Genomic DNA, 57,671 nt, shown 5'->3' with positions numbered 1-57,671 from the left:
CGACCAGGGCGAGCCGAAGATGGAGCTGTCGTCCTTGAAGGACGTCATCACCGCCCACAGCAGCGGCATGACCACCATGATCGCCCAGATGACCAGGATGCCGTGCGAGAAGACGTTGAGGGCGCCGCCCTCCTTCTTCGCCGCGCGCGGCTTGTTCGCCGGTACGTCCACCTTGGTGAGCGGCAGGCCCGACTCGGCCGGGATCGGGGCGGGGGACTCGGTCGTCTTCATCAGAACTCCAGCCGCTCGCGCCGGCCCAGCCGCATCACGACGGCCGCGAAGGCCAGCGTGACGACGAGCAGGGCGACGCCGATCGTGGTGGCGTAGGCGGCCTGCCCGTCACGGAACGCCTTCTGGTACACGTACAGGACCATGACGGTGGTCGAGTAGTCGGGGCCGCCCGGTCCGGTCGTCATGATCTGCACGACCGCGAACGACTCGGCGCCGAGCGCCAGGATGCCCATGTACACCCAGCCCGACTGCACGGTGTCCCACAACAGGGGCAGCGTGATTTGGAAGAACGTGGTGAAGCGGTTCGCCCCGTCCAGCAGCGCCGCCTCGTACAGGTCCGCCGGGATCGACGCCATGCCCGCGGAGAACAGCACCACGAAGAAGCCGACCGTCGACCAGACCAGAACGGCCATCACGCACCACAGGGCCAGGTCCGGATCGCCCAGCCACAGCGGCTGCACGCTGTCCAGCCCGATGCCCCGCAGGATCGAGTTGATGGCGCCGCTCTCCGGGTTGTACGCGAAGGCGAAGAGCAGGGCGACGATCGCGATGGAGAGCACCTGCGGGAAGAAGTACACGATTTTGTAGAACGACGACCCCCGGACGCCGGTGATGACCGGCCCGCCCTTTCTCCGCCGGCCGCCCACATTGATCATGAAGGCGAAGAACAGCGCCAGACCGAGTGTCACCAGCGGCAGCACCAGGGCGAACAACAGGCTGTGCTGCAACGACTTCCAGAAGATCTCGTCGTCGAGCATCCTCTTGTAGTTGTCGAAGCCGACCATCTTGAATTCGGGGCTCAGGCCCGTCCAGTCCGTGAACGAGTAGTAGATGGACTGGATGAAGGGCCACACCACGAACAGGGCGTACAGCCCCAGGGGAACCGCCAGGAACCCCACGATGAACCGGTATTTACCGTGCTGCATTACTACCGACCCCGATCTCTGGGCGGGCACTGCCGCCAGAACCGCCCGGGCTGGTCAGGGCGCCGGGCGGAATCTGGTGACGGTTCGTCACTGGTGCTTGTAGTGCTTGATCGAGCTGTCCTTGGCGGCCTCGTCGGCGAAGCCCTGGATCTTCTTGATGGCCTCGGCCGGGGTGAGGCGGCCGGCCATCATCTCGCCGAGACCGGCCACGCCGATCTTCTCCTTCTGCAGCTGCACGTACCAGTCCTGCAGGCGCGGGTTCACCACGTTCTGTCCGGCCTTGTCCAGCGCCGCCACGCCCGACTTCAGACCGGGCGTGAGGGTGATGCCGTCGGTGCCGCCGTTGTACGCGGTCAGCGACTTCACCTTGGCGGTGAAGTTCTTCGAGGAGGCCTCGCTGAGCATGATGCGCAGCTGCTCCATGCCGCCGGTGCCGTTCTTGGCCTTGGCCGGCACGATGAACGGCTCGCCGCCGGAGGCCCAGATGGTGCCGAAGGGCATCTTGTCGGAGGCGTCCAGGCCGGTCGGCGCGGACACGGCGAGGTTGAAGTCGGCCGGGATGACGTTGGCCGACTCGTTCTCCACCCAGGAGCCGTTCGGGATGAACAGCGCCTTGCCCTTGGCCCACGCGGTCTGCGACTGGATGTGGTCCAGGCCCGGGGTGCCCTGGAGGACGTAGCCCTTCTTGTACAGCTCGTAGTACGCCTCGAAGCAGGCCTTGACGGCCGGGTGCTTCCAGGCGTTCGGCTCGAGGTTGTCGATGGCGTCGAGGACCTCGCGGCCGCCGACCTTGCCGATCATCGGGTACAGGGAGAAGGGCAGGTAGTAGGGGTACTTGCCGGCATACGTCCAGCCGGCCATGCCCTTCTTCTTGGCCTTCTCGCACACCGCGAGCATCTGGTCCCAGGTCTCGGGGTACTTCTCGTCGAGCGAGTCCAGCGCCTTCTGCGAGTACCAGACGCCGTAGACGGTGTAGGCGTAGTACAGGATCCAGACCTGCTGGCCGTCGAACTGGCCCATCTCCACGATGCCCGGGCGCAGGGTGTCGCGGACCTTCTTCTTCGGGTCGTCGAAGGACGGGGCGTCCAGCAGCGGGGTGAGGTCGGCGAGCTGGCTCTTGCCGACCAGGACGCCCATGTCCATCTGCTCGGCGCCGGAGTTGTCGATGAGGTCCGGCGGGTTGCCCTGGTTGAAGCGGGGCTGCAGGGTGGACTGGATCCTCTGGGTGGCGGAGAACTTGACGTGCGCCTTGGGGAAGTTCTTGGCGTAGATCTTCGTCGCGTCCTCGGCGTACTCCTTGCCGAAACCGCCGTCGAAGAGGACGAACTCCATCTGGGCGGTGTCATTGACGCCCAGCGGATTCTGGGCCGTCTTCTTGCCCGCCTTCGCCTTCTCGTTGTTGTCGCTGCCGCCGCCGCTGGCACACGCGGACAAGAAGCCCATCGCGGGCACGGACACCAGGCCCAGCGCGGCTGACCGCTTGATCAGAGCGCGTCGGCCGACACCGCCGGTGCCGTTGTTTGCTGCGGAAGTGGATCCCATGCTCAAGTCCTCGCCTTCTCACAGGACTCAGGCGGTGAACCGGATCCTCCCCGGCACCGCGGTCGGGTCAAGCAGGGTGAAGCAGGTGGAACAGCAGTGGAACAGGGTGGAGCGGGGGTACAGCAGGAGGTCGCGCGAAAGGTCGTAAGCGGGTGTGCTGCGAGGTCGTGCAGATCGTGTGAATCGCCGACAGGTATAGTCCACTTCCGGCCGCCGGAGCAAGATCGAATGCAAGGTTGGCCATGGGTCTTTTCCGAGTTGAGACCTCGCGGAAATATGAACCGCCTGTGGATCCCGTGCCGGAAAAAGTACCGACATAGCCCCCGAACGGCGCACTCAACACCCTTGACACCCCTGGCCACTTCACCCCCTACTGGTTCCTGCGCGATGAACCTGACAACGTTGTCCACTGCGCAGGGAGGGTGTGTCGTCGATGCAGCGCAGAACTCGGCACAGATACGGTCCGGCGGTCGTTCTCACGGCCGCCTTCGTCATGACGGCAGGCGCCCAGGGGGCGGCGGTGGCGCTCCCCCGGCAGGCCCCGGCCACCGAGAAGTCCTTCGCCTCGTCCTTCGAGGCGGGCGATCCGGCGCCCGACTGGCTCAACACCGTGGACACCGCGCCCGACGGCGGCAAGCGTGCGTCCGGCGTGGACGGCGGCTACGCGAGCGGCATACCTGGCAACGTCACCGACCATGTCACGGACGTGCGCGCGAGCGGGGAGAACACGGGCGCGGGCGAGGTGAAGGAGAACCTCGTCGACGGCGAACCGAGCACCAAGTGGCTCACCTTCGAGCCGACGGGCTGGGTCGAGTTCGACCTGGACAAACCGCAGAAAATCACCACGTACGCGCTCACCTCGGCCAATGACGCCGCCGAACGCGACCCCAGGGACTGGACCCTGAAGGGCTCGACCGACGGCAAGGACTGGAAGACGCTCGACACCCGCTCCGCAGAATCCTTCGGCGAACGGTTCCGGACGAAGACGTACGACCTGGCCGAGCCCGCCGAGTACGCGCACTTCCGGCTCGAGATCACGCGGAACAACGGTGCGGACATCCTGCAGATGGCCGACGTGCAGTTCTCCACCGGCGCCGCGGACGAGCCGGTGCCCCGGGACATGCTCTCGCTCGTCGACCGCGGCCCGAGCGGATCGCCGACGGCGAAGGCGGGCGCCGGATTCACCGGAAAGCGCGCCCTGCGTTACGCCGGACGCCACACCGCCGACGGCCGGGCCTACTCCGTCAACAAGGTCTTCGACGTGAACGTGCGCGTCACCCGGGCCACGCAGCTGTCCTACCGGATCTTCCCGTCGATGGCCGACGGCGACCGCGACTACGACGCCACGAACGTCTCCGTGGATCTCGCCTTCACCGACGGCACGTATCTGAGCGGCCTGGGCGCCACCGACCAGCACGGGTTCGCCCTCACCCCGCAGGGCCAGGGCGCGGCGAAGGTGCTCTACGTCAACCAGTGGAACAACGTGGTCGCGGCGATCGGCTCGGTCGCGGCCGGCAGGACCGTCGACCGGATCCTGGTGGCGTACGACTCCCCGAAGGGCCCGGCCCGCTTCCGCGGCTGGCTGGACGACATCGCCCTCAAGCCCGTGGCGCCCGAGCGCCCCAAGGCGCACCTGTCGGACTACGCGCTGACCACCCGCGGCACCCACTCCAGCGGCGGCTTCTCCCGCGGCAACGACTTCCCGGCGACCGCGATGCCGCACGGCTTCAACTTCTGGACGCCGGTCACCAACGCGGGCTCGCTGAGCTGGCTGTACGACTACGCCCGGATGAACAACGCCGACAACCTGCCCACCGTCCAGGCGTTCAGCGCGAGCCATGAGCCGAGCCCGTGGATGGGCGACCGGCAGACCTTCCAGGTGATGCCGTCGCTCACGCCCGGCACCCCGGACACCTCGCGTGCCGGGCGGGCCCTGCCCTTCCGGCACGAGAACGAGACCGCGCGGCCGTACTACTACGGGGTGCGGTTCGAGAACGGCCTGAAGGCCGAGATGGCGCCCACGGACCACGCGGCCGCACTGCGCTTCACCTTCCCCGGTGACGACGCGAGCGTGCTGTTCGACAACGTCACCGAGCAGGCGGGCCTGACCCTCGACAAGGAGCACGGGACCGTCACCGGCTTCTCGGACGTGAAGTCCGGGCTGTCCACCGGCGCGACCCGGCTGTTCGTGTACGGCGTCTTCGACCGGCCGGTGACGGCCGGTTCGTCGAGCGGCGTGCAGGGCTGGCTGCGCTTCGACGCCGGGGAGGACCGCACGGTCACCCTGCGCCTGGCGACCTCCCTCATCAGTGTCGACCAGGCCAAGGACAACCTCCGCCAGGAGATCCCCGATGGCATGTCCTTCGACGGGGTGAAGAACCGCGCCCGCAAGGCCTGGGACGGTCTCCTCGGCCGCGTCGAGGTGGAGGGCGCGACCCCGGACCAGCTGACCACCCTGTACTCCAGCCTCTACCGGCTGTACCTGTACCCGAACTCCGGCTTCGAGAAGGTCGGCGGCAAGGACCGGTACGCCTCGCCCTTCTCCCCCATGCCGGCCCAGGACACCCCGACGCACACCGGCGCGAAGATCGTCGACGGCACGGTGTACGTCAACAACGGCTTCTGGGACACCTACCGCACCACCTGGCCGGCGTACTCGTTCCTGACGCCCACGCAGGCCGGCGAACTGGTCGACGGGTTCGTGCAGCAGTACAAGGACGGCGGCTGGACCTCGCGCTGGTCCTCCCCCGGCTACGCCGACCTGATGACCGGCACCTCCTCGGACGTGGCGTTCGCCGACGCCTACGTCAAGGGCGTCCGCTTCGACGCGAAGGCGGCGTACGACGCGGCCGTGAAGAACGCCACGGTCGTCCCGCCCGTCTCGGGCGTGGGCCGCAAGGGCATGGCGACCTCGCCGTTCCTCGGCTACACGAGCACCGACACGCACGAGGGCCTGTCCTGGGCGCTGGAGGGCTACCTCAACGACTACGGCATCGCGAAGATGGGCCAGAAGCTGTACGCGCAGACCGGTGAGAAGCGCTACCAGGAGGAGTCGGAGTACTTCCTCAACCGCGCCCGCGACTACGTCGACCTCTTCGATCCCAAGGCCGGCTTCTTCCAGGGCCGGGACACGAAGGGCAACTGGCGGGTGGCGTCGGAGAAGTACGACCCACGCGTATGGGGCTACGACTACACCGAGACCAACGGCTGGGGCTACGCCTTCACCGCCCCGCAGGACAGCCGGGGCCTGGCCAACCTCTACGGCGGCCGCGCGGGACTCGGCGACAAGCTCGACCAGTACTTCGCCACCCCGGAGACCGCCTCGCCCGAGGTCGTCGGTTCCTACGGCGGTGTCATCCACGAGATGACGGAGGCCCGGGACGTCCGCATGGGCATGTACGGGCACTCCAACCAGGTCGCCCACCACGTGATCTACATGTACGACGCGGCCGGGCAGCCGTGGAAGGCGCAGGAGAAGGTCCGCGAGGTGCTGTCCCGGCTGTACGTCGGCAGCGAGATCGGGCAGGGCTACCACGGCGACGAGGACAACGGCGAGCAGTCGGCCTGGTACCTGTTCTCCGCGCTCGGGTTCTACCCGCTGGTCATGGGCAGCGGCGAGTACGCCGTCGGCTCCCCGCTGTTCACGAAGGCGACCGTGCACCTGGAGAACGGCCGTGACCTGGTGGTGAAGGCGCCGGAGAACAGCGCCCGCAACATCTATGTGCAGGGCCTGAAGGTGAACGGCCGCACCTGGACGTCCACCGCGCTCCCCCACTCCCTACTGGCCCGCGGCGGAGTGCTGGAGTTCGACATGGGCCCGCGCCCGTCGGCGTGGGGCACCGGCGAGAACGCGGCGCCCGCTTCGATCACGACCGACGACAAGGCACCCACCCCGCGCGCGGACGTGCTGAAGGGCGACGGCGCCCTGTTCGACGACACCTCGGCGACCGAGGCCGCGGTGACGACGGCCGACCTGCCGGTCACCGGCCGCACCGAGGCCGTCCAGTACACCCTGACCTCGCCGAAGGACCACACGAAGGCACCGTCCGGCTGGCGCCTGGAGGGCTCCGCCGACGGCACCACCTGGCAGACCCTCGACGAACGCTCCGGTGAATCCTTCACCTGGGACCGGCAGACCCGGGCGTTCACGGTGGGCCACCCCGGCGCGTACGAGAAGTACCGCCTGGTCCTGACCGGTGAGGCGACGCTGGCGGAGGTCGAACTGCTCGCGGGTCCCTGACGGTACGGCCGGCACCGGCCTCGGGCATCGGTGCCGGCCGTCCCACGGTCAGCCGTACAGCTGCACGAGGGCCGCCAGCAGGAGGGCCGCCGCGGTCGACAGCGCCAGGACCCGGTAGCGGTCCCAGACGGCGAGGGCGAGGGCGGAGCACCAGAGCCCGCCGGTGAGGACGACGGCGCCCGGACCGGCGAGCGTCTGGGCGGCGGCCAGCGGCACCGGCGCCAGAAACACGGTCGGCGGGACGATCACCAGGCGCGGTCGGATGTCCAGCGCCTTGTAGACGGTCACCAGCACGGCTACGGCCACCATGACGGTGAGCGGCACGAACGCCAGACCCCACCAGGTGACGCACAGGCTGTCGGTACCCCCGCACTCCCGGCTGTTGCGCCGGTCGGTCCAGGCCCTGAACTGCTCGGCCCCCAGGGCCAGAACCGCCCCGGTGACCGCCACGCCGACCAGGCGGGGCAGCACGGGGCGGATCCGTGTGCGGACGGTGTTCATGCCGCCAGCTTTCCCGAACGGCGGCTACGGGGCCTGAGTACGGATACTCAGGCCCCCGCCTCAGCCGACGGCCAGCGTGAACACGTGCAGGTCCGTGTTCTTCGGGAGGGTCACGGAGGCGATGCGCTTGCCGTCGGGCGCCGTGAACGGCTCGGTGGCGAAGACGTACGTCGCCACCGGGTCGCGGTCGGCGCCGGCGACGTTGCGGTACGCCGTGCGGGCGACGACCTCATTGCCGTACTGGACGGTGCCGCCCCCGCCGCCGACGGTCCAGTCGGTGAAGGCCAGATCGGCCGTGCCGGTGGTGCCGTCGGTGTACGTGACATTGGCCTTCGCCTGCTGGTTGCCGTTGACGGCGCTGCCGACGAAGGACAGCCGGGCCGCGGAGGACGGCAGCCGAAGGGTCTGGCCGGCCGCGGAGGCGTTGTCGGGGCGGCCGGCCGGGGAGCCGGGCCAGGTGAAGGTCAGCCCGGCCACGCTGCGCTCGGCGCCCGGGGTGAGGCCCGCCGCGGCCAGGGCCTGGCGTGAGTAACTCCAGCCGCCGCCGTCGTAGTCGGCCTCGGCGTGGTCGCCCGTGTCGTCGGAGACGCCGATGGTGTCGTAGGCGGCGAGCAGGCTGCCGGGCGCGGCCACGGTCAGCGTCACCGGCTGCCGGTACGCCGTGCCGTCGGAGGTCACCGTGATCCGCGCGTCGTAGAAGCCCTGCGCGGTGTCCGCCCCTGCGGTGAGGGTGATTTCCTGGGCGCCGGAGGTGACCGTGCCCTCGGCCGGGGTGGCGGTGACGCCGTCCGGGGTCTCGACGCGGAAGCGCACGTCGGGTCCGCTGCCGCCGTTCAGCGCCACGGCCCGCACGGTCGTCGTCATACTGCCGCCCGGCGGGATCGTCGCCGTGGTCGGCCCGACGCCGATCTGGTACGGCTGCTCCCCCTCCCGGAAGGACGGCGGCGCGTCGGCCGGGTCGCTCCCCCAGGTGCGGTCCGGGGTCGGGGACAGCGTGTAGTCGAGGTGTCCGCCCCGCTGGACGAAGGACGCGGGCAGCCACGGCCGTTCGCTGCCGCGCCCGTCGACGCGCAGGGAGTGGACGTACGGGGCGTCGGCCGCGGCGCCCCGGGCGCGCACGGAGATGTCGTTGCCGTAGGGGCGGTGGATCTCGATGCGCTCGAACAGCGGCGAGGCGAGGACCAGTTCGGCGCGGGAGGGCACCTGCGGGTACATGCCGAGGGCGGAGAAGACGTACCAGGACGACATCGCGCCGAGGTCGTCGTTGCCGGGGATGCCGCCGGGCTCCGTCGACCAGAGCTGCCGCATCGCAGCCCGCACGGTCTCCTGGGTCCTGTAGGGCGCGCCCGCATAGGCGTACAGGTAGGGCACGTTGACCGACGGTTCGTTGTCCAGCTCGGACTTCTCACCGCCGGCCCCGGTGAACGCCCATCCGCCGTCGGCGGTGTGGAAGAAGGTGTCGAGGCGCTGCACGGCCCGGTCCCGGCCCCCCATCGCGGCGAACAGACCGGCGGGGTCGTGCGGGACCATCCAGGTGTACTGGGCGGCCGTGCCCTCCACGAAGCCGGTGCCGGTGGCCGGGGTGAAGCCGGTGACCCAGCTGCCGTCGGCCCTGCGGTCGGCGATGTAGCCGTCGCTGCCGTGGGCCGCGATGTCGAAGTTGTTCTGCCACCACTGGGCGCGGCGGGCGAAGGCGGCCGCGGTGTCCCGCTCCCCCGCGGCTGCGGCGAGCTGGGAGAGCGCGAAGTCGGCGGTGGACATCTCCAGGGTCTCGGCCGCGCCACCCCAGGCGTTGGACACCGACGGCATGTAGTGCAGCTTCAGATACTTGTCGAGGGAGGGGCGCTGGCCGACGGAGAGCACGGGCTTTCCGGCGGCGGACAGGTCCTGCCCGGTCGGCACCGTGGCGGCCCGGACGAGGGACTCCAGCGCGCCGTCGAGGTCGAAGCGCGTGCCGCCGAAGGCGTGGATGCCGGCCAGGGCGGGCGCCGAGGGGTCGCCGTTCATGACGTGGGTGCCGGCCGCGCCGTGCAGCCAGCGGTCCCAGACGCCGCCGTTCTGCCGGGCCAGTTCGTACAGGGACTGGGCGATGTCCGAGCCGATCCGCGGATCGAGCAGGGTGAGCAGCTGGACCTGGCCGCGGTAGACGTCCCAGCCGGAGAAGGTGCCGTACTGGGCGCGGTGGCCGGCTGCGACGGTGTGCACGCGGCCGTCGGGGCCGCGGTATCTGCGGTCGGCGTCGTCGATGACGTTGGGGTGCAGCAGGGCGTGGTAGAGCGCGGTGTAGAAGGTGGTGCGCTCGGCGTCGGCGCCGCCGCCGACCCGGACGGCGCCGAGGCGGCTTCGCCAGGCACGGTGGGCGGCGTCGCGGACGGCGTCGAAGGAGCGGCCGGGCGGGTTCTCGGCGGCCAGATTGGCCTCGGCGCCGGCGCGGCCGACGTAGGAGATGCCGACCTTGACGTTCACCTCGCCGGTGCCGGGCGGGAACTGCACATAGCCGCCGGCGCCCTTGCCGGCGACGGGCCGGCCGCCGTGCGCGAAGCCGCCGGTGGAGCCGGAGGCGCTGCGGGAGCCCGGGCTCAGCTGGTCGTCCTGCCAGGTGCCGGTGGTCTCGAAGGGCCGGTCGAAGCGGGCGGTGAAGTACAGGGTGTAGTACGAACGCCGGCCCTCCGGGTCGAGGTAGCCGCAGAAGTTCCCGGAGGTGACGGACCCGGAGACGGTACGGCTCGCCGGGTCGATCTCGACGGTCGAACCGGTCGAGCCCACCTCGGAGTTGGCAGTGCGCACGAGGAGCGAGGCGGGTTTGCCGGCGGGGAAGGTGAAGCGGGCGGAGCCGGTGCGGGGGGTGGCGGTGAGGTCGGCGGTGACGCCGGAGTCCAGGCCGACCCGGTAGTGGCCGGGCTCGGCGCGCTCGTCCTCGTGCCGGAAGCCGGCGGCGTACACCGCGTCCTTGGTGTCGCTCGCCGGGGAGGAGGTGACCTCTCCGGCGTACGGGAAGAACGGGATGTCGCCGCTGCCGCCCGCGCAGCCGGTGCCGGACATGTGGGTGAGGCTGAAGCCGCGGATGCGGGTGGCGTCGTACAGGTAGCCGCCGGGTGCGGCGGTCCTGGTGGCGTCGCCGCGGGTGTTCTCGGGGCTGAAGGAGAACATGCCGAAGGGCACGACGGCGCCCGGGAAGACATTGCCGCCGTTCTTGGTGCCGATCAGCGGATCGACATAGGGCGTGGGGTCATCGACGAGGTCGGGGGGAGCGGCGGTCGCCGCGAGGGCGGGGGCGGCGCCGCCGGTCGCGAGCAGAGCGGCCAGCAGCAGGGACATGGGTCGAAAGCGCATGACGCGGCCCTTCCTCCTTACGGACGGGTCGCGCACCACCGGTCGCACAAGCCGCAGGGACAGTAGCGTGCGCCACTGGTACCACGGAATACCGCGTACGCCCGCGCAGGCGCACGGCCGGGTACCGCAAGTGGGTTGACACCGTTGTCGGTTGACACAGTAAAGTCATGTACAGACCATAAGACAACGTTGTCGAGCACCACCGATCACACAAGCCACTCTGTTCGCACCCGCGGCGCCTTCCACCCGGTCCGCCCCGAGTACGACCCCCCACCCCCGGCTCCGCGCGCAGGTGTTGGTGTGACTCCTGTGACGAAAAGAGACTCTGAGGCATATGCGGCGCCGAGAGATGCGTCCATCTCCTGGACCGGCATAGTCACGGGCATCCACCGGTGCTACAAATGCCGCATGTCGGACCGATTTGCCCGATTCAGGATCACGCCACGTCGTGCCATGGGCGGCAGGAGCCCTCGCAGCGTCGCCGGGCAGGTCTTCCTCCTTCAGGTGCCGCTGGTGGTCCTGCTCGTGGTCTGCGGCGTCATCGCTCTCGTCCTGCAGTCGGAACGGGACACCAGCACGGAGGCCAAGCGCCGTTCCGTAGCCGTGGCGCAGACCTTCGCGCACTCGCCCGGCATCGTGCAGGCACTGCGCACCCGCGACCCGTCCACGCTGCTCCAGCCGCTCACCGAGGCGGGACGCAAGTCCGCGGGCGTCGACTTCATCGTGGTCATGGACACCAAGGGCATCCGCTACACCCATCCCATCCCGAGCAAGATAGGAAAGCGGTTCGTGGGTGCCATCGGGCCGTCGCTGGCCGGGAAGGTCTACACGGAAAGCGTCCACGGCCCGCTCGGCCACGAGGTGCAGGCGACCGTCCCCATCGACGACGCCCACGGCCACGTCGTCGCCCTCATCTCCGCCGGGCTGAAGGTGCGCAACGTGACCAGCCAGGTGGACCGGCAGCTGCCGATCATCCTGGCCGCCGGTGCCGGAGCGCTCGTGGTGTCGACCGGCGGTACCGCGCTGGTCGGCAGGAGGCTGCGGCGGCAGACCCACAGCCTGGGTCCGGACGAGATGACCCGCATGTACGAGCACCATGACACGGTGCTGCACTCGGTGCGGGAGGGCGTCCTCATCGTCGGTGAGGACGGGCGGCTGCTGCTCGCCAATGACGAGGCCAAGCGCCTGCTGGAGCTGCCCGGCCAGGCCGAGGGACAGTATGTGCGGGACCTGCCGGGCCTCGACCCGGCGACGGCGGAGCTGCTCCGGTCGGGGCGTGAGGCCAGCGACGAGGTGCTCTTCGCCGGAGGACGCCTGCTGGCGGTCAACCAGCGGCCCATGGACCGCGTCGGAGGCCCCAGGGGCACCGTGGTGACGCTCCGGGACTCCACCGAGCTGCGGGCGGTGTCCGGCCGGGCGGAGGTCACACGCGAGCGGCTGGAGTTGCTGTACGACGCGGGCCTGGGCATCGGCACCACCCTCGACGTGGTCCGCACGGCGGACGAGCTGGCGCAGGTCGCCGTCCCCCGGTTCGCCGACTTCGTCACCGTGGACCTGGCCGACGCCGTGCTGCACGGCGAGGAGCCGGCTCCCACCGCGACCGACATGCGCCGCGTCGCCGTCAGCGGCATCCAGGACGACCATCCGCTGTACGAACAGGGCCGGCTGATCGACTTCCGGCCGTCCACACCCCAGGCACGCGGCTACGGTTCCGGCCGCTCCGAGCTGGTGACCGACCTGTCGGACGCGGAGGGCTGGCAGGCACAGGACCCGGAACGGACCCGGCAGATCCTCGACTACGGCATCCACTCGCTCGTCGCCGCCCCGATCCGGGCCCGCGGTGTCGTGCTCGGCATGGCGAACTTCTGGCGCTCCAAAGGGGAGCCCTTCGACGAGGAGGAGCTGTCCCTGGCGGAGGAGCTGGTGGCCCGTGCCGCGGTCAGCATCGACAACGCCCGCCGGTACACCCGCGAGCACGTCGTGGCGGTCACCCTCCAGCGCAGCCTGCTGCCGCGGGCCCTGCCCGAGCAGAGCGCTCTCGATGTCGGCTACCGCTACCTGCCCGCCCAGTCGGGCGTGAGCGGCGACTGGTTCGACGTCATCCCGCTGCCGGGCAGCCGGGTGGCGCTGGCCGTCGGCGACGTGGTCGGACATGGCCTGCACGCCGCGGCGACGATGGGCCGGCTGCGCACCGCGGTGCACAACTTCTCCACGCTCGACCTGCCGCCCGACGAGCTGCTCAGCCATCTGGACGAGCTGGTCAGCCGCATCGACCAGAACGAGGCCTGCCCGGAGAGGGCCGGGGAGATCGTGGGCGCCACCTGCCTGTACGCGATCTACGACCCCGTGACGCGCCGCTGCGCCATGGCCCGAGCCGGGCACCTGACGCCCGCGCTGGTCTCGCCGGACGGCACCGTCGTCTTCCCCGACGTGCCGGCCGGACCGCCGCTGGGCCTCGGCGGCCTGCCGTTCCGGACGGCCGAGCTGGAGCTGGCCGAGGGCAGTCAGCTCGTCCTGTACACCGACGGCCTCATCGAGGACCGCACGCGTGACCTGGACGAGGGGATGGAGCTGCTGCGCCTGGCGCTGGCGGGGCACCCCGGCCGGCCGCCGGAGGAGAGCTGCCAGGCGGTCCTGGACGAGTTGCTGCCCGAGCACCCCGAGGACGATGTCGCCCTGCTCATCGCGCGCACCCGGGCGCTCCCGGCGGAGAACGTCGCCGACTGGGACGTCCCCCGCGACCCGGCAGCCGTGTCCGGGATGCGCCTCGCCGTGTCCGACAAGCTCGCGGAGTGGGGCCTGTCGGAGCTGGGCTTCGGGATGGAACTCGTGCTGAGCGAGCTGATCACCAACGCCATCCGCTACGGCTCCGATGCGATCCATGTGCGGCTGATCCATGACCGCACGCTGATCTGCGAGGTGGCCGACGGCAGCAGCACCTCGCCGCATCTGCGGTATGCCGCGACGACCGACGAGGGAGGCCGGGGCCTGTTCCTGGTCTCGCAGCTGGCCGAGCGCTGGGGCACCCGGTACACGCCGCACGGCAAGGTGATCTGGGCCGAGCTGGCAGTGCCGGACCCCACGGCGTTGCTCGGGGAGTGAGGGTTCAGGCGGGGCTGCGGTGGCCCAGAGGCGGGGAACGGGGTTCAGAGGACTCAGGCCGGGCCTCCCGAGCGGGCCCGAAACCGGGGGGTGAGGACTCAGGTCCGTGCCGGTCCGCCGGGGGAAGCCTGTGCTCCGGCTGAGGGCCGGATGACCTCGGGCGCGCACGGCGGAGGGCCGCACCCCCGACGCCGGGGATGCGGCCCTCTCGTCAGCCGCCCTGCCGCTTACTTGCGGATCAGGCTGCGCAGCACGTACTGCATGATGCCGCCGTTGCGGTAGTAATCCGCCTCACCGGGGGTGTCGATGCGGACGACCGCGTCGAACTCGACACCGGTGTCGGTGGTGACCTTGACCGTGCGCGGCGTGGTGCCGTCGTTCAGCTCGGTGACGCCGGAGAAGGAGAAGGTCTCCTCGCCGGTCAGACCGAGGGACTCGGCGGACTGGCCCTCCGGGAACTGCAGCGGCAGGACGCCCATGCCGATGAGGTTCGAGCGGTGGATGCGCTCGTAGCTCTCGGCGATGACGGCCTTGACGCCGAGGAGCGCGGTGCCCTTGGCGGCCCAGTCGCGGGACGAGCCGGAGCCGTACTCCTTGCCCGCCAGGACGACCAGCGGGATGCCGGCGGCCTGGTAGTTCTGCGAGGCGTCGTAGATGAAGGAGACCGGGCCGCCGTCCTGCGTGAAGTCACGCGTGTAGCCGCCCTCGGTGCCCGGCGCGATCTGGTTGCGCAGGCGGATGTTGGCGAACGTACCGCGGATCATGACCTCGTGGTTGCCGCGGCGCGAGCCGTAGCTGTTGAAGTCGCGGCGCTCGACGCCGTGCTCCGTGAGGTACTTGCCGGCCGGGGTGTCGGCCTTGATCGCACCGGCCGGGGAGATGTGGTCGGTGGTGACCGAGTCGCCCAGCTTGGCCAGGACGCGGGCGCCGGTGATGTCCTCGACCGGGGCCGGGTCCATCGTCATGCCCTCGAAGTACGGGGGCTTGCGGACGTAGGTGGACTCCGCGTCCCACTCGAAGGTGTTGCCCGTCGGGACCGGCAGCGACTGCCACTGGGCGTCGCCCGCGAAGACGTCCTGGTAGGACTTGTTGAACATGTCCTCGCCGATGGCGTTCGCCACGACGTCGTTGACCTCGGCCTCGGAGGGCCAGATGTCCTTCAGGAAGACCGGGTTGCCGTCCTGGTCGGTGCCCAGGGCCTCACGGGTGATGTCCACCTTCATGGAGCCCGCGATGGCGTACGCGACGACCAGCGGCGGGGACGCCAGGTAGTTCATCTTGACGTCGGGGTTGATACGGCCCTCGAAGTTCCGGTTGCCGGAGAGGACCGAGGTGACGGCGAGGTCGTGGTCGTTGACGGCCTTGGAGACCTCCTCCGGCAGCGGGCCGGAGTTGCCGATGCAGGTGGTGCAGCCGTAGCCGACGAGGTTGAAGCCGACCTTGTCGAGGTACGGCGTCAGACCGGCCTTGTCGAAGTAGTCGGTGACGACCTTCGAGCCCGGGGCGAGGGTGGTCTTGACCCACGGCTTGCGGGTCAGGCCCTTCTCGACCGCCTTCTTCGCCACCAGCGCGGCGGCGACCATGACGTACGGGTTGGAGGTGTTGGTGCAGGAGGTGATGGCCGCGACCGTCACCGCACCGTGGTCCAGCTCGTAGGTGGTGCCGTCGGGGGCGGTCACCTGGACCGGGTTCGACGGTACGGCGCCGGTGCCCTGGCCATGCTGCGGGGCGCCCGCGCCGTTCTCCTCGTGGCCGTAGGCCGGAGCGTCGGAGGCCGGGAACGACTCGGCGCTGGCTTCGTCGACCGGAGAGGCGGTGGCGGCCGTCTGGGCGACGGGGGCGTCGACGTAGTTGAGGACGTCCTTGGCGAACTGCTGGGCGGCCTCGGCGAGGACGATGCGGTCCTGCGGGCGCTTCGGGCCGGCGATGGACGGGACGACCGTGGACAGGTCCAGCTCGAGCTTCTCGGAGAAGTCCGGCTCGGCCTTCGGGTCCAGCCAGAGGCCCTGCTCCTTGGCGTACGCCTCGACGAGCGCGACCTGCTGGTCGGAGCGGCCGGTCAGCCGCAGGTAGTTCAGGGTCTCGTCGTCGATCGGGAAGATCGCGGCGGTGGAGCCGAACTCCGGCGACATGTTGCCGATGGTGGCGCGGTTGGCCAGGGAGGTGGCGGCGACGCCCTCGCCGTAGAACTCGACGAACTTGCCGACCACGCCGTGCTTGCGGAGCATCTCGGTGATGGTGAGCACGAGGTCGGTGGCGGTGGTGCCGGTGGGCAGCTCGCCGGTCAGCTTGAAGCCGACGACACGCGGGATCAGCATGGAGACCGGCTGGCCGAGCATGGCGGCCTCGGCCTCGATGCCGCCGACGCCCCAGCCCAGCACACCGAGGCCGTTGACCATGGTGGTGTGCGAGTCGGTGCCGACCAGGGTGTCGGGGTAGGCCTGGCCGTTACGCACCATGACCGTACGAGCGAGGTGCTCGATGTTCACCTGGTGGACGATGCCGGTGCCGGGCGGGACGACCTTGAACTCGTCGAAGGCGGTCTGGCCCCAGCGCAGGAACTGGTAGCGCTCCTTGTTGCGGCCGTACTCCAGCTCGACGTTCTGCTTGAAGGCGTCGTTCGTGCCGAACTTGTCGGCGATGACGGAGTGGTCGATGACCAGCTCGGCCGGGGCGAGCGGGTTGATCTTCGCCGGGTCGCCGCCCAGCTCCTTCACGGCCTCACGCATGGTCGCGAGGTCCACCACACACGGCACACCGGTGAAGTCCTGCATGATCACGCGGGCCGGCGTGAACTGGATCTCCTGCGACGGCTGGGCCTGCGAGTCCCAGTTGCCGAGCGCGCGGATGTGGTCGGCGGTGATGTTCGCGCCGTCCTCGGTGCGGAGGAGGTTCTCCAGCAGCACCTTCAGGCTGTAGGGAAGGCGCGCGGAGCCCTCGACCTTGTCCAGCCGGAAGATCTCGTACGACTCGTCGCCCACCTGCAGTGTGCTGCGGGCGTCGAAGCTGTTCGCCGACACGACAGTCTCCTTCATTGATGTGCGCGTACCACCGTCAATCGTGCCGCCACGCCGGCTTGGCCGTCCGGTAAGGTCAGACTAAGTTAGGGTCGCCTTACTGGAGTGGCGGCTACGGTGCGCCTCGGCAGATATCTCGATGTCGAGATAACAGTAGTACATGGGCGCTGGTTGGTCATGCCCGACCCAGGCCGGGGGCCGGGCATCGCGCACCTCGCCGGGACCGCTACCAGTCGAGCTCGGCGGTCATCTTGGCCGGGGCCAGGACTTCCACATGGCCGTGGTCGCCGTACAGGGACTTCCGCCAGTGGGCGAACACCCGGGCGGTGCGGTCGAGCGGGTCCTGCTGTCCCACGTCGTAGTCGGCCCGGACCCTGGCGAGGGTGCGGGCGCCGCCCTGGGTCGTACAGACGCTCACGCTGTGCACACGGGCGGCGAGGGCGGCATCCGCCTTCGGCGCGCTCGTCCTCAGATAGGCGAGGAACTCACGGGTCATGGAGTACCAGCGGTCCGAGAGGTCCCCGTCCTCCTCGGTGTCCACCGGGGGCGGGCCCTGGTCGTCGGAGGTGGTGTCGGGGAGGGTTTGGCCACCGCCTTGATCGTCCGACGTGGTGTCCGGGAGGGTCTGGCCGCCTTGGTCGTCCGAGGTCGCGTCCGGGAGGGTCTGGCCACCGCTTTGGTCGTCCGAGGTCGTGTCCGGGAGGGTCTGGCCGCCCTCCTCGTCGGTGTTCTCCGGGACCTGCGGGTCGCAGGACGTGTCGGACGTGGACGGGCGCGGTGACGCCGGCGAGGCGGCGACCGCGGGCCCGCCCGCGCGCTCCGTGCCGCACGAGGTCAGCGCGCAGCAGCAGGCGAGCGCCGCGGCGACGGCGAGCCGCCGCAACTGGATGTTCATCTGTGTCCCCCTTTCGGGGGAAGAGAGGGGCCCGTACGGACCGGGGTTCCATGCCGCATGAAGGGTGTCATCAGAACATCGGGCGATTTGCCCGTATCTTTCGGATGCCGGGCGCCCATCGCCCAGGCGGTCTTGACGGGCCGTCATGCGACTCACCCGAATGGACCCCCCGACGAGCGCCATCTCATATCTGAGATAACCTCAACCTCATGGCAGACGACTACCTCGTACGCATCGGCAAGCTCATCCGTGACGCCCGGCAACACCGTGGCTGGACGCAGACGCAGCTCGCCGAGGCGCTCGGAACCAGCCAGAGCGCCGTCAACCGCATCGAGCGCGGCAACCAGAACATCAGCCTTGAGATGATCGCTCGCATCGGTGAGGCGCTGGACAGCGAGATCGTCTCGCTCGGTTACGCCGGCCCGATGCACCTGCGGGTCGTCGGCGGCCGCCGGCTGTCGGGAGCCATCGACGTCAAGACGAGCAAGAACGCCTGTGTGGCCCTGCTGTGCGCGTCCCTGCTCAACAAGGGCCGCACGGTGCTGCGCCGGGTGGCGCGGATCGAGGAGGTGTACCGCCTGCTGGAGGTGCTCAACTCCATCGGTGTGCGCACCCGCTGGATCAACGACGGCGTCGACCTCGAGATCGCGCCGCCGGCCGAGCTGGACATGGGCGCCATCGACGCCGACGCCGCCGTGCGCACCCGCTCCATCATCATGTTCTTCGGTCCGCTGCTGCACCGCATGGACCGCTTCAAGCTTCCCTACGCGGGCGGTTGCGACCTCGGCACCCGCACCATCGAACCGCACATGATCGCGCTGCGCCGGTTCGGTCTGGACATCGCGGCGACGGAGGGTCAGTACCACGCCCAGGTCGACCGTTCCGTGCGCCCGGACCGCCCGATCGTGCTGACCGAGCGCGGCGACACGGTGACCGAGAACGCGCTGCTCGCCGCCGCGCGCCACGACGGCGTGACCGTCATCCGCAACGCCTCCTCCAACTACATGGTCCAGGACCTGTGCTTCTTCCTGGAGGCGCTGGGCGTGCGGGTCGAGGGCATCGGCACCACGACGCTCACCGTGCACGGTGTGCCGGACATCGACGTCGACGTCGACTACTCCCCGTCCGAGGACCCGGTCGAGGCGATGAGCCTGCTGGCAGCGGCCGTCGTCACCGAGTCCGAGCTGACGGTGCGCCGCGTCCCGATCGAGTTCCTGGAGATCGAGCTGGCGGTCCTGGAGGAGATGGGCCTCGACCACGACCGTACGCCGGAGTACTTCGCCGACAACGGCCGGACCCGGCTGGTGGACCTGACCGTGCGCCCCTCCAAGCTGGAGGCGCCGATCGACAAGATCCACCCGATGCCGTTCCCGGGCCTGAACATCGACAACGTCCCGTTCTTCGCGGCGATCGCGGCCACCGCGCAGGGCAAGACCCTCATTCACGACTGGGTCTACGACAACCGGGCCATCTACCTGACGGACCTCAACCGCCTCGGCGGGCGCCTGCAGTTGCTCGACCCGCACCGGGTCCTGGTCGAGGGCCCGACGCGCTGGCGCGCCGCCGAGATGATGTGCCCGCCGGCCCTGCGCCCCGCGGTGGTCGTCCTGCTGGCGATGATGGCGGCGGAGGGCACGTCGGTCCTGCGCAACGTGTACGTCATCAACCGCGGTTACGAGGACCTGGCGGAACGCCTGAACTCGATCGGCGCACAGATCGAGATCTTCCGGGACATCTGAGGGCCGTCGAAGGACCTCTGAAGGCCGTCGAAGGACCCCTGAAGGCCGTCGAAGAGGGAGGCGTCGCCACTGCCCTGCCGTGCCGCGTGACCACGGGGCCGGTGAGGGCCGTGGCGGCGCCTTCGCCATGGGGTGAGCGGACCGGGTGTTGCGCGGGCGGCCCCTCAGCTGTCCAGTGCGTACTGAAGGATGTGCGCATGCTGGATGACCTGGACCGTGCCCTGATCCACGCGCTGCACATCGACGGCCGCGCGCCTTTCAGCCGGATCGCCACCGCCCTCGACGTCTCCCCGCAGACCGTCGCCCGCCGCTACCGCCGGCTGCGCACCGAGGCGTCCTTACGGGTGGTGGGGCTGCCGGACCCCCATCAGGCGGGTCGGACACAGTGGCTCGTCCGGCTCACCGCGGCGGCCGGTTCCGCGCAGGACCTCGCCTACGCCCTCGCCCGCAGGCAGGACACCTCGTGGGTGAAACTCGCCTCCGGCGGCACCGAGATCGTCGCGATCATCCACACGCCGACCGACGGCGGCGCGGGCAACTCCCTGCTGCTGCGCGACATTCCGCGCACCAACAACATCACCGCCGTGTCCGCGCACTGCATCCTCCACACCTACCTGGGTGGATCGACGAACTGGCGCCGCAGCGCCGACACGCTCGACGAGGAACAGCAGCACATCCTGCGCGAGCACGGGGCGGCCGACACCAGCTATGTGCCGGTGCCGCGCCAACTCGTCGATGCCGACGCCGACTTGCTTCTCGCTCTGCAGAAGGACGGGCGTGCCACCCACGCGGAGCTGGCGCAGGCGACCGGCTGGTCGCCGGTCACGGTGGCGCGCCGGCTCGCCGATCTGCGGGCGGGCGGCGCGATCTTCTTCGACGTGGAGGTCGACACCGGGCACTTCGGGGTCAACACGAGGGCGCTGCTGTGGATGTCGGTGAGCCCCGCGCATCTGGAGAGGGTGGCGACGACCCTGGCGACTCACGACGAACTGGCCTACGTGGCCGCGACCACGGGCCCCACCAACCTGGTGGCCCAGGCCCTGTGCCGTGACCCCGCCGACCTGCACCACTACCTGACCCGGCGGCTGGGCTCACTCGACGCCGTCCACGCCCTCGAGACCACCCCGGTCCTGCAGAACCTGAAGGCGTCGAGCCCTGTCATCGCGGATCTGACCCGGTTCAGACGACCGACCGCACCGGTCCGCCCCCGCGTGTGACGGCTGGTGGCCCTGGCCCGCGAGCACGCCGAAGCGGCGGCCCGCAGGCCGCCGCACGCACGGGGGAAGGCTCGGCTGGTGTCACGCTCCCGGCTCGGCCGGTGCGGTCCTTTCCGCCATCATCCGGCTCGTCGCGAAACCGGCCACGAGAAGCGCGACGGCGACCCAGAACGCGACCTGGACGGCGTGCAGGGCGCCCGGGGCACCGCCGTCGCCGGCGCTGCCGAGGTAGACGCTGCCCAGGACGGCGACCCCGAGGGTGGCACCGAGCTGCTGGACCGCGTTGAGCAGGCCCGCGGCCGAGCCGATCTCCTGAGGCCGCAGCGGCTGCAGGGCGATGGTGAAGAACGCCGGGCTGAACAGACCGACTCCGATCCCCACGCCCCCGAGCGCCAACAGCAGCTGCGTCGGGTACATGTGCGGGTCCGCCGCGTGATAGACGGCGATGGCGGCCAGCGCGCCCACCAGGAGGACGGCCAGTCCGAGGCTCATCATGCGGTGCCCGTAGCGCCTGACCAGGTGCGCGCCGGCCACCCAGGAGGCGACGGCCAGACCCACCGACCACGGCGCGAGCGTCAGGCCCGCTTTCAGCACATCGGTGCCCAGACCCAGCTGGAGCTGGAGGACGACGACCATCATCAGACCGTTGGTGACCGCGAAGAAGAAGGTCGACGTCACCAGCGCGGCCGGAAAGCCGCGGTGGGCGAACAGGCCGGGCTCCACGAGCGGGCTGCGCCCGGCGGCGGCCACCGCGCGCTGGTGCACGGCGAACACGGCCATCAGGCACAGTCCGGCCGCGATGGCCGCCCAGCTCCACCCGGACAGGGCGGTCAGGTCGGCGCCGATCAGCGGGTACACGACCAGACCGATCCCGGCCATGCCCAGCAGGGTGCCGGCCACATCGAGGGTGGGGCGCTGGGGGGCGCGGTTCTCCCTCAGCCGGGGCGAGATCGCGAGGACGAGCAGCGACACCGGGACGTTCACCAGGAAGGCCGCCCGCCACGAGGAGCCGAACAGGTCGGCGTGGGTGAGGAGACCGCCGAGCACCGGCCCGCAGACGGCGGCGAGGCCCATCACCGGACCGATGCTGCCCAGCGCCCTGGACATCTCGGGGCCGGAGAACATCGTCTTGATCAGGCCGATGGTCTGGGGAATGATCACGGCCGCCGCGGCTCCCTGCACGGCCCGGAAGGTGATCAGCAGCCCCACCGTGGGCGCCAGGGCGCAGGCGGCGGAGGCGACCATGAATCCGGTGACACCGAGCACGAACAGCCGCTTGCGGCCGGCGATGTCGCCCAGCCGCCCACCGGTGATCAGCAGCACCGCGAACGGCAGCGTATAGGCGGTCGTGAACCACTGGATGCCGGAGACCGAACCGCCCAGGTCGGCATGGATCTTCGGTGCGGCGACCTGCACGATGGTCGCGTCCAGCAGGTTCATCGCCTCACCGAGCAGCAGGGCGGTGAGCGCCGGCCACCGCCATCGGTACGGCGCGGGAGTCGGCGTCAGCACACGCTCAGCGGTCATCGGGGTTCCTCTCCACCGTCGTCGGCATGCCGGCCCGGCCCCGGCCGTCGGGGCGTCGGGGCCGACCACGGCTCAGCGTGGGAGGAGAGGAACAGGGATTCCAGCCACAAGCGGTGGAGAGAGGATTTCTTCCGTCCGCACCGCGCGCGGTGACGATTTCCGCCGCCTCGGTCAGGTGTGGACGCGCCGCCGACGTCATAGTCGTACGGCCTCGTATCCGCGCTCACGCACGGACCGCACTTGCGGCGCGCCGCATCCATGCGCTCTGGCATGTGCGAGCCCTTTGGGCGGATGGGCCGCCGCAGCGCCTCCCGCAGCCGCACCCGGACGGCCCTCTGGGACACCTCGTGAGCTGTGCGGATCCCTGTACTCGGACCCTTGACCGACCGGCCCGGCGCATCGTATTTTCGAACGAACCGACTTGAGAAACTGCTGGAAGGAGGCGAAGTCGGATGTCGATCATCTCCGACCTGCATCGCCTCGCCCAGCGGACCGTCTGGGTCCCGGGTCGCGTAGCACACGGCTGCTGAACAGCCTTCTTCCCCGGCGTGCCCGTTAGCGGCCCCGGTGCCTTCTGATGTCTTCACCCGCCTGCGGCACGTCTGCGCGTGCTGATTTCCGCTGCGGGTTCTTACGCTTCAGCTTCGCCGCCGAAAGAGAAAGCCCTGAAATGGCGACTAGCATCATCTGTACGACCGCGCTCCGAAATGAGGATGTGCCATGGTAGCGGCGCGGATCACGGTCAATGGGGAGACCACTCCGATTTCCCCGGCCGCACCCCACACGACGGTTCTTGATTTCCTCCGGGACCGTGGCCTCACCGGCACCAAGGAAGGCTGCGCCGAGGGCGAGTGCGGTGCGTGTTCGGTCCTGGTGGCCCGTCCCGGCGTGAACAAGCCCACCGACTGGGTGGCGGTCAACGCCTGCCTGGTGCCGGTCGCGGCCCTGGACGGTCAGGAGATCGTCACCTCCGAGGGCCTCGCCACCCCCGGTGAGCCGGGTACGCCGCCCACGCTGCACCCGGTGCAGGAGGAGATGGCGGTCCGCGGCGGTTCCCAGTGCGGTTACTGCACGCCGGGCTTCGTGTGCAGCATGGCCGCCGAGTACTACCGGCCCGACCGCTGCGCGCACCACACGGACTCCGACGCGGCCGAGGGCACCGACGCCGAGCACGGTCCGAACGGCTTCGACCTGCACTCCCTGAGCGGCAACCTGTGCCGCTGCACCGGTTACCGCCCCATCCGCGACGCCGCGTTCGCCGTCGGCGAGCCCACCGAGGACGACCCGCTGGCGCAGCGTCGCGAGCAGGCCCCGCCGGAGCCGGTCGCCACCGAGTACGCCCAGGACGACAGCACCTTCGTGCGGCCGGCCACGCTGGCCGACGCGGTGCGGGTGCTGCGCGAGCGCCCCGACGCCGTCGTGGTCGCCGGCAGCACCGACTGGGGCGTGGAGGTGAACATCCGCTCCCGCCGGGCCGGGTTCGTGGTCGCCGTCGACCGCCTGCCCGAGCTGCGGGAGCTGCGTGTCGAGCCCGACCACATCGAGATCGGTGCCGCGCAGACGCTCACCGAGATCGAGCGCCGTCTCGACGGCACCGTCCCGCTGCTGGCCGAGCTGTTCCCGCAGTTCGCCTCCCGCCTCATCCGCAACAGCGCCACGCTCGGCGGCAACCTCGGTACCGGCTCCCCCATCGGTGACAGCCCGCCCGTGCTGCTCGCGCTGGAGGCGTCGCTGGTGCTCGCGGACGCCGACGGCGAGCGCGTCGTCCCGCTGGCCGAGTACTTCACCGGCTACCGGCAGAGCGTGCGCCGTCCCGGCGAGCTGATCCGCGCGGTGCGCATCCCGCTGCCGCTGTCGCCCGTCACGGCCTTCCACAAGATCGCCAAGCGGCGCTTCGACGACATCTCCAGCGTGGCGGTGGCCTTCGCCCTCGACATCGAGGACGGCGTCGTCCGCAAGGCACGCATCGGCCTGGGCGGCGTCGCCGCCACCCCGATCCGTGCCCTCGCCACCGAGGCTGCCCTGGAGGGCAAGCCGTGGGTGACCGAGACCGTCGAGGCCGCGGCGAAGGTGCTGCGCGGTGAGGGCACGCCGATGGACGACCATCGCGCCAGCTCCCTCTACCGTTCCGCGATGCTCGGCCAGAGCCTGCTGAAGCTGCACGCACAGACCCCCGAGGCGGTGTCGTCATGAGCCATCTGTCCGAGCGTCCCGAAAAGCCGGTCGTCGGCGTCTCCATGCCGCACGAGAGCGCGAACCTGCACGTCACCGGCACCGCGCTCTACACGGACGACCTGGTCCACCGCACCAAGGACGTGCTGCACGCCTACCCCGTCCAGGTGATGAAGGCCCACGGCCAGATCATCGCCCTCAACACCGAGCCGGCCCTCGCCGTGCCCGGTGTGGTGCGCGTGCTGACCAAGGCCGACGTGCCCGGCGTCAACGACGCCGGCATGAAGCACGACGAGCCGCTGTTCCCCGACGAGGTCATGTTCCACGGCCACGCCGTGGCCTGGGTGCTCGGCGAGACCCTGGAGGCCGCCCGGCTCGGTGCCGCGGCCGTCGAGGTGGAGCTCGACGAGCTGCCCGCCCTGGTCACGCTGCAGGACGCGATGGCGGCCGGCAGCTACCACGGAGCGCAGCCCGTGATGGAGGCCGGCGACATCGACGCCGGTTTCGCCGACTCGGCGCACGTGTTCACCGGTGAGTTCCAGTTCGCCGGCCAGGAGCACTTCTACCTGGAGACGCACGCGGCGCTCGCCCAGGTCGACGAGAACGGGCAGATCTTCATCCAGAGCAGCACCCAGCACCCGTCGGAGACCCAGGAGATCGTCTCCCACGTGCTCGGTGTGCCCGCCCACGAGGTCACCGTGCAGTGCCTGCGGATGGGTGGCGGCTTCGGCGGCAAGGAGATGCAGCCGCACGGGTTCGCGGCCATCGCCGCGCTCGGCGCCAAGCTGACCGGCCGGCCCGTCCGGTTCCGGCTGAACCGCACGCAGGACCTGACCATGTCCGGCAAGCGGCACGGGTTCCACGCCACGTGGAAGATCGGCTTCGACGCGGACGGCCGTATCCAGGCGCTGGACGCCACCCTCGTCGCCGACGGCGGCTGGAGCCTGGACCTGTCCGAGCCGGTGCTGGCCCGCGCGCTGTGCCACATCGACAACACGTACTGGATCCCCAACGCGCGGGTCGCCGGTCGCATCGCCAAGACCAACACGGTCTCCAACACCGCGTTCCGCGGCTTCGGCGGACCGCAGGGCATGCTGGTGATCGAGGACATCCTCGGCCGCTGCGCGCCGCTGCTCGGCCTGGACCCCCTGGAGCTGCGGGAGCGCAACTTCTACCAGCCGGGCCAGGGCCAGACCACGCCGTACGGCCAGCCGGTCACGCAGCCCGAGCGGATCTCCACCGTCTGGCATCAGGTGCTGGACGAGGCCGGCATCGCCGACCGCAAGCGCGAGATCGCCGCCTTCAACGCCGCGCACCCGCACACCAAGCGGGCGCTGGCGATCACCGGCATCAAGTTCGGCATCTCGTTCAACCTCACCGCCTTCAACCAGGGCGGCGCGCTGGTGCTGATCTACAAGGACGGCTCGGTCCTGATCAACCACGGCGGCACCGAGATGGGCCAGGGCCTGCACACCAAGATGCTGCAGGTGGCCGCGACCACGCTGGGCATCCCGCTGCACAAGGTGCGGCTCGCGCCCACGCGGACCGACAAGGTGCCCAACACCTCGGCCACCGCGGCCAGCTCCGGCGCGGACCTCAACGGCGGTGCGATCAAGAACGCCTGCGAGCAGCTGCGCGAGCGGCTGCTGCAGGTGGCCGCCTCCCAGCTGGGTGCGAACGCCTCGGACGTCCGCATCGTCGAGGGCGTCGCCCGCGCGCTCGGCAGCGAGAAGGAACTGGCCTGGGACGACCTGGTGCACACCGCGTACTTCCAGCGGGTGCAGCTGTCGGCGGCCGGTTACTACCGCACCGAGGGGCTGCACTGGGACGCCAAGTCGTTCCGCGGCTCGCCGTTCAAGTACTTCGCGCACGGCGCGGCCGCGACCGAGGTGGAGGTCGACGGTTTCACCGGCGCCTACCGCATCCGGCGCGTGGACATCGTGCACGACGTCGGTGACAGCCTCTCCCCGTTGATCGACATCGGTCAGGTCGAGGGCGGCTTCGTGCAGGGCGCCGGCTGGCTGACGCTGGAGGACCTGCGCTGGGACACCAGTGACGGTCCGAACCGGGGCCGGCTGCTGACCCAGGCGGCGAGCACGTACAAGCTGCCGAGCTTCTCGGAGATGCCCGAGGAGTTCAACGTGACGCTGCTGGAGAACGCCACCGAGGAAGGCGCGGTGTTCGGCTCCAAGGCGGTCGGTGAGCCCCCGCTGATGCTGGCGTTCTCGGTGCGCGAGGCGCTGCGGCAGGCCGCGGCGGCGTTCGGCCCGGCCGGCATCAGTGTGGACCTCGCGTCCCCCGCGACGCCGGAGGCCGTGTACTGGGCGATCGAGAACGCCCGTAAGGGCGACGCGCAGCGGGGCGGCGTCGCCAAGCTCGACGGCGAGGTCCGCGACAGCCACACGGTCCGTGCCGGTGTCAACGCTCTGAGCAATGCCTGACATGACCTGGGTGGCCGCGGTCGCGCGGTTGCGAGCCCACCGGGAACCCGGTGTGCTCGTGACCGTCGCGACCGTGCGCGGTCACGCACCACGCAAGGCCGGCGCCAAACTCGTCGTGGGACAGTCCGAGACCTGGGGTTCCATCGGCGGCGGCAACATCGAGGCGGTCGCGATCGACCGGGCGCGCGAGCTGATCGGCACGCCCGACGCGGAGCCGGAGCTGATGGACTTCAAGCTCAACGACAAGGTCACCAGCCGGCACGGCGTGCAGTGCTGCGGCGGAGCCGTCTCCGTGCTGCTCGAACCGCTCCCGGTGGTGCCGGCGGTGGCGATCTTCGGCATCGGCCATGTGGGGCTGGAACTGGCCCGCATCCTGGCCCGCCACAACCTGGATCTGCATCTGACCGACACCCGCGCCGACATGCTCACCGACGAACGGCTCGGCGTGCTGCTCGCGGACGCGGTGGCGCAGGTCCATGTGCACCACATCCCGCTGCTCCCGGAGGAAGTGCTGGCGGAGCTGGCGCCCGGCACCCATGTCCTGATCATGACGCACGACCACGCCGAGGACGCCGCGCTGGCCGACGCCGCGCTGCGCACCGAGGGGCTCGGCTCGATCGGGCTGATCGGGTCGTCCGCCAAATGGGCGCGGTTCCGGCACCGGCTGTCCACCGAGGGCGGCCACGACGACGCCACGATCGACCGGATCAAGACGCCGATCGGGCTGACCGAGATCACGGGCAAGGAGCCCGCCACGATCGCGGTGAGCGTCGCCGCGGACCTCCTGCTGACGTTCGAGAAGGAAGGCCGCTGAGCGGCCACTGAGAGCGCCGTCCAGCGGTCCCGACTGCCACCCGAGGAGCCACTTCGTGGCTCCTTTCGGTTTTTGCCGCACCGGGCGTCCGGTGGAACAACAGCCACACGGAGGACGACTTCCGGGTGCACAGCACTTGTAGAAGTCTACGAAGACCCCGCCTCAGCCTGCGGGGTCTTCGTGCCTTCCACCCCTAGCTGACACCCCTTGATTGGCGGTGTACTCCTGACACGAGTTGCAACGCGTCGTAGATCCGATCGGCACCCGCAATGCGATGGTCATTTCGGACTGCCCCATCTGTTCCCACCGCATCCGAAAAGGAGTGGCCGTGACCGCGCACATTCAGGAAACGAGCATCCAGGACCTCAAGCGCGCCTGGATGGAAGAGGCGATCAGCCTGGCCACCAACAGCGTCGCGAACGGCGGCGGCCCGTTCGGCGCGCTCGTCGCCAAGGACGGCGAGATCGTCGCCCTCGGGAACAACCAGGTCACCGCCTCTCTTGACCCGACGGCTCATGCCGAGGTCAGCGCGATGCGGGCCGCCTGCAAGGAACTGGGCGACTTCTCGCTCGCCGGCTGCATCCTGGTCACCTCGTGCGAGCCGTGTCCGATGTGTCTTTCCTCCGCCCTGTGGGCGCGCGTCGACGCCATCGTCTACTCCGCCGACCGCCACGACGCCGCGGTGGCCGGTTTCGACGACCGCAAGTTCTACGACCTGTTCGAGAAGCAGCCGCAGGCGAAGTGGCCGACCCGGGTCGAGCACCTGGACCTGCCGAACCGTACGGCGCCGTTCGACGCGTGGCTGGCCAAGGCCGACCGGATCGACTACTGAGCCCGTTCGCCCGCTGAGCCCGTCCACCGGGCCCGGGCGCCCCGAGACGCACAGACGACCGATGCCCCGGCGGGACTCACGCCGGGGCACCGGCGTACCCGGGTGCTCCGCCGGGGCGGCGGGCGGTCAGACCTGCGTCAGCGTGATGTCCTGCTGACGGGCCGCGTGGAAACGGGGCAGCGGGAGACCGCCCTGGGGGCGCAGCTCCAGCACGGTGGTCTCGACGTGGGCCGCGCCGGGGCGCAGGGCGTCGGTGGCGACCTTGCCGGTGTTCTGCCAGGTGTGCTCGGCCCCGTCGCAGACGGCACGGGTGCCGCCGATGCCGTAACGCATCGTGGAGGCGTACGGGCCGTCGGCCGGCGCGCTCTGGGAGACGGCGGCGCTGATGAAGACCGGGCCGGAGCTGCCGAGGCAGCTGTAGGTGCCGGACAGGGTGACGGTGCCGTCGGCGGTGATACGGCCGACCGGGTCGACGGTGATCGTCTCGTACGGGTCGGCCGCGGCCGGGGCGGCGGGGGCCGCGGCCAGCAGGGCCAGCGCGGCGGCCGCCGTACCGAGGACGGTGCGCAGCGAGGTGCGGCGCAGTGGGGACGGGGACAGGGTCATCGGAAACCTCCTGAGGTGGGGGTTTCCACTGGTACCGGCCCGGTGCGCCCGCGCGCGTGATCGTCACCCCTTCGGTGGCGCGTCCCGCGGCTTTGCGGGTGGTGTCCCCTCTGCCGTCTGCGCGTCTTCGTCCGGCACCGGCCGTCGCGGGACGGTCCCCGGTATGTCGTAGGGCTGTCACGCTTCCAGGCCCGGCCTTGGCGGGCGCGGTCCGGCGGGCGCATGGTCGAGCGGTACGGACGGTCACCCGACCGGCCTCATCGCGTGGAGGTGCGCCATGTGTTCCCACCGCTCCTCGTGCCCCGCGGCCGACGGCCGCCCCGCACACGTCGTGACCGCCCACCCCGAGCAGGGCTGGACCCTGCTGTGCGACGGCACGATCGTCTTCGACGACACCGGCGAACTCCGCCCCGACGGCCACCCCATCGCCCCCCACCGCCCCCTGACAACCCACCTCACCCCGGCAGCGTGACCCCTGCAGGGGCTGCGCACGCCCGCGGCTCCGGGGGCCGCGTACGACGCGGGTCGGGGGTCTGCGCAGGACCCGGGTCCGGGGTCTGCGTACCCCCCGGGTCCGCGGGCGCGGCACCTGCCTGGGGTGGGCGGGCGACGCGGGCCCTGTGCACGGGTGCCCCTGCCGGGGGGCAGAGGGCCGCGGTCCGAGGCCTGGTCAGGGGCCCCAGGCCGGGGCCGGTGGGGTCGGAGCCGGGGGCCAGAGACCCGGGTCGGCAGCTGGGGCCGGTAGCGCGGGCCAGATACCCGAACCGGGGCCCCCGGCCCGGGCGCCGGGCCCAGGGGGCGGGTCAGGCCAGAGGCCTGCGGGCGCGGCCAGGGGCCGGGGAGAGTGCTCCCCGGCCCCTGGCGTTCTCACTTGCCCAGGTCGCCCGGTCCCTCCGGGGGGCCTGGCCGCAGCTGGTTGAGGTAGGCCGCTTTCGCCGGCGGGCGGTGCGCCGCGTTGTCGGCTCGCCCAGGCCGGGCGCGCACCCGCCGGGGGCCTTGGCTCACAGCTCGCCCGGGCCGGGGCCGGCCCCGCCCGGGCGACGGCGCACTCCGCCGTCGGTGCCGCGCGGGCGGGCGTCACGGTAGGACCGCGAAGCCGTCCAGTTCTATGAGGGCTTCCTCGTCCCACAGGCGTGCGACCTGGACGACCGCCATCGCCGGGTAGTCGCGGCCCGCCGAGGCCCGCCAGATGCGGCCGAGTTCGGCGGCGTGGGTGCGGTAGTCGGCGACGTCCGTGGCGTAGACGGTGACGCGGGCGAGGTCGGCCGGGGTGCCGCCCGCCGCCCGCAGCGCGGTGAGCAGGTTGGCCAGCGCCCGTGCGAACTGCTCGGGCAGCGTCGCGCCGGTGACCTTGCCGTCGGCGTCCAGGGCGGTCTGTCCGGCGAGGAAGACCACCCGGGAGCCCGTGGCGACGACGGCGTGGGAGAAGCCGGCGGGCGGGGACATCCCGGGCGGGTTGATGCGCTCGGTGGTCACTCGGTGGCCTCCTGACGGGCGTACAACTCCTTGGCGATGATGCCGCGTTGGACCTCGCTCGCGCCCTCGTAGATGCGCGGGGCGCGTACCTCGCGGTAGAGGTGCTCCAGCAGGTGCCCGCGCTGCAACGCGCGGGCGCCGTGCAGCTGGACGGCCGTGTCGACGACGAACTGCGCGGTCTCGGTGGCCAGCAGCTTCGCCATCGCCGCGCGCTTCGGCACGTCGGGCGCCTTCTCGTCGTACGCCGAGGCCGCCGCGTACACCAGCAGCCGGGCCGCCTCGGTGCGCAGGGCCATCTCGGCGGCCTGGTGGGAGACGGCCTGCAGGTCGCTCAGCCTGCCGCCGAAGGCGGTGCGGCGGGCGGTGTGGGCAAGGGTGGCGTCCAGGGCGGCCTGGGCCATGCCGACGGCGAAGGCGCCGACACTGGGGCGGAAGAGGTTCAGGGTGCCCATGGCGACGGCGAAGCCGCGGTCGACCTCGCCGAGGACGTCGTCGCCGGTCACGGGGACGGCGTCGAAGCGCAGGGCGCCGATGGGGTGCGGGGAGAGCATCTCCAGGGGGCTGCCGCTCAGTCCCGGGCGGTCGGCCGGGACCAGGAAGGCGGTGACGCCGCGGGCGCCGGCCGCGGGGGTCGTTCGGGCGAAGACGGTGTAGAAGTCTGCCTCGGGGGCGTTGGAGATCCAGCACTTCTCCCCGGTGAGCCGCCAGCGCCCCGAACCGTCGGCCTCGGCGACCGTCTCGTCCGCGCGACCCGTCAGCCGCTCGGAGTCACGCGGCACGTGTGCCGCGACGCCTTCGGCCCAGCGTCCGGGCCCAGTCGCAGCCGCAGCCGCGTCACCGCCGCCGGGGCGCGCCTCGGGCTCCGACGCCGCCCGGCCGCCGCCGGGTCGCGAGTAGGCGCCGGCCGGGGCCGCTCCGCTGTCCGGCCGGCCCGGCGGCTCGGCCCGCCCCGCACAGCTCTCACCCGGCTGCCCGACGGACCCGGATGACGCCACACCGTCGCCCAGCCGTCCCTCCCCCTCCGCCGCCAGGCTCAGCGCGCCCGCGTCCGAGCCCGCTCCCGGCTCGCTCAGGGCGAAGGCTGCGATCGCCGTGCCGTCGGTGACCGCCGGGAGCCAGCGGGTGCGCTGGGCCTCGGTGCCGTAGGCGTGCACGGGGTGGGCGCCCAGGCCCTGGAGGGCGAGGGCCGTCTCCGCCTCGGTGCAGGCGTACGCCAGGGACTCCCGCATCAGGCACAGATCGAGCGCGCCGGAGGTGAACAGACGGCGCAGCAGGCCCAGCCTGCCCAGCTCCGCGACGAGGGCACGGTTGACGTGGCCGGGCTCGCCCTTCTCGGCGAGCGGGCGCAGCCGCCGCGCGGCCAGGGTGCGCAGCTCGGCACACCAGGCGGTCTGTTCCGGTTCGAGCGAGAATGCGGGCATTGCCGGTCCTCTCTCCCACGAGCTCGACCGCGAGGTCGGCGACGAACTCGGCCACGACCTCGGCCACGAGCTCCACGGCGGGCTCGACCACGGGCCCGCACCCGACGATATCGCGTACCGTTGACTGTCGTCACCAAGGCGATACGCTCCCGATAGCGAGCCCGGTAAGCGAGCCCACCACCACGGCCGACTCGGCAAGGGGGCGAACCGCCATGAACACCTCGGCGCACCTCGACACCTTCGCGCGTGACCACCTCCCGCCGCGCGAACAGTGGCCCGAGCTCCGCTTCGACCTCCCGGAGCTGCGCTACCCCGAACGGCTGAACTGCGCGGACGCCCTGCTGACCGGTCCCCCGGACGGCCACCCCGCCTTCCGCACCCCCACCGGGGCCCCCTGGACCTACGGCGATCTGCGCGCCCGCGTCGACCGGCTCGCGCATCTGCTCACCGGGGACCTCGGTGTCGTCCCCGGCAACCGGGTCCTGCTGCGCGGCCCCACCACCCCGTGGCTCGCCGCGTGCTGGCTCGCGGTGCTGAAGGCCGGCGCGATCGCCGTCACCGTGCTGGCCCAGCAGCGCCCGCACGAGCTGGCCACGATGTGCGGGATCGCCCGGGTCCGGCACGCGCTGTGCGACATCCGCGCGGTCGACGACCTCGCCAAGGCCGAGATACCGGGACTCGCGATCGCGACCTACGGCGGCGACTCCCCCGACGACCTCCTCAACCGCCCCGCGCCCGAGGGGCCGTACGAGGCCGTGGACACCGCGGCCGACGACGTCGCGCTGATCGCCTTCACCTCCGGCACCACGGGCCGCCCGAAGGGATGCATGCACGTCCACCGGGACGTGCTCGCCATCGCCGACACCTTCTCCCGGCACGTGCTGAAGCCCACCGCCGACGACGTGTTCACCGGCTCTCCCCCGCTCGGCTTCACCTTCGGCCTCGGCGGTCTTGTCGTCTTCCCGCTGCGCGCGGGCGCCAGCGCGCTGCTGCTCGAACAGGCGCACCCCAAGCAGTTGTTGCCCGCGATCGCCGAGCACCGCGTCTCGGTCCTGTTCACCGCGCCGACCGCGTACCGGGCGATGCTCGCCGAACTCGACGGCCACGACGTGTCGTCGCTGCGCCGCTGCGTGTCGGCCGGCGAGAACCTGCCGGCCGCGACCTGGCACGCCTGGCACGAGAGGACCGGACTGCGGATCATCAACGGCATCGGCGCCACCGAGCTGCTGCACATCTTCATCTCCGCCGCCGACGACGCCGCCCGGCCGGGCACCACCGGTGTCCCGGTACCCGGCTGGCAGGCACGGGTGCAGGACACCGAGGGCCGTGAACTGCCCGCCGGAGAGCCCGGACTGCTCGCCGTGCGCGGACCCGTGGGCTGCCGCTACCTCGCCGACCCGCGCCAGCGCGAGTACGTCCGCGACGGCTGGAACATCACCGGCGACACCTATGTCCGCGACGACGACGGCTACTTCCGCTACGTCGCCCGCGCCGACGACATGATCATCTCGGCCGGGTACAACATCGCAGGACCCGAGGTCGAGGACGCCCTGCTGCGCCACCCCGACGTGGTCGAGGCGGCCGTCGTGGGCCGGCCCGACGAGGACCGCGGGCAGGTCGTCGTCGCCCACGTCGTCCTGGAGGAGGGCGCCGTCCGGGACGCCGAGGCGCTGCGCGCCCACGTCAAGTCCGAGCTGGCGCCGTACAAATGCCCGCGCGAGATCGTCTTCCTGGACGCGCTGCCGCGCACCGCGACCGGCAAGCTCCAGCGGTTCCGGCTACGCGCGGACGAGTGAGGTGACCCGAAGTGACCAGCAGCGATACCGACGACCTAAAATGATCAACGTGTCCGACCAGCACGCTCCCCGGTCCCTGATCGTCACGCTCTACGGCGCCTACGGCCGCTTCGCCCCGGGCCCGGTGCCCGTGGCCGAACTGATCCGGCTGCTGGCCGCGGTCGGCGTCGACGCGCCCTCGGTGCGCTCCTCGGTGTCCCGGCTCAAACGGCGCGGGCTGCTGCTGCCCGCCCGCACCGAGCAGGGCGCGGCCGGCTACGCGCTCTCCCCCGAGGCGCGGCAGCTGCTGGAGGACGGCGACCGCCGTATCTACGCCACCGCTCCGCCCGAGGACGAGGGCTGGGTGCTGGCGGTGTTCTCGGTGCCGGAGTCGGAGCGGCAGAAACGGCACGTGCTGCGTTCCCGGCTGGCCGGCCTCGGCTTCGGCACGGCGGCGCCCGGCGTGTGGATCGCCCCGGCCCGGCTGTACGAGGAGACGCGGCACACGCTGCAGCGGCTGCACCTGGACGGCTACGTGGACTTCTTCCGCGGCGAGCACCTCGGCTACGCGCCGACCGCCGAGGCGGTGGCCCGCTGGTGGGACCTCGCGGCCATCGCCAAGGAGCACGAGGCGTTCCTCGACCGCCACGAGCGCGTCCTGCACGCCTGGCAGCAGCGTGCCGACACCCCGCCCGAGGAGGCCTACCGCGACTACCTCCTCGCCCTGGACACCTGGCGCCACCTGCCCTACGCCGACCCCGGCCTGCCGTCGCGACTGCTGCCCGCCGACTGGCCGGGGGTGCGCTCGGCGGCGGTGTTCCGCGCCCTGCACGAGCGCCTGCGCGACGCGGGCGGCGCGTTCGCGGGCGTGACCCCCGGCCTGCCGGCGGTCTGACGCACACCGCCCCCGCGACGCCCCCCCGGGGAGCAGGACGGCGCGGTTCAGCGGCCGCCGCCCAGCGCGAGCCGGGGCTTCGGCGCGTCCGTACGGCCCGTCTGCGGGCGGCGGCTGCCCGCGCGGTACGGGGCGGGCCAGACGGCACCCGGGCCGGTGTAGCCCTGCTCGGCGGCCGCGTGCAGGGTCCAGTGCGGGTCGTACAGGTGCGGGCGGGCCAGCGCGCACAGGTCGGTGCGCCCGGCGAGGATCAGGGAGTTGACGTCGTCCCAGGAGGAGATCGCGCCGACCGCGATCACCGGGACGCCCACCTCCTGCCGGATCCGGTCCGCGTACGGCGTCTGGTACGACCGCCCGAAGTCCGGCCGTTCCTCGGCGACGACCTGCCCGGTGGACACGTCGATCGCGTCGGCGCCGTGCGCGGCGAACGCGCGGGCGATCTCGACGGCGTCCTCGGCGGTGGTGCCGCCGTCGGCCCAGTCGGTCGCGGAGATCCGCACGGTCAGGGGCCGTTCGGCCGGCCACACCTCGCGGACGGCGTCGAAGACCTCCAGCGGGAACCGCAGCCGCTTGCCGAGGCCGCCCCCGTAGGCGTCCGTGCGGCGGTTGGTCAGCGGGGACAGGAAGCCGGAGAGCAGGTAGCCGTGCGCGCAGTGCAGTTCGAGCAGGTCGAAACCGGCCCGGGCGGCCCGCACGGCGGCGCCGGTGAACTGCTGCCGGATGTCGGTCAGCTGGGCCCGGGACAGCTCGCGCGGCACCTGGCCGCCCGGCTTGTACGGCAGCGGCGAGGGCGCCAGCACCGGCCAGTTGCCGTCGGGCAGCGGCTCGTCCATGCCTTCCCACATGAGCCTGGTCGATCCCTTGCGGCCGCTGTGGCCGAGCTGCACACCGATGGCCGTACCGGGCGACTGCGCGTGCACGAAGGACACGATCCGTTTCCAGGCGGCCGCCTGCCGGCCGTCGTACAGGCCGGCGCAGCCGGGGGTGATGCGGCCCTCGGCGCTCACGCACACCATCTCGGTCATCACCAGGGCCGCGCCGCCGAGCGCCCGGGCGCCGAGGTGGACGAGGTGGAAGTCGCCGGGGACGCCGTCGACGGCGGAGTACATGTCCATCGGGGAGACGACGACCCGGTTGCGCAGCGTCAGTCCGCGCAGCCGGAACGGGGTGAACATGGGGGGCGTGCCCGGTGGGCAGCCGAACTCCTGCTCCACGGAGGCGGTGAAGCGGGCATCACGCAGGCGGAGGTTGTCGTGGGTGACGCGGCGCGAGCGGGTCAGCAGGTTGAACGCGAACTGCAGGGGCGGCTGGTCGAGGTACAGCGCGAGGTTCTCGAACCACTCCAGGCTGGCGCGCGCGGCACGCTGGGTGGAGGCGACGACCGGCTTGCGTTCCTCCTCGTAGGCCGACAACGCGCGGTCGAGCGAGGGCTGTTCCTCCAGGCAGGCGGTCAGGGCGAGCGCGTCCTCGACGGCGAGCTTGGTGCCGGAGCCGATGGAGAAGTGCGCGGTGTGGGCGGCGTCGCCGAGCAGGACGACGTTGCCGTACGACCAGCGGTCGTTGACGACCGTGCGGAACGTGGTCCACGCGGAGTTGTTCGAGCGCAGCGGCCGGCCGCCGAGGGCGTCCGCGAAGATCTTGGCGCAGCGGGCGATCGACTCGCTCTCGGTCAGCTCGTCGAACCCTGCGGCCCGCCAGACCTCCTCGCGCATCTCCACGATCACGGTGGAGGCGTCGGCCGCGAAGGGATAGCCGTGCAGTTGCATCACGCCGTGCTCGGTCTCGGCGATCTCGAAGCGGAAGGCGTCGAAGGCGAAGTCGGCGGCGAGCCAGATGTAACGGCAGCGGTGCGAGGTGATGCGGGGGCGGAAGGCGTCGGCGTACCGCGCCCGGGTGGTGCTGTTGACTCCGTCGGCGGCGACGACCAGGTCGTAGGCCGCCGCCAGGGTGTCCACGTCCGGTGCCTGCTCGGAGAAGCGCAGCTCGACGCCGAGTTCCCGGCAGCGGTCGTGCAGGATCTGCAGGAGGCGTTTGCGGCCGAGGGCGGCGAAGCCGTGTCCTCCGGAGGTTTGCCTGGTTCCCCTGTGGACGATGTCGATGTCGTCCCAGCGGGTGAAGTGGCGTTGGAGGGCTTCGTAGACCACCGGATCGGCGTGTTCGATGCCGCCGAGGGTTTCGTCGGAGAGGACCACGCCGAAGCCGAAGGTGTCGTCGGGGGCGTTGCGTTCCCAGACGGTCACCTGCCGGTGGGGGTCCAGGCGTTTCAGCAACGCCGCCGCGTACAGGCCGCCGGGGCCTCCGCCGATGATCGCGATGCGTTGGGCACCGCCCCGCGCCCCTGAAGTCGGCACCGTGCCCTTGCGAGGGAGCATCTGCCCTACCTCCCCTGCCACTTGGGAGGTCGTTTCTCCGTGAAGGCCGCGTGGAATTCCGCGTAGTCCTCGCCGTTCATCAGCAGGGCCTGGGTCGAGGCGTCCAGCTCGATCGAGGCCGCCAGCGGCATGTCCAGTTCGGCTGTGAGGAGGGCCTTCGTCTGGGCGTACGCCAGGGCCGGGCCGTCGGCCAGGCGGCGGGCCAGGGCCTGGGCCGCCTCGTCGGCGCGGCCGTCCTCCGTCAGTTCGCTGATCAGGCCGATGCGCTCGGCCTCCAGGGCGCGGACCGGGTCGCCGAGCATGAGCAGGCGGGTGGCGTGGCCGAGGCCGACGACGCGGGGCAGCAGGTAGGCCGCGCCCATGTCGCCGCCGGACAGGCCGACCCGGGTGAAGAGGAACGCGAACCGGGCCGACGGGTCGGCCACCCGGAAGTCCGCCGCCAGGGCGAGGACCGCTCCGGCGCCGGCGGCCACGCCGTGCACCGCGGCGATCACCGGGAACGGGCACTCGCGGATCGCCCGCACGACCTGGCCGGTCATCCGGTTGAAGTCCAGCAGCTGGGCGGTGTCCATGGACAGCGTGGCGCCGATGATCTCGTCGACGTCGCCGCCGGAGCAGAAGCCGCGGCCCTCGCCGGCCAGCACCAGGGCCCGCACGGACCGCTCGCGGGACAGTTCGGCGAGCAGGTCGCGCAGATCGGCGTAGGCGCCGAAGGTGAGCGCGTTGAGCTTGTCGGGGCGGGCCAGGGTGACGGTGGCGACCCCGTCGGCGTGCTCCACCCGCAGATGTTCCCAGGCGGGGGTGCGGGCGGCGGAGCCGGTGAAGGGACTCATGCGGGCGGCCTCCTCACTGAGCGCTACCCCATGAAGCTATCACCGATCCGTGACCACCGTCACGAGGGCGCGATACGCCGTCCGGGACATTGGCCGAAGAACGTCACGGCTCTTCGATGGCCCGGTAACAGAGGGGCTCGTGGGGCGAGGCGGGGCGTGCCGGAGGGTAGGTCGCGGGTGCCGGGGCCGACGGACCCGGACGCCGCCCGGCCGAGGGTTCGGAGGGGCGGCGCCGTATCCTTCATACGTTGAAAGCAGGACAGCCTGCTGATGAACGGACTCGCTGTGTACGAACCCCCCACCTCCTCGGCCTCCTGGCGCATCGCGCTGCCGCACACCGCGGCGGCCGTGCCGGTGGCGCGCGCTCTGGTGCGCACGGCCCTGGCCGAGCTGGAGCACGGGGCGGACAGCGACACCGCGGAGCTGCTGACGGCGGAGCTGGTCGCCAACGCCGTGGAGCACACCGCCGGGGGCGCGCCGATAGAGCTGGTCGTGGAGCTGCTGCCGAGCGGCTGCCAGGTGGAGGTGCACGATCCGGACCCGGCGCCGCCCGGGGATCTGACCCGGCCCGCCCTGACCGTGCCCGATCCGTGGCAGGAGGGCGGGCGCGGGCTGCTGCTGATCCGCGCGCTCAGCTCGTCGTGCGGGCACCGCCCCACCGAGTCCGGCAAGGCGGTGTGGTTCAGACTCCCAGTGGTTCCCGCTCAGCGGCGTCCGGCGTGACCTCGTCGGCCGGGCGGCGGGCGAGCCGCGAGTTGCGGCGCCCGTAGGCGGCGTACACGCCGAGACCGACGGCGAGGAAGACGGCGAACTGGAGCCAGGCGTTCCAGCCCGTCTCGTACATCAGGTAGAGGCAGAAGCCGACGCCGAGCAGCGGCATGACCGGGTAGAGCGGCACCCGGAAGGTGCGGTCGAGACCCGGCTCGCGGCGGCGCAGGGCGATGACGGCGATGTTGACCACGGCCATGATCGCGAGGGTGCCGATGGTGCACAGGTCGACCACCGCGTCCAGGGAGGCGAACGCGGCCGGGATCGCGAAGACGACGGCGATGATCATCGTGCCGGCGACGGGCGTGGCGGTGCGCGGGGAGACCTTCTCGAAGACGCGCGGGACCAGTCCGTCCCGGGACATCGACATCAGGATGCGGCTCTGGCCGTACATGACCGCCAGCGTCACCGAGGCGATCGCGACGACCGCGCCGAAGGCGATGATGCCGCCGCCGACCGTGGAGCCGGTGACCTCGTTGACGACGTAGGACAGGGCGGCGGGGCGGCCGCCGACCTCCTTGCCGCCGACGGCACCGGTGGCGGCGAGGGCGACCGCGCAGTACAGCAGGGTGACGATGCCCATGCAGACCAGGATGGCGATGGGGATGTCGCGGCGCGGGTTCTTGGCCTCCTCGCCGGCCGTGGTGATCGCGTCGAAGCCGATGTAGGAGAAGAACGCGGCCGTGGTGCCCGCGCCGATGCCGCCGAGGCCGGCCGGCGCGAACGGGGTGAGGTTGCCGTCCTTGAAGGCGTAGAAGCCGATGGCGCAGAACGCGAGCAGGATGGCGAGCTTGACCGCGGCCATCGCGGCGGTCGCGCGGGCGCTCTCCCGCACTCCGCGCACCAGCAGCACGCAGGCCAGGGCGATGACGATCACGGCGGGCAGGTTCACGATCCCGCCCTCGCCGGGCCCGGCGGACAGGGCGGCGGGCAGCTGCAGGCCGGTGAGGCTGTGCAGCAGCTCGTTGACGTACTGGCTCCAGCCGACGGCGACGGCGGAGATGGACACGCCGTATTCGAGGAGCAGGCACCAGCCGACGAGGAAGGCGGTGGTCTCGCCGAGACCGGCGTAGGCGAAGGAGTACGACGATCCGGAGACCGGGATCGCGCCGCCCAGCTCGGCGAAGGAGAAGGCGGTGAAGACGCAGGTGATCGCGGCGAGCAGGAAGGAGACGACGACGGCGGGGCCGGCCTGGGCCACGGAGTCGGAGAGGCCGACGAAGATGCCGGTGCCGACGATCGCGCCGACGCCGAAGCAGATGAGCTGGGACAGACCCATCGTGCGCTTCAGGCCGTGGCCGTCCCGGTCGGCGCCGGATTCGGCGACCAGGAGCGCGGGGGACTTGATGCGGGGCATGCGGGTGGTGCTCGTTTCTGGGGACGGATGCGCCGGGTGGGGCGCGCGACGGCCGCGGAAGGGGTGGCTCCGGGCCGCCGGACAGCATAAGGCCTGCTGGGCAGGCCGGTCCGGTACGGAGGGCCCGCTGGGCAGGCCGGTCCGGTACGGAGGGCCCGCTGGGCAGGCCGGTCCGGTACGGAGGGCCCGCTGGGCAGGCCGGTCCGGTACGGAAGGTCAGGCGAGGGTGGCCACGAGAACGGCCTTGATGGTGTGCAGCCGATTCTCGGCCTCGTCGAAGACGACCGAGTGCGCGGACTCGAAGACCTCGTCGGTGACCTCCAGCGAGGTGAGGCCGTGGGTCTCGAAGATCTCGCGCCCGACCTTGGTGCCGAGGTCGTGGAAGGCCGGCAGACAGTGCAGGAACTTGACGTCCGCGTTGCCGGTGGCGCGCAGCACGTCCATCGTCACGGCGTACGGGGCGAGGGCGGCGATGCGCTCGTCCCAGACCTCCTTGGGCTCGCCCATGGACACCCAGACGTCGGTGGCGACGAAGTCGGCGCCGCGCACACCCTCCTCGAGGGCCTCGGTGAGGGTGACGCGGGCGCCGGTCGACTCGGCCAGCTCGCGCGCCCGGTCGACGATCTCCTGGGCCGGCCAGTAGGACTTCGGGGCGACGATGCGTACGTCCATGCCGAGCAGGGCGCCGGTGACCAGGTAGGAGTTGCCCATGTTGAAGCGGGCGTCGCCGAGGTAGGCGAAGGCGATCTCGGTGAGCGGCTTGGCGCTGTGCTCGGTCATGGTGAGCACGTCGGCGAGCATCTGGGTGGGGTGCCAGTCGTCGGTGAGCCCGTTGAACACGGGCACACCGGCGCAGGCGGCCAGCTCCTCGACCTTCTCCTGGCTGTCGCCGCGGTACTCGATACCGTCGAACATCCGGCCGAGCACCCGCGCGGTGTCCCGCACGGACTCCTTGTGGCCGATCTGGGAGCCCGACGGGTCGAGGTAGGTGGTGTGGGCACCCTGGTCGGCGGCGGCGACCTCGAACGCGCAGCGGGTACGGGTGGAGGTCTTCTCGAAGATCAGCGCGATGTTCTTCCCGCGCAGGTGCTGCGTCTCGGTCCCGGCCTTCTTGGCGGCCTTCAGCTCGGCGGCCAGCTCGACCAGCCCGCGGAACTCCTCGGGGGTGAAGTCCAGCTCCTTGAGGAAGTGGCGGCCGGCGAGGGCGGTCGGGACTGTCGCCATGGGGGCGCTCCAGAGGGACGGGGGACGGCTGACTATTGGAAGTCTATACGACACTCAGCATTTATATACAGACGCCCCCCATGGCCCGCTGCTATACGGCGTCCCGCTCCACCGGACAGCTCATGCACCGCGGGCCTCCCCTGCCCCGGCCCAGCTCGCTGCCCGGGATCTCGATCACCTCGATGCCCTGCTTGCGCAGATGGGTGTTGGTGGTGGAGTTGCGCTCGTAGGCGACGACGACGCCCGGCTCGACCGCCAGCACGTTGCAGCCGTCGTCCCACTGCTCCCGCTCGGCGGCGTGGACGTCCTGCGTGGCGGTGAGCACCCGGATCTCGCTCAGCCCGAGCGCGGCGGCGATCGCCCGGTGCATGTGCTCCGGCGGATGGTCGGTGACCTTCAGCTCGTTCTCCCCGGCGCCGGGTTCGATGGTGTACGAGCGCAGCATGCCGAGGCCCGCGTACTGGGTGAAGGTGTCCCCGTCGACCATGGTCATCACGGTGTCGAGGTGCATGAACGCCCGCCGCTTGGGCATGTCGAGCGCCACGATCGTACGGGCCGATCCGGCTGCGAACAGCTTGTGCGCGAGCATCTCCACGGCCTGCGGTGTGGTGCGCTCGCTCATGCCGATCAGCACCGCGCCGTTGCCGATGACCAGGACGTCACCGCCCTCGATGGTGGAGGGGTAGTCGGCCTGCCCCTCGGACCACAGGCGGAACGGTTCGTCGCGGAACAGGGGGTGGTGCCGGTAGATCGCCTCGAAGTGCACGGTCTCGCGCTGCCGGGCGGGCCAGCGCATGGCGTTGACGGAGACGCCGTCGTAGATCCAGGCGGAGGTGTCGCGGGTGAACAGGTGGTTGGGCAGCGGGGCCAGCAGGAAGTCGTCCAGCTCCATGACGTGGAAGCGGACGGAGACCGGCTCGGCGTGTTCCTGGAGGAACTCGCGCTTGGTCATGCCGCCGACCAGTGCCTCGGCCAGCTCGCGCGCGGGGAGTGTCTCGAAGGCGGCGCGCAGGTGGTCGGTGGCGAGCGGGCCGTACTCCTTCTCGTCGAAGACGCGCTGCAGGACGAGCGAACGGGCCGCCGGGATCTCCAGCGTCTCGGTCAGCAGGTCGCCGAAGAGGTGCACGGTGACCCCGCGGTCACGCAGGACGTCGGCGAAACCGTCGTGCTCAGCGCGCGCCCGGCGCACCCAGAGCACGTCGTCGAAGAGGAGGGTCGTCTTGTTGCTGGGCGTGAGCCTTTTGAGCTCGAGGTCCGGCCGGTGCAGGATCACGCGGCGCAGCCGCCCGGCCTCGGAGTCGACGTGGAATCCCATGCCTCCATCCTGACCACCGGCTCCCGTCTTGACCCGCCACTCGCACGTTTCTCTTCTCCTCGATGTGCGGAGATCTCCGCTGCCGCTCGCGCGGAGGGAGTGCTTTCGGCCAGGGACCGGTGGTCACGCGGTGGGCTGGGGCTGGAGTCGTTCCGGGCGGGCGAGCAGGTGGCGGGCGGTGCGGCCCGGGTGGGCGGCGGCCCGTGCGACGATCCAGCCGGCGAGGGTGTGCGGCTCCGCCGGGCGGGCGGCCAGCAGCTCGGAGTAGCCGGTCAGCGCGGCGGCCGGGTCGCCGGCGGCGAGGTGTTCGTCGGGGGTGCTCGGGGCTTCGGGCGCGGCGGCGAAGGCGTGGGTGCGCAGATCGGGCCAGAAGGTGCGGTCCGCGCGGAAGCGCAGCGGGTGCGGCGTCCTGGACGAGGCCGGTGCCGCCACGTTGCGCAGGCGCCACTCCGTGCGGTGCAGCAGGGCCGCCGTACGGGCCCGGGCGAGGGCGGCCGCGGGGACCGGTTCGCGCAGCCAGCCGTCCAGCGTGGCCGCGAGTCCCGAGACCAGGGCGCGGCCCTGGACGGTGAGGCGGCCGCTGGTGAGCAGGGTGCGCACGACGAGCCGGCTCTGCAGGCGGCGCAGCGCGAAGTGGTAGCCGGCGGTGTCGGCCGCACGGTCCTCGCGGGCACCGGCCAGCTGGTCCCGCCAGAACCCGGCGACACCGGTGAAGGCGTACGCCCCGTGCAGCAGGCCGGTCAGATGGCGCGGGTCGGCCCGCCAGGGGGCGTAGTAGCGCTCCTCCCGGTCGTCGTCGAGCAGCGGGAAGAGGTGCAGCAGGGCGGCCAGCTTGCTGTGCTGGAACTCGTGGACGAGCGTCTCGGCCAGGGCGAGCGCCGAGGACGGGCGGGAGATCACCATGCCGCCGTAGGAGTCACCGCTGGAGGCGGACACCCGCACGGCCGGCGGCGCGGGCGGGGTGGCGGCGGTACGGCCGTAGGGGACGACCGAGCGGATCAGGGCCGCGTCCATCCGGCCGGGGCCGGGCCCGCCGGAGGCGTCCAGCACGGCTGCGGCCTCCTCGAACAGCCGCTGCCAGGCCCGGGCCTCGGCGTCCTCCAGCCGGGCCGGGGGCAGCGGGTCGTCGAGGTCGCGGTAGGGGTCGAGATCGTCCAGCGGGACGGCGACCGGGCCCGCCGGACGGTCGAGGGTGAGGGTGCGCAACGGGAGCCAGCCGTTCTGCGCCGGTGTCTCCCCGGCCGGTCCGTCCACGGCCGCGGTCGCGGGGCGGATCGTCAGCGCGGAGGCGCCGCCCGCGGTCAGGGTCAGTTCGCCGTCACGGGTGACGGCACGGGCGACCGTCGGCCCCGGTGCCGCGTCCGGCAGCCGGGCCAGTCCGAGGCCGGGCAGCGGCAGACGGCCGCCGGTGAGCGGCACGCGGAGGTCCGCCGCCGTACCGGCGAGCAGCGACGCGGAGACGGCGAGAGCGTTCAGGTGACCGGCCTCCGCCCACAGCGGCGGCCCCGACGCGGTGCCGTGCAGCCGGCGCAGCACATGGGCCAGCCAGCCACCGGTGGCCGGGGCGAGCAGCAGCCGGTCGACCTCCTCGGGTGCGCGGGCGGCGGCGTCCTTGACGACGCGCCAGGCGTCGGCGACCGATGTCTCGGGCGTGGGCAGGTCCGCGGCGCGGTCGAGCAGCGTGCGCAGGAGCAGCAGCCGGCGGGCGCGCTCGGCCCGCTCCAGGAAGGCGACGGCCGCCGCCGAACCGCCGCCGGCGGCGAGCTCGGCGAAGAGAGCGTCGGGCATGCGCAGGGGCGCGGGGCGCTCGCTCGTCATGGGCGGGACCTCCGGTCACGGGTACGGGGGCCTCCGGCGGGCGAGCGGACGACGCACGGCCGCACTGCGGCACGCACGCGCCCCCTCACTCCGACACGGCGGCCGAGCGGACGTGGCGGCTGGGGGGACGGTGGCTTGCGGGGGCGGGCAGGGGCTTGCGGGGTGGGCAGGGGCTTGGTGGGGCGGACAGCCGGCCACCGCGCCCACGGCTGCTCGTTCCACGGAGCTGCTCTGCTCGCGGGGCCGCTCGGCTCGCGCAGCCACTCGGCACGCGCTGCCGCACTGGCTCGCGCAGCCACTCGGCTCGCGCGTCCACTCGGCTCGCGCGTCCACGCCGCTCGCGTGGCCGCTCCCCGCGGCGCGGCACTCCGGCCGGCCGCGCTATTCGGCCCGGGCGCCGCCGGGGCCGTCGCTGCCGCCCTTGACGCCGCTGCGGGCGCGCAGGACCTCCTCGAGCAGGCGGGCGGTGGACGACAGCGGCGCCAGCTCGTCCACGGCGGTCAAGGGCAGCGCGGCGACGTCCGTCAGATCCGACTCCCAGACGAGGGCGCCCGCGGCGCGGTCCGGATCACGGACGGCTGCGGCGTGCTGCAGAGCGGGCGGCTGGTCCAAGATGCTCCCCCTTCTCGCACGGTGGCACGCAATGCCCCGCGTCCTGTTCCATCATGGCCATTCCTGCCCCGGTCGAAAACCGTACGATCACGCCACCCGATCATCCACGACCGCGCGAGGACCCCTGCGCGGCGCCGAACTCCCGGAGTGCGTCCGCCAGTTCTGCCGCCCGCCCGGTGTCGTCGTCGACGGACACGACCGCGTCGTACAGCTGCCACAGGGCCTGCTCCCCCTGCCGGGCCAGGCCGCCCAGGATTCCCACGGCGTCCGCGCGGGCCCGGGTGTGACGGGCCAGCGTCCCGGTGACGCGAGGGTCGAGCGCGCCGACCACCATCTGCCGTTCGACGGGGTCGGCCATCAGCGGATAGGCCAGCAGGGCGTCCACCGCGCGCTGCAGCGGGGAGGTGGGCCGGGGAGCGCCGGGCGGCGCGGCGGCGGTGATGATTTCGCCACGCTCGGGGCTTTGCAGCCGGATCTCCGGATACTGCAGAGTTCGGCCCGCTTCCCTGAGGGCGGCGATGCGTGCCCGGACGGCCGGAAACAGTTCCTCCGGATCGGGCGGCGCGGGCAGCGCCCGTGTGTGTTCGGCCAGCAGGCCGAGCAGGACGTCGGAGAACAGCCCGGTGCCGCGCACGGGGTCGTTGGCGGCGGCCCGGCCGCGCCCGGCGGCCCGCAGCACGGTCTGCCGGTGTACGAGCGTGCGCCGGCCCACGGGCAGCGCGTCCGGCGGCAGTGGTTCGCGCAGCGCGAGGTCCTCCTCGAAGGTCTCGCAGGCGTCGACGATCCACAACTGCCCGGTGAGGGACGGCACGGCGTCGCTGCGGTACCGCTCCAGTGCGGAGTCCAGGTCGATGCCGAGCTTGTCGGCGGTGGTGGCGTCCGCGCAGAACAGCCGCAAGTGCCCGGACCGGTCCAGCGCGCCGTGGCCGCCCCACCACACCCACAGCACCTCGCCCTGCTCCCGCGGCAGTTCCTGGACGAGGGCGCGGCGCAGGGTGGCCTGGTCGGCGGGGGCGTACGGGACGCCGGGACGGTAGGGCGGCAATGGCGCCAGGTGCAGGCGCAGTTGGTCCTCCGGTACGCCGGCTGCGCGCAGCAGGGCGTGGAAGCGGACCGCGTCGCGGGCCGGCCCGGGCAGGTCCCAGGCGGGCCCGGCGGCGTAGGACTCGATACCGACGACGAGGGCGTGCACACGCGCCGGGTCGACGCGGGGGGTGTGCGGGGAGGGACCGGTCACGGCAGGCGGTCCACGATGTGCCGGTACACGGCCGGGTTGGTCCAGTAGGCGCTGTGCGCGGCCGGGAACGGCTGGCGGCTGTCGACGGCGACGTCGGTGACCCGGCCCGGGAAGAGACCGGCGCCGAGGTAGGAGAGCAGGTCGCGACGGTCGTACAGATTGAGCCAGGCGGGGACGTGGGGCGGCAGCGGGGCCGGGTGCTCCAGCGTGGGCAGGGAGCCCGACTCGTACAGGAACGGCCCCTGGGAGCCGGCCGTCACCAGCAGCCGGACCTGCGGCAGCGGGGCGGAGACCAGTGTGTCCAGGGCGATGATGCCGCCCAGGCTGTGACCGAGGAGCACGACGGGCTCCGCCAGGCCCTCGACGAGGGAGCGCAGGCCCGCACGGACGGCGGCGCCGCGGGCGAGGTAGCGCAGCACGTCCCCGGCGGCGGGGTGCGCGGCCTCGGTGAGGGCGCGCCGGCGGCGCACGACGGCGCGGGAGGCCGCGGACCCGGCGGTGCGCAGCAGCAGGGAGCGCACGCCGCGCTGGGTGCCCCGGGGTGGTGCACCGAGTGCCTCGGCGAGCGCTTCGGTGACGGTGTCGCGGGTGTCGCCGACCGGGACGAGCGGGGTGTCGGCGTCGAGGGCGTCGGCGATGACGCGTGCGGTCAGGCTGCGGGCGGCGACGGCGGCGAGGTCGTCGGGGTCCAGGGCCTCGGCGGCGGGGGCGAGCAGGGGGTGGGCGGCGAGGTCGGCGGCGGCACGCGCGAGGCCGGGGCCCAGCTCGGCGGCGGGCGCGTCGCCCTGGGCGGCCAGCGCGGTGAGCCGCGCCTGAAGCTTCTGCGCGGGCGGTACGGAGCCGGGGGGCCGCTCGGCGGTCCGGTCCGCCGCTCGCTGCGCGGCGAGGGCGAGTTCGGCGTACGGGTCGACGTAGAGGGCGGCCCAGGCGACGGTGTCGTCGTCGGGGTCCGCGGCGCCCGGCGTCTCGCCGGACCCTCGGGCCGGGCCGGCGGTGGGCGCCTCGGCGAGGCCGCGGGTGGTGCCGGTGGCCGGGGGCAGGCTCGCTCCGCCGGCGGCGAGCGTGGCGCCGTGCGTGCCGCCCCAGTAGTACGGCACGATGCGTAGTCCGTCGCGCAGCGCGGTCAGTCCGGCCGCGACGCGCCCCGCCGTCGCAGAGAAGTCCGGTTCGCGAACCCCTGTCCCATGGATGAAGACGACCGCCGTCATGTGCCCCCCGTGACACTGGTGCAGCGCCCTGTACGACTGCCGCTGGGACGTCAAGTTACCAGTACCATAAGGAGATTGGGGTCGAGAGCGGGTGCGATCCCCGTCGGCGGCCGGGTTGCCGGCCCGGCCCACCGGACCACTGGGGGACACCATGAGCCCTGACGCGCTCGTCCTGCACATCGTGGGTGCCTCGGCCCTGATCCTGGTGGCCGCGCACGCCGCCGGCTGGCTGGCGCGCCGGCTCGGACAGCCGTACATCGTGGGCCAGTTGACCGCGGGCATCGCGCTCGGGCCGTCGCTGCTGGGCAGCGTGGCGCCCGGCGTGCACGACACGCTGTTCCCGAAGGGCATCTCACCGGCGCTGACCGGTTTCGCGCAGATCTCCCTCGTCGTCTTCCTGGTCTTCGTCGGGTACGAACTGGATCTGCGGATCCTCGGCGACCGGGCGCGGTCGGCGGTGGCCGTGGCGGTGGCGGCGTTCGTGGTGCCGATGGCGGTGGGCGCGGGCTGCGCGCTGCTGTTCCGGGAGCAGTTGCGGCACCTGGGGATGGACCGTGCCCTCTCCCCGGCCGTGGTGGTGTTCGCCGGGGTCGCCCTGTCGATAACGGCCGTGCCGGTGCTGACGGCCATAGTGCGGGAGAACGGCCTGGCCCGTACGGTGCCCGGGGTGGTGGCGGTGTCCGCTGCCGGGCTGCTCGACGTGCTCGGGTGGACGGTGCTGGCGGGGACGCTGCTGAACAGCGGCGCCGGCGACGAGGCGCTCGCCTGGCAGTGGCGGGCGCTGCTCGCCGTGGGCTTCGTCGTGCTGATGCCGCTCGTGGCGCGGCCGCTGCTGCGCCGGCTGCTGTGGCGGACGGCGATGGAGCCGTCGCTGCGGATGGCACTGCTGCTCGGGTTCGCGCTGGGGTCGGCGTGGGTGACGCACTACCTGGGGCTGCACGTGATCTTCGGTGCGCTGCTGGCGGGAGCGGTGCTGCCGCGGGAGCAGGACGGCACGCTCGATCCCGACCTGGTACGGCCGCTGCACGACGTGAGCTCGCTGCTGCTGCCGTTCTTCTTCGTCGTCTCGGGCCAGTCGGTCGCGCTGAACTCCATGAACGCCACGGGCTGGATCGCGCTGCTGGTCGTGACGGTGCTGGCGGTGGCGACGAAGGTCGGCCCGAGTACGGCGGCGGCACGGCTGAGCGGTCTGGACCGGGACGACGCGCGCACGGTCGGCGTCCTGATGAGCACACGGGGCCTCACGGAGCTGATCGCCCTGAACGCGGGCTACCAGGCCCGCCTGCTGAGCGAACAGCTCTATACGGTCCTGGTCTTCATGGCCCTGGCGACGACCCTCCTCACCCAGCCGCTCCTGCGCCTGGCCGGCCGGCTGTCCCGCCCCGGTCGCGCCCGCGGCGACACCCCCGACCCCACCCACCCGAACCCGACGGAAACCCCCCTCCCGGGAGCCTGACCCGGCCGACGGCCCCGCCGGACCCCACCCCGGCGGGCCCCGCCCCCGCCTCGACGAGACCGGAGACCGACGCCACTTCGGCGTGAGACCGACGACCCCTTCGGCGCGAGGCCGACGCCCCCTCGGCGTGGAGCCGACGACACCCCCGGCGGGCGGCCGACGACACCTAGACGTGAAGCCGACGACCCCGTCGACCGGGCGGCCGACCACTCACCCCGGCCCCGGCCCGGCCCCGCCCCCGCCGCCGCCCCCGGCCCCGGCCGTCCGGAGCCGGGGCTGCCGGGTCACGTCCCGGACGAGCCCCTCACGGCCGCCGGCAGGCTACAGCGGCATCGGGGCCATGTCGCACTCGATGCGGCGGCGCTTGCGGGCCGACTGGAGCCAGGGGTGGTCAGGGCGGACCACTCCGCCGGAGAAGCCGTCGACCGCCTTGCGTTCCAGTTCGTCCGCCTCCCGGCCGCGGCCCAGCCCCCGCAGGTCCAGCGCCAGGTTGGCGGTGCAGGACAGGGTCAGCGGGTGCATCTCCCCCGCGACCTCCGTGAGCAGCGGCAGGTTGGCCTCGTCGATCTCGCGTGCCCGTTCGAAGTCCAGTCGCGCGTACGCCGTGTTGGCCTGGCCGATGGCGACGGTGAGGGCCGTGACATGGCGCGGCCCGACCGTCTCCGCGAGCCGCCGCGCCGCGTCGTCCTCCAGCTCCTGCGCCTCGTCGAGCGCGCCGAGTGCCCGCAGCGTGGCGGCCAGGTTGGCCTTGGTCAGCAGGGTGTAGGCGTGGTTCTTGCCGAGCCGCTGCTCGTAGCGCAGCAGGGTGACCTCGGCGAGCTGCCGGGAGCCGTCCAGGTCGCCGGCGAGACGCAGATCGACGGAGACGTTGGTCGCGGTGGCCAGCGAGTCGAAGTGGTCCTGCCCGTAGCGGCTGGTGAACCGGCGCAGGGTCTGGGCGGCCAGCTCCGCCGCGTCGCCGAGCGCCCCGTCGCGGCGGCGGCACACCGCGAGGTTGCGCGCGATGCGCAGGGTGAGCGGATGCTCCTCCCCCATGGTGTCGCGGGCCCGCCGGTGCACGTCCTCCTGGAAGTCGCGGGCACCCGGATAGTCGCCGCGCTCGCGCATGTCGATGGAGAGCGCGTTGAGGGTGTTCAGGGTGTAGAAGCTCGCCGGCCCGAACAGCAGGTCGCGCAGCCGGGCGTTCTCCTGGTCCAGGGCCAGCGCCTCCCCGAACTGACCGCACAGCCGCAGCTCCACGCCGTAGGAGTGGGTGGCGCGCAGGGTGATGGGGTCGTCGGTGCCGAACAGGGAGCGGGCGAGTTCGTACGCCTCCTTCGCCACCTCCCGTGCCTCCTGGAAGCGCCCCTGGTAGCCGTAGGCGTCGGCCATCTCGCACAGGGAGTCGATCAGGACCTCCGGCTCGGCGTCGATGCGCCGGGAGATCTCCAGGGCCCGCTCGGTGAGCGGGAAGGACTCGCCGACCTCGCCGATCTGGCGCAGCAGCCACGCGAAGCACTTCACCATCCGGATGACCTGGATGTCCTCCTCGCCGGAGGCGGCCACCCAGGCGGTCCACGCCTGCCGGGCGAGCGCGGCGGCGCCTTCGTGGTCGCCCCAGTAGTAGAGGAACCACACGGTGTCGGCGACCAGGTCGCGGACGTAGTCGTCGGTGCTGGTCACGGCCTGCGAGGCGAGCACGTGCGGCAGCAGCGCCTGGTACGCGCGCCATTCGAGGGACGAGCCGGGCTGGCCGGGCTTGGCGGCCGACAGCAGCTGGTGGGCGGCGTCGCGCATCTGCTCGCGCTCGTCGGCGCCCAGCTTGGCCAGGAGCACGGTCTGCAGCAGGCGGTGCATCTGGAGCGTGTCGGAGCGGGGGTCGACCCTGATCAGCGAGAACTGGCTGAGGTCGCGGATGGCGCGGTTCAGTTTGATCGACTCGCGCAGCAGCGGGTCGACCTCCGAGGTGATGCTCACCCCGCGGCTGCCGCGCAGCATCGAGCGCGGGATCGGCTCGGGGGCCATGCTGGCGCAGATGTCGAGGAGTTGCCGGGCGCCAGGGTTCTTCTCCTGGATCCGGTCCAGGGAGATGTTCCAGGCGGCCGCGACGGAGACCGGGTAGTCGGGCGACGGGTCGAGTTCGAGGATCTCGGGGCTGCGCTGCGCGAGGGCGTCGAGGTATTCGTCGACCTGCATGCCGGTCACCGCCCGCCAGGCGCCCGCCTGCTCGACGGCGAGCGGCAGGTCGCCGAGGGCCTCGGCGAGGCGGTCGGCGTCCTCGGCGCTCAGGTCGGGCGAGCGCTTCTGCAGCAGCTCGACGGACTCAGCGCGCTCGAAGACGTTCACCGGCAGGGAGGTGGCCACCCGCTCCCAGCCGCGGTTCCGGGAGGTGACGATGACCTTCCCGGGTCCGTTGGTCGGGAAGTAGTTGCGGACCTTGTCGATGTCCTCGGCGTTGTCGAAGACGAGCAGCCAGTTGTCGTACGGCTTGCCCGTGCGCAGCGCCTCCAGGACGGCCGGCACGGCGGTGTTCGCGGCGGGGGCGGCGGCGCTGTCCTGACCGGTGGGGGCCACGCCGAGCTGGGCGGCGAGGCTGGCCAGCGCGGCAAGGACGAGGCTTTCGCGCTCGGCGGGGATCCAGCAGATGACCCTGTAGTCGTGCTGGTGGGTGTAGATGTACTCCAGCGCCAGCTGGGACTTGCCGACACCGCCCAGGCCGTGCAGCGCGTTGGGCAGCACGGCCGTCGTGTCCTGGGCGCTGAGCTGCTCCTCCACGGCCCTGAGCAGCGCCCGGCGGCCGACGAACGAGGTGTTCCTGAGGGGAACGTTCACCAGGAGGGCCGGCGTCGCGGTCGTGGTGCTCTGCATGAGCGGTTCAGCCTCCGGGGCTTGTGGTTGGGTAGCGTCGGTCACCAGGCTCACGTGGTCTCCAGCGGTCTCGGGTTCTCTCGACGCTGGATCACTGCCTTCCGGACCCGGGGGAGCGAGCACCGCGTCCCCCTGGTTCACCGCTGTGGGTGAAGCATTCGACAAACCGGTGCCCACCCGTTCAGCCGTACCGGTGTCGCCGTCGGCCGCCAGGCCGTAGAACCTGGACAGCCGCGGTTCGATGCGGCGCGCGCGCTCGCCGTACGGCCCGGACAGCGCCCGCATGACGGCGAGTTCGCTGCGGGCCCAGCCCCGGGCGGCCGGGTTGGGCAGCCGGGCGCCGCCGGGGTCGCGCAGCGCGGCCCGCAGCGCCACGCCCCGCTCCCCCGCGGCCGGCAGGTCGCCCACCATGCTGACTGTGCGGGCGAGTTGGGAACGGGTGGTGGTGGCGAGCAGCGCCTCGCGCACCCCCTCGGCGAACTCGGGGTGCTCCTCGCCGCTGTCCCAGTCGATCAGCCCGCCCATCAGGATCTCGGCGAGGTGGTCGGGCCGGGTCTCCGGCATGGTGCGCCGGCGCAGTTGCTCCACGAGGTCGAAGTCGAAGGGGATCGCGGCGAGTTGGGCGGCCAGGGCGCGGGCCGCGGGGGTGGCGAGGGTGAGGAACCGGCGTACGGCGGCGGCTGCGGCGCGCGGGAAGCGCGGGGCGCGCAGTCCTGGGGCGGGCGCGCCCTTGGCGAGGGTGCCGGCCAGGACGACGGGCAGCGCGCGGCGCACTCCGCGTTCGCCGGTGACGAGGTCGGCCCAGGCGGCGAGCGAGCCGTGGCGCAGCGAGAGCAGGGGCACGGGGACGGCGCCGTCACCGGCGGCGGGCAAGGGCCGCAGCGGGTCGGGGCCGCCGGGCGGCGCCCAGTGCCGCAGCGCGGCGTTGGCGGCGCCGAAGCCGCCGGCCTCCAGGGTGGCGTCGTAGGGGTTGAGGGAGGTGCGGTGGCGCAGGTGGGGCGGCAGCAGGTGGACGACGGCGGTGGGGCCGGCGTGTGCGAGGCGGCCGAGCAGGGCGTCGGCGGCGGGCGCGGCCCAGCCGTGGGCGAGTCCGTCGGTGACGAGGAGGAAGACGCGGTCGCCGCGGCCGTCGAGGAGTTCGGCCGGGTCGGCGGCCACCCGCCCGGTGGGCCAGCGCAGGGTGGCGGTGCCGGTGCGGGGCACGGTGACACGGAGGGTGCGCACCCCGCGGAAGGCGCCGCTGTGCTCGGCGGCCTCGGCGAGGCGGGCGACGGCGTCCTCCCAGATCCGCATGGTCGGCCCGGCGTCGACGAGGAGCACCAGGTCGAAGGCGCAGGTGCGGGCGGGGCGCAGGAAGGGCAGCCACATGCCGTCCACGACTCCCTGTTCGGCGGTGGTCTCCTCGTCGAGTTCGAGGGTGTCGCGGGAGGGGATGCGGCGGGCGAGGCGGTGCAGGGCGCGGGCGAGCAGGGCGGTGGCCCGGCCGGGTCCGGGCTGGGGCGGCTCGTCGGGGGGCAGCAGGGGGCGGCCGACGTGCAGGGTGCGGGCGCCGAGGGGGTCGGGTAACAGCCGGGCGGTGAGGGTGGCTTCACCGGTGATGGACCCGGGCAGGGGGACGCCGTCGGCCGGTGTGGGCGGGGGTGGCTCGGGCGGCAGTGCGGCGGACGGGTCGCGGGCGAGGCCCTGGGCGGGGGGCGGGGGGACCGGGGGGCGTTCGGCCGGGGTCGCCGCGTCCGCGGGGGTGCGTTCCGGGCGGCCACCGGTGTCCGCCTCCGAGCCGGGAGCCGGTCCCGGGCCGGAAGCCGGTCCCGGGCCGGGGTCCGGGTCGTGCCGGGTCCAGTGCGCGGCGAGCCACACCGCGTCGGCGATCTCCTGCCAGTGCGGCAGGGAGGGCTCCGGTTCGGGGAACGCCGAAGGAGGCGACGACGACCCCGTGACGGGTCCGCCGTCGCCCAGTCCGGATGCGCGCTCCCTACCGGTCAATTCAGCGGCCCTTCGCGAGGTCGCGGAGCAGCGTTTCGACGAGCTTACGCCCGTCGCCATCGGTCTGGAAACCACCCGCAGTAGTCATCTGGACGGCGTTGAGTAGCTGATCCAGGCTGTGGGTGCCGCCCGCCTGGACGCGGTGGACGAACTCCTCCACCAGCTCCTCGGCACCCTCGGGCAGGGTGCCGAGGTGTCCCTCGATCATCGCCAGCAGCCGCTCGCGGCCGGGCGGACGCATCTCCAGGGGCAGGCACCGGCGCCGGAAAGCGGCCGGAAACTCACGTTCGCCGTTGCTGGTGATCACCACGACGGGGAACTCCCGGCACTCCACGCGCCCGTGCCGCACCTCGGCGCGGCCCCCGGGGTCGCTGGTGTGGACGCGTGCCGTGTCGGCGGCGTCGCGCACCAGCTCCGGGACGTCATAACTTCCGTTCTCCAGGACGTGCAGCAGGTCGTTGGGCAGGTCGATGTCGCTCTTGTCGAGTTCGTCGACAAGCAGCACCCGGGGACGATCGTAGGGCAGCAGGGCGGTGCCCAGGGGCCCCAAGGTGACGAAGTCACCCAGTTGAGGCGGGAGTTGACTCTCTCTTGGGTCTGCCGCGGCATCGGCGCCCGGCAGTGCGGCCTGCCAGGCCGCGATCGCCTGGGCGCGGCCCATGGCGTCATGGACGTACAGGCCGTCCCTGAGGGTGGTGCGGCTGACGATGTTCCACTCCAGCACCCGGCCGAGGCCCAGTTCGCGGGCGATCAGATAGGCGAGGGTGGACTTGCCGACGCCGGGCGGGCCTGTGATCAGCAGGGGCCTGCGCAGCACCAGCGCGGCGTTGACGACGTCGATCTCGTCGGCGTCGAGCTGCGGGGCGAGGTCGCCGGGCCCCAGGCGGCGCTGGGCGGCCTCGGGGTCGTCGGGCGGCGCCGGCTGCGGCGGCCCGCCGCGGAACCGGCGCCAGGGCGGGGGTTCCGGCAAGGGGGGCGGGGCGGCCGGGGGCCGGCCGGTGGCGTCGAAGACGCGCCAGCCGCGGCCTGCCGTGTGCTCCTGCGCGCTCATGCCGGTGCCTCCTCGCCGGCGATGTCGCCGGGATCGGTGGTCTGAAGGTCGACGAGCCGGGTCGGATCGTCCCAGAAGAAGCCGATGTGCCGGCCGAGAAGTCGGCCGGGCCCCTGGGTGTGGCGGGCGGCGCTCTGCCGCAGCCGGTGCACCACGGCGGGGATCTGTGCGGGGGTGGGCACGGCGGCGAACACGGCGGTCACCACCTCCCGCCGCTCCTCCGGGAACGCTCCCCTGCGGTCCCAGACGGCGAGCCCTATTCCTTCCGCGATGGCGGCCTTGAGCGCCTCCAGCGCGGGTGCGGTGTCCGGGGCGTCCAGTACGACCGCCGTGTGGGAGGTCTCCCCGGCGAGTTCGGCCTGCCACGCGTCGAGCCGCTCGGCGTCCGGTTCGCTCCAGTGGTGCACCCCGACGCCGCCGTGGCGCAGGGTGTCCCAGCGCTGCTGCCACTGTTCGCGCACCGCCCCGTCCCGCGAGCGCATCCGCTCCAGGGACCGCAGATGGATCCCGTAGCGGGTGCCGAGCGCGAGCGGGCGTCCGTCGCCGATCCGGTGGGGCAGCGCGGCCACATCGTGGTTGAGCAGGTCGTAGGGCAGGACGAACTCGACGTACGGCGGCGGGGGCCGGCGTCCGCTCGGGTGCGGCTCGGGCGGCACGGTCCACAATCGGGCGCCCTGCCGCAGGGCCGCTTCGACGGCGGGGCCGAGGCCGTCGAGGGTGGTGGTGACGGGCTCGCAGGGCTGCGGGTCCCAGTGGCCGGGGACGGTGTTGAGCCAGGGGCGCACCAGCACTTCGCCGGTGCCGTCGCGGGCGGGTTCGACGGCGACGACGAGGCAGCGCGGGATGTCGGGGTCGCCGGCCGCCGCGGGGCGGGTGCCGCGGCGCTGTTCGAGCTGCGCGGTGAGACCGGCGCGGCGGGCCCAGTCGTCGGCCCAGCCGGACAGGGCGGTGCGGTGGGCGGGCGTGGTGGCGAGGGCGGCGGCCCGGTCGAGGAGGAGCACGGCGGGCGGGAGGCCGTCGGGCTGGGCGTTGCACTCCAGGACGTAGCCGAAGAGCTGGTCGGGAGTGAGGCCGAGGGGCAGGAAGAGTCCGTTGAGTTCCTGGACGAGGTCGTCGCGGAGCCGGCCGGCGGGCAGGTCGCCCTTGGCGAGGACGGCGCGTGCGCTGTTCTCGTCGACACGGGTGAGCGGGCCGGGCAGCAGGTCGTCCTGCACCGGCGGGGCGGCGGGTTCCAGCAGCCGGTCGAGCCGGTCGCCGGCCGGGCCCCCCTCGAAGACGCGCACCATGCCCACGAGCACGCGCTCGCCGCCCTCGACGTTCAGTGCGGCGCGCACCAGGGTCACGACGTCCTCGCGCTGTTTCACACCGCGGAGGTCGATCGGGCGGCGCAGGTGGTCACCGAGGATCGCGGCGAACTGGACCCGCCCCTGCGCGTCCTCCATGCAGCTCAGCTCGCACAGCGCGTCGGTGAGACGTAACAGCAGGCCCACGCCCTGCGCGTACCCGGATGCGTCCTCGGGTCCGACCGACCCCGCGCCTGTATTCACCGACTTTCCCCCTGAGCCGGTTCACCTGCCTGACCGACCAGCGAAGTTAGCACGGCTACCAGCGGTTAACCAGGGACGAACGGGACCTGCGTCACGATGTCCGGCCAGGACCGCCCCAGCGGGGACGACCTGGCCGGAACCGATCGCTCGGGCGGCCGGTTACCGCCGGGCGCCGGCCACGCGCCGAAGGGGCGCGGGGAAGTGCGCGAGCAGCCACAACCGGCCCGCGCCCGCCCGTCGGCAGGGCCACGCACGGCGGAGGGAACACGGCGGCCGCCGCCGTGACGGCTCACAGACGCGGGTCCACCGGCTCCGACTCCAGCGCCAGTACACCGAACACCGCCTCGTGCACCCGCCACAGCGGCTCGCCCTCCGCGAGGCGGTCCAGGGCCTCCAGGCCCAGGGCGTACTCGCGCAGCGCCAGCGACCGCTTGTGGTTGAGGAACCGCTGCCGCAGCCGCGCCAGCTGCTCCGGACGCGTGTACTCCGGGCCGTAGATGATCCGCAGGTACTCGCGGCCGCGGCACTTGATGCCGGGCTGCACCAGCCGGCCCTCCGGGCCGCGCACCAGCGCGCCCAGCGGCTTGACGACCATGCCCTCGCCGCCACGGCCGGTCATCTCCAGCCACCAGTCGACGCCCGCCCGCACCGACTCCGGGTCGCCGGTGTCGACGTACAGCCGCCGGGTGGTCTGCAGCAGACCGGTGCTGTCGTGCTCCACCAGCCGGTCGAGCAGGGCGAGTTGCTCGTCGTGCGGCAGGGCGGCGAGGCTGCGGCCCTGGACCGCCAGGATCTGGAACGGCGCCAGGCGTACCCCGTCCAGTCCGTCGGTGGTCCAGCAGTAGCGGCGGTACGCCTCGGTGAACGCGGCGGCGTCCGCGGCCCGTTCCCGCTGGCGGGCCAACAGGTCCGTGACCTCGACGCCCCTGCTCGCGGCGGCCTCCAGCGCGGCCAGCGCGCCGGGGAACACCGCGCCCGACGCGGCGCCGACGGCGGCGTACTGCGACCGCAGCAGCCCGGACGCCTTCAGCGACCACGGCATCAGCTCGGCGTCCAGCAGCAGCCAGTCGGTGTCCAGGCCGGTCCACAGGCCGGCCTCGCCGATCGCGGTGCGCAGCCGGTCGAGGATCTGCTCGGTGACCGACTCGTCGCCGAAGAACGGCCGGCCGGTACGGGTGTAGAGGGACCCGGTGGGCCCGTCCACCCCGAACCGCTTGCGGGCGGTCTCCGCGTCCCGGCACACCAGGGCCACGGCCCGCGAGCCCATGTGCTTCTCCTCGCACACGACCCGCTCGACCCCGTCCGCCGCGTAACTCGCGAACGCCTCCACCGGGTGCTCCA

Annotated in this window: 37 protein-coding genes (2 of these 37 only partly in view); 13 read left to right on the top strand and 24 right to left on the bottom strand. The window is 72.3% G+C overall.

Translation table 11 applies throughout. From position 1 onward, the window contains the following. From ACZ64A_RS00890 to ngcE, 3 genes are all read right to left on the bottom strand, one after another. Positions 1–231, bottom strand: partial view of a carbohydrate ABC transporter permease gene (locus ACZ64A_RS00890; RefSeq protein ID WP_469807318.1) — the beginning only. Its footprint begins 693 nt before the window's first position; the window shows 231 of its 924 coding nt (coding positions 1–231); its start codon is at positions 229–231; the stop codon falls past the left edge of the window. After that, entirely contained in the window at positions 231–1,157 is a 927-nt protein-coding gene (locus ACZ64A_RS00885) for a carbohydrate ABC transporter permease (RefSeq protein WP_469807316.1), read from the bottom strand. The genes ACZ64A_RS00890 and ACZ64A_RS00885 overlap by 1 nt, the downstream gene beginning before the upstream one ends. Positions 1,158–1,244: 87 nt before the next feature. Beyond that, entirely contained in the window at positions 1,245–2,699 is a 1,455-nt protein-coding gene (gene ngcE, locus ACZ64A_RS00880) for an N-acetylglucosamine/diacetylchitobiose ABC transporter substrate-binding protein (RefSeq protein ID WP_469807314.1), read from the bottom strand. Between the two features lie 433 nt (positions 2,700–3,132). Between ngcE and ACZ64A_RS00875 the strand changes: the two genes are divergently transcribed. Further along, positions 3,133–6,939: a GH92 family glycosyl hydrolase gene (locus tag ACZ64A_RS00875; protein ID WP_469807312.1), complete on the top strand. Its 3,807-nt coding sequence runs from the start codon at positions 3,133–3,135 to the stop codon at positions 6,937–6,939. A gap of 48 nt (positions 6,940–6,987) precedes the next feature. Here ACZ64A_RS00875 and ACZ64A_RS00870 read toward each other — a convergent pair whose 3' ends face one another. Continuing rightward, the gene (locus tag ACZ64A_RS00870; protein WP_469807310.1) at positions 6,988–7,440 is read right to left on the bottom strand and encodes a hypothetical protein; all 453 of its coding nucleotides are present in this window, start codon (positions 7,438–7,440) and stop codon (positions 6,988–6,990) included. A 60-nt stretch (positions 7,441–7,500) separates the two neighbouring features. Then, positions 7,501–10,773 carry a GH92 family glycosyl hydrolase gene (locus ACZ64A_RS00865; protein WP_469807309.1) on the bottom strand — a complete coding sequence of 1,091 codons (3,273 nt, stop codon included), beginning with the start codon at positions 10,771–10,773 and terminating at the stop codon, positions 7,501–7,503. 453 nt (positions 10,774–11,226) lie between these two features. Here ACZ64A_RS00865 and ACZ64A_RS00860 point away from each other — a divergent pair, with 453 nt between their 5' ends. Next, positions 11,227–13,875: a SpoIIE family protein phosphatase gene (locus ACZ64A_RS00860; protein WP_469807308.1), complete on the top strand. Its 2,649-nt coding sequence runs from the start codon at positions 11,227–11,229 to the stop codon at positions 13,873–13,875. Between the two features lie 227 nt (positions 13,876–14,102). On the opposite strand, the gene ACZ64A_RS00855 is transcribed toward ACZ64A_RS00860, so the two are convergent. Beyond that, positions 14,103–16,895, bottom strand: a complete 2,793-nt coding sequence (locus ACZ64A_RS00855) for an aconitate hydratase (RefSeq protein ID WP_469807307.1) — start codon at positions 16,893–16,895, stop codon at positions 14,103–14,105. A gap of 223 nt (positions 16,896–17,118) precedes the next feature. Next, positions 17,119–17,787 carry a hypothetical protein gene (locus tag ACZ64A_RS00850; protein WP_469807306.1) on the bottom strand — a complete coding sequence of 223 codons (669 nt, stop codon included), beginning with the start codon at positions 17,785–17,787 and terminating at the stop codon, positions 17,119–17,121. Between the two features lie 209 nt (positions 17,788–17,996). Between ACZ64A_RS00850 and ACZ64A_RS00845 the strand changes: the two genes are divergently transcribed. Both ACZ64A_RS00845 and ACZ64A_RS00840 read left to right on the top strand, forming a co-directional pair. Beyond that, positions 17,997–19,526, top strand: coding sequence for a helix-turn-helix domain-containing protein (locus ACZ64A_RS00845; RefSeq protein WP_469807305.1), 1,530 nt, complete (start codon positions 17,997–17,999; stop codon positions 19,524–19,526). A gap of 197 nt (positions 19,527–19,723) precedes the next feature. After that, a complete protein-coding gene (locus ACZ64A_RS00840) occupies positions 19,724–20,743 on the top strand; it encodes an Lrp/AsnC family transcriptional regulator (protein WP_469807304.1) in 1,020 nt (339 codons plus the stop codon). A gap of 81 nt (positions 20,744–20,824) precedes the next feature. On the opposite strand, the gene ACZ64A_RS00835 is transcribed toward ACZ64A_RS00840, so the two are convergent. Then, on the bottom strand, positions 20,825–22,270 hold the full coding sequence (locus ACZ64A_RS00835) for an MFS transporter (RefSeq protein WP_469807303.1): 1,446 nt from the start codon (positions 22,268–22,270) through the stop codon (positions 20,825–20,827). Positions 22,271–22,990: 720 nt separating this feature from the next. Here ACZ64A_RS00835 and ACZ64A_RS00830 point away from each other — a divergent pair. The 4 genes from ACZ64A_RS00830 (at position 22,991) to ACZ64A_RS00815 (ending at position 28,529) form a co-directional block, all read left to right on the top strand. Then, positions 22,991–24,463, top strand: coding sequence for a xanthine dehydrogenase small subunit (locus ACZ64A_RS00830; protein WP_469807302.1), 1,473 nt, complete (start codon positions 22,991–22,993; stop codon positions 24,461–24,463). Then, complete coding sequence (xdhB, locus tag ACZ64A_RS00825) at positions 24,460–26,883, top strand: xanthine dehydrogenase molybdopterin binding subunit (RefSeq protein ID WP_469807300.1); 2,424 nt, start codon at positions 24,460–24,462, stop codon at positions 26,881–26,883. The genes ACZ64A_RS00830 and xdhB overlap by 4 nt, the downstream gene beginning before the upstream one ends. Before the next feature lies 1 nt (position 26,884). Beyond that, entirely contained in the window at positions 26,885–27,697 is an 813-nt protein-coding gene (gene xdhC / locus ACZ64A_RS00820) for a xanthine dehydrogenase accessory protein XdhC (RefSeq protein WP_469809016.1), read from the top strand. Between the two features lie 379 nt (positions 27,698–28,076). After that, positions 28,077–28,529 (top strand): nucleoside deaminase, encoded by a 453-nt coding sequence (locus ACZ64A_RS00815; RefSeq protein ID WP_469809014.1) that lies wholly within the window; start codon positions 28,077–28,079, stop codon positions 28,527–28,529. Between the two features lie 126 nt (positions 28,530–28,655). Here the strand turns inward: ACZ64A_RS00815 and ACZ64A_RS00810 are convergent, their stop codons facing one another. After that, the gene (locus ACZ64A_RS00810) at positions 28,656–29,135 is read right to left on the bottom strand and encodes a DUF6299 family protein (protein ID WP_469807299.1); all 480 of its coding nucleotides are present in this window, start codon (positions 29,133–29,135) and stop codon (positions 28,656–28,658) included. A 277-nt stretch (positions 29,136–29,412) separates the two neighbouring features. On the opposite strand from ACZ64A_RS00810, the gene ACZ64A_RS00805 reads away from it, so the two are divergent. Continuing rightward, a complete protein-coding gene (locus tag ACZ64A_RS00805; protein ID WP_469807298.1) occupies positions 29,413–29,607 on the top strand; it encodes a DUF5999 family protein in 195 nt (64 codons plus the stop codon). A gap of 605 nt (positions 29,608–30,212) precedes the next feature. On the opposite strand, the gene ACZ64A_RS00800 is transcribed toward ACZ64A_RS00805, so the two are convergent. Continuing rightward, a complete protein-coding gene (locus ACZ64A_RS00800) occupies positions 30,213–30,611 on the bottom strand; it encodes a RidA family protein (protein WP_469807296.1) in 399 nt (132 codons plus the stop codon). Then, positions 30,608–32,032, bottom strand: a complete 1,425-nt coding sequence (locus tag ACZ64A_RS00795; protein WP_469807294.1) for an acyl-CoA dehydrogenase family protein — start codon at positions 32,030–32,032, stop codon at positions 30,608–30,610. Before ACZ64A_RS00795 ends, ACZ64A_RS00800 begins: the two co-directional genes overlap by 4 nt. Before the next feature lie 212 nt (positions 32,033–32,244). Between ACZ64A_RS00795 and ACZ64A_RS00790 the strand changes: the two genes are divergently transcribed. Beyond that, positions 32,245–33,828: an AMP-binding protein gene (locus ACZ64A_RS00790; protein WP_469807292.1), complete on the top strand. Its 1,584-nt coding sequence runs from the start codon at positions 32,245–32,247 to the stop codon at positions 33,826–33,828. A gap of 40 nt (positions 33,829–33,868) precedes the next feature. Beyond that, positions 33,869–34,702: a PaaX family transcriptional regulator gene (locus tag ACZ64A_RS00785; protein WP_469807291.1), complete on the top strand. Its 834-nt coding sequence runs from the start codon at positions 33,869–33,871 to the stop codon at positions 34,700–34,702. Positions 34,703–34,749: 47 nt separating this feature from the next. Here ACZ64A_RS00785 and ACZ64A_RS00780 read toward each other — a convergent pair whose 3' ends face one another. Together ACZ64A_RS00780 and ACZ64A_RS00775 are read right to left on the bottom strand one after the other, a co-directional pair. Continuing rightward, positions 34,750–37,074, bottom strand: coding sequence for a bifunctional salicylyl-CoA 5-hydroxylase/oxidoreductase (locus ACZ64A_RS00780; RefSeq protein WP_469807289.1), 2,325 nt, complete (start codon positions 37,072–37,074; stop codon positions 34,750–34,752). A 5-nt stretch (positions 37,075–37,079) separates the two neighbouring features. Next, positions 37,080–37,907 (bottom strand): enoyl-CoA hydratase family protein, encoded by an 828-nt coding sequence (locus ACZ64A_RS00775; protein ID WP_469807287.1) that lies wholly within the window; start codon positions 37,905–37,907, stop codon positions 37,080–37,082. 270 nt (positions 37,908–38,177) lie between these two features. Here ACZ64A_RS00775 and ACZ64A_RS00770 point away from each other — a divergent pair, with 270 nt between their 5' ends. Beyond that, on the top strand, positions 38,178–38,630 hold the full coding sequence (locus ACZ64A_RS00770; RefSeq protein WP_469807286.1) for an ATP-binding protein: 453 nt from the start codon (positions 38,178–38,180) through the stop codon (positions 38,628–38,630). Here ACZ64A_RS00770 and ACZ64A_RS00765 read toward each other — a convergent pair. The 7 genes from ACZ64A_RS00765 to ACZ64A_RS00735 all read right to left on the bottom strand — a co-directional run bounded on the left by ACZ64A_RS00765 (position 38,590) and on the right by ACZ64A_RS00735 (position 47,446). Next, entirely contained in the window at positions 38,590–40,032 is a 1,443-nt protein-coding gene (locus ACZ64A_RS00765; protein ID WP_469807284.1) for an amino acid permease, read from the bottom strand. The genes ACZ64A_RS00770 and ACZ64A_RS00765 overlap by 41 nt on opposite strands. Before the next feature lie 216 nt (positions 40,033–40,248). Further along, the gene (argF, locus tag ACZ64A_RS00760) at positions 40,249–41,256 is read right to left on the bottom strand and encodes an ornithine carbamoyltransferase (protein ID WP_469807283.1); all 1,008 of its coding nucleotides are present in this window, start codon (positions 41,254–41,256) and stop codon (positions 40,249–40,251) included. A gap of 91 nt (positions 41,257–41,347) precedes the next feature. Then, positions 41,348–42,571, bottom strand: coding sequence for an arginine deiminase (locus tag ACZ64A_RS00755; RefSeq protein ID WP_469807282.1), 1,224 nt, complete (start codon positions 42,569–42,571; stop codon positions 41,348–41,350). Positions 42,572–42,694: 123 nt separating this feature from the next. Beyond that, the gene (locus tag ACZ64A_RS00750) at positions 42,695–44,389 is read right to left on the bottom strand and encodes an HEXXH motif domain-containing protein (RefSeq protein ID WP_469807280.1); all 1,695 of its coding nucleotides are present in this window, start codon (positions 44,387–44,389) and stop codon (positions 42,695–42,697) included. Between the two features lie 381 nt (positions 44,390–44,770). Continuing rightward, positions 44,771–45,001: a hypothetical protein gene (locus ACZ64A_RS00745; protein WP_469807279.1), complete on the bottom strand. Its 231-nt coding sequence runs from the start codon at positions 44,999–45,001 to the stop codon at positions 44,771–44,773. A gap of 100 nt (positions 45,002–45,101) precedes the next feature. Next, a complete protein-coding gene (locus ACZ64A_RS00740) occupies positions 45,102–46,238 on the bottom strand; it encodes an effector-associated domain 2-containing protein (RefSeq protein WP_469807278.1) in 1,137 nt (378 codons plus the stop codon). Then, positions 46,235–47,446, bottom strand: coding sequence for a hypothetical protein (locus ACZ64A_RS00735; protein ID WP_469807277.1), 1,212 nt, complete (start codon positions 47,444–47,446; stop codon positions 46,235–46,237). The genes ACZ64A_RS00740 and ACZ64A_RS00735 overlap by 4 nt, the downstream gene beginning before the upstream one ends. 151 nt (positions 47,447–47,597) lie before the next feature. Here ACZ64A_RS00735 and ACZ64A_RS00730 point away from each other — a divergent pair, with 151 nt between their 5' ends. Further along, positions 47,598–48,902 (top strand): cation:proton antiporter, encoded by a 1,305-nt coding sequence (locus ACZ64A_RS00730; protein WP_469807275.1) that lies wholly within the window; start codon positions 47,598–47,600, stop codon positions 48,900–48,902. A gap of 321 nt (positions 48,903–49,223) precedes the next feature. Here ACZ64A_RS00730 and fxsT read toward each other — a convergent pair whose 3' ends face one another. From fxsT to ACZ64A_RS00710, 4 genes are all read right to left on the bottom strand, one after another. After that, positions 49,224–53,732: an FxSxx-COOH system tetratricopeptide repeat protein gene (gene fxsT / locus ACZ64A_RS00725; RefSeq protein ID WP_469807274.1), complete on the bottom strand. Its 4,509-nt coding sequence runs from the start codon at positions 53,730–53,732 to the stop codon at positions 49,224–49,226. A 1-nt stretch (position 53,733) separates the two neighbouring features. Continuing rightward, positions 53,734–54,783: an AAA family ATPase gene (locus ACZ64A_RS00720; protein ID WP_469807273.1), complete on the bottom strand. Its 1,050-nt coding sequence runs from the start codon at positions 54,781–54,783 to the stop codon at positions 53,734–53,736. Beyond that, positions 54,780–56,330 (bottom strand): VMAP-C domain-containing protein, encoded by a 1,551-nt coding sequence (locus ACZ64A_RS00715; RefSeq protein ID WP_469807271.1) that lies wholly within the window; start codon positions 56,328–56,330, stop codon positions 54,780–54,782. The genes ACZ64A_RS00720 and ACZ64A_RS00715 overlap by 4 nt, the downstream gene beginning before the upstream one ends. 289 nt (positions 56,331–56,619) lie before the next feature. After that, positions 56,620–57,671, bottom strand: partial view of a polynucleotide kinase-phosphatase gene (locus ACZ64A_RS00710; RefSeq protein WP_469807269.1) — the end only. The gene runs 1,495 nt beyond the window's last position; only the last 1,052 of its 2,547 coding nucleotides appear in the window; its start codon lies off the right edge, out of view; its stop codon occupies positions 56,620–56,622.

It is taken from the genome of Streptomyces sp. NPDC104814 (assembly GCF_055583185.1).
The sequence above is the reverse complement of the archived record's forward strand: the minus strand, read 5'-3'. Positions and strand labels throughout refer to the sequence as shown.

Bases quoted from the DNA above. Each gene is read 5' to 3' on its own strand.
- ACZ64A_RS00885 (WP_469807316.1), bottom strand. From the start codon at position 1,157: ATGCAGCACGGTAAATACCGGTTCATCGTGGGGTTCCTGGCGGTTCCC.
- ngcE (WP_469807314.1), bottom strand. From the start codon at position 2,699: ATGGGATCCACTTCCGCAGCAAACAACGGCACCGGCGGTGTCGGCCGA.
- ACZ64A_RS00875 (WP_469807312.1), top strand. From the start codon at position 3,133: ATGCAGCGCAGAACTCGGCACAGATACGGTCCGGCGGTCGTTCTCACG.
- ACZ64A_RS00870 (WP_469807310.1), bottom strand. From the start codon at position 7,440: ATGAACACCGTCCGCACACGGATCCGCCCCGTGCTGCCCCGCCTGGTC.
- ACZ64A_RS00865 (WP_469807309.1), bottom strand. From the start codon at position 10,773: ATGCGCTTTCGACCCATGTCCCTGCTGCTGGCCGCTCTGCTCGCGACC.
- ACZ64A_RS00860 (WP_469807308.1), top strand. From the start codon at position 11,227: ATGGGCGGCAGGAGCCCTCGCAGCGTCGCCGGGCAGGTCTTCCTCCTT.
- ACZ64A_RS00850 (WP_469807306.1), bottom strand. From the start codon at position 17,787: ATGAACATCCAGTTGCGGCGGCTCGCCGTCGCCGCGGCGCTCGCCTGC.
- ACZ64A_RS00845 (WP_469807305.1), top strand. From the start codon at position 17,997: ATGGCAGACGACTACCTCGTACGCATCGGCAAGCTCATCCGTGACGCC.
- ACZ64A_RS00840 (WP_469807304.1), top strand. From the start codon at position 19,724: ATGCTGGATGACCTGGACCGTGCCCTGATCCACGCGCTGCACATCGAC.
- ACZ64A_RS00835 (WP_469807303.1), bottom strand. From the start codon at position 22,270: ATGACCGCTGAGCGTGTGCTGACGCCGACTCCCGCGCCGTACCGATGG.
- ACZ64A_RS00830 (WP_469807302.1), top strand. From the start codon at position 22,991: ATGGTAGCGGCGCGGATCACGGTCAATGGGGAGACCACTCCGATTTCC.
- xdhB (WP_469807300.1), top strand. From the start codon at position 24,460: ATGAGCCATCTGTCCGAGCGTCCCGAAAAGCCGGTCGTCGGCGTCTCC.
- xdhC (WP_469809016.1), top strand. From the start codon at position 26,885: ATGACCTGGGTGGCCGCGGTCGCGCGGTTGCGAGCCCACCGGGAACCC.
- ACZ64A_RS00815 (WP_469809014.1), top strand. From the start codon at position 28,077: ATGGAAGAGGCGATCAGCCTGGCCACCAACAGCGTCGCGAACGGCGGC.
- ACZ64A_RS00810 (WP_469807299.1), bottom strand. From the start codon at position 29,135: ATGACCCTGTCCCCGTCCCCACTGCGCCGCACCTCGCTGCGCACCGTC.
- ACZ64A_RS00805 (WP_469807298.1), top strand. From the start codon at position 29,413: ATGTGTTCCCACCGCTCCTCGTGCCCCGCGGCCGACGGCCGCCCCGCA.
- ACZ64A_RS00795 (WP_469807294.1), bottom strand. From the start codon at position 32,032: ATGCCCGCATTCTCGCTCGAACCGGAACAGACCGCCTGGTGTGCCGAG.
- ACZ64A_RS00790 (WP_469807292.1), top strand. From the start codon at position 32,245: ATGAACACCTCGGCGCACCTCGACACCTTCGCGCGTGACCACCTCCCG.
- ACZ64A_RS00785 (WP_469807291.1), top strand. From the start codon at position 33,869: ATGATCAACGTGTCCGACCAGCACGCTCCCCGGTCCCTGATCGTCACG.
- ACZ64A_RS00780 (WP_469807289.1), bottom strand. From the start codon at position 37,074: ATGCTCCCTCGCAAGGGCACGGTGCCGACTTCAGGGGCGCGGGGCGGT.
- ACZ64A_RS00775 (WP_469807287.1), bottom strand. From the start codon at position 37,907: ATGAGTCCCTTCACCGGCTCCGCCGCCCGCACCCCCGCCTGGGAACAT.
- ACZ64A_RS00770 (WP_469807286.1), top strand. From the start codon at position 38,178: ATGAACGGACTCGCTGTGTACGAACCCCCCACCTCCTCGGCCTCCTGG.
- ACZ64A_RS00765 (WP_469807284.1), bottom strand. From the start codon at position 40,032: ATGCCCCGCATCAAGTCCCCCGCGCTCCTGGTCGCCGAATCCGGCGCC.
- argF (WP_469807283.1), bottom strand. From the start codon at position 41,256: ATGGCGACAGTCCCGACCGCCCTCGCCGGCCGCCACTTCCTCAAGGAG.
- ACZ64A_RS00755 (WP_469807282.1), bottom strand. From the start codon at position 42,571: ATGGGATTCCACGTCGACTCCGAGGCCGGGCGGCTGCGCCGCGTGATC.
- ACZ64A_RS00750 (WP_469807280.1), bottom strand. From the start codon at position 44,389: ATGACGAGCGAGCGCCCCGCGCCCCTGCGCATGCCCGACGCTCTCTTC.
- ACZ64A_RS00735 (WP_469807277.1), bottom strand. From the start codon at position 47,446: ATGACGGCGGTCGTCTTCATCCATGGGACAGGGGTTCGCGAACCGGAC.
- ACZ64A_RS00730 (WP_469807275.1), top strand. From the start codon at position 47,598: ATGAGCCCTGACGCGCTCGTCCTGCACATCGTGGGTGCCTCGGCCCTG.
- ACZ64A_RS00720 (WP_469807273.1), bottom strand. From the start codon at position 54,783: ATGAGCGCGCAGGAGCACACGGCAGGCCGCGGCTGGCGCGTCTTCGAC.